The sequence below is a fragment of the Sphaerisporangium perillae genome, assembly GCF_023276435.1.
Taxonomy (GTDB): Bacteria; Actinomycetota; Actinomycetes; order Streptosporangiales; family Streptosporangiaceae; genus Sphaerisporangium; species Sphaerisporangium perillae.
Genome location: NZ_JALLPO010000003.1, coordinates 173,014 through 229,683, shown reverse-complemented (window position 1 = coordinate 229,683; position 56,670 = coordinate 173,014). Strand labels below are relative to the sequence as shown.

Below are 56,670 nucleotides of genomic sequence, written 5' to 3'. Positions count from 1 at the left end.
ATGGCCGAGGAGGACGCGCTTCTGGTGGAGGTCAACCCGCTGGCCTGCACCCAGGACGGCCGGGTGCTCGCCCTCGACGGCAAGGTCACCCTCGACGACAACGCCGCCTTCCGCCACGACCGCGACGCCTTCGCCGACGCCCCGGCGGGAGGATCCGCCGGCCTTGAGGCGAGGGCGGCGAGCAGAGGGCTCAACTACGTCAAGCTCGACGGCGAGGTCGGGGTGATCGGCAACGGCGCGGGCCTGGTCATGTCGACGCTCGACGTCGTGGCGTACGCGGGCGAGAGCGCGGGCGGGGCGCGTCCGGCCAACTTCCTCGACATCGGGGGAGGGGCCTCCGCCCAGGTGATGGCCGACGCGCTGGAGATCGTCCTGTCCGATCCGGACGTGCGGGCGGTGCTGGTGAACGTCTTCGGCGGCATCACCGCGTGTGACGCGGTCGCGAACGGCATCGTCTCCGCGCTGGAGATGCTGGGCGACCGAGGGCTGCGCCACCCGATCGTGGTGCGGCTGGACGGCAATAACGCCGAGGCCGGCCTCGCCGTCCTCGACGCGGCCCGGCATCCGCTGGTCCGCGTCGTCCCGACCATGGACGCCGCCGCGGAGCTCGCGGCAAGGCTGGCCGCGGCATGAGCCTGGCAGGCGGCGCGACGACGCGCGAGCCGACGGTCGCGAGACCACATCGCAAGGCCGGCGCGGCGCATCAGGCAGATCGGGTAGCCGGCGCGGTGGGGCGTGCGGCGGATCAGACGGGCCGTGCGGGCGGCCGAGAGGAGCAGCGACGATGGCCGTCTTCCTGACCAAGGACAGCAAGGTGCTCGTCCAGGGCATGACCGGCGCCGAGGGCGCCCGCCACACGGCGCGCATGCTCGCCGCCGGCACCGAAGTCGTCGCCGGGGTCACCCCCGGCAAGGGCGGGCAGGCCGTCGACTTCGCCGATCGCCGGCTCCCCGTCTTCGGCACGGTCGCCGAGGCCGCCGAGCGGACGGGAGCGGACGTCTCGGTGGTGTTCGTCCCGCCGAGGTTCACCCGGAGCGCCGTCGAGGAGGCCATCGACGCGGGCATCGGCCTGTGCGTGGTCATCACCGAAGGCGTCCCCGTCCACGACACCATCCGGTTCCTGGCGCGCGCCCGGGCCGCCGGGACGACCCGCGTGATCGGCCCGAACTGCCCGGGCCTCATCAGCCCAGGGCAGGCGAGCGCCGGCATCATTCCGGCGGACATCACCACGGCGGGTCGTATCGGTCTGGTGAGCAAGTCGGGGACGCTGACCTATCAGCTGATGTACGAGCTGCGTGATGTGGGGTTCTCCACGGCTGTGGGCATCGGTGGCGACCCGGTGATCGGGACGACGCACATCGATGCGCTGGAGGCGTTCCAGGCCGATCCGGGCACTGATGCGATCGTGATGATCGGTGAGATCGGTGGTGACGCCGAGGAGCGTGCGGCGGCTTACATCGAGGAGCGTGTGACCAAGCCGGTGGTGGCCTATGTGGCGGGGTTCACCGCGCCGGAGGGCAAGACCATGGGGCATGCCGGTGCGATCGTGTCGGGTTCGGCGGGTACGGCGCAGGCCAAGAAGGAGGCGCTGGAGAAGGTCGGTGTCCGGGTCGGCAAGACCCCGAGCGAGACCGCCCGCCTCATGCGCGAGCTCCTCGGGGCACGATCATGACGCGCGGGGCCGGTTCGGTGGAGCGTCGTGCCCGGGGTTCTTGGGGCGCGGCTGTGGGGCGCGGGGCCGGTTCGGCGGAGTGTGCGCCGCGCTGCCTGTGTCCTGGGCGGTCGATGAAGGGCTGCTCGCAGGGGCGGAGTCGGGGAGGCGGCCGATGAGCTTCAGTGTGCCCCCGTCCGACGGTCTGGCGTTCGACGTCAACCTCTCCATCCTGTTCACCGAGCTGCCCCTGCTCCAGCGGCCGGAGGCCGCCGCGAAGGCCGGGTTCGACGCCGTCGAGCTGTGGTGGCCGTTCGATCGTCCCGACCCGCCCGACGCCGACCTCGACGCCCTGCGCAGATCCATCCAGGACGCCGGGGTGCGCCTGGTGGGCCTCAACTTCGACGCCGGCGACATGGCCGCGGGCGAGCGCGGTCTGCTGTCGCGGCCCGGCGGCGCGGCGCGGTTCCTGGCCAACGTGGACGTCGCGGCCGGGCTGGCCGAGTCGCTCGGCTGCCGGGTGCTCAACGCGCTCTACGGCAACCGCGTTCCCGGCCTGGCCGAGGCGGCGCAACGCGAACTGGCGCTCACCCACCTGGCCCGGGCGGCCGAGGCGGCGGCCGCGATCGGCGCCACGGTCGTGGTGGAGGCGCTCAACTCCCACGAGAACCCCGGCTACCCGATCACCTCCTCCGCCGCGGCGTTCGATCTGATCGACGAGACCGGCGCGGCCAACGTGGCCTTCCTCGCCGACCTGTACCACCTGCACCGCATGGGAGAGGACGTGCTCGAGCTGATCGACCGGCACGCCGGCCGGTTCGGCCACGTGCAGGTCGCCGACGACCCCGGCCGCGGGCAGCCGGGCACGGCCGCCATGCCGTACGACCTGATCTTCGAGCGTCTCGGCGCCGTCGGCTACCGGGGCCACGTCGGCCTCGAATACCGGCCGGCGGGCCCGAGCGCCGAGAGCTTCACCTGGCTGAAGAAGGAGCGAAGGCATTGAACAGGATGAGAAGTGCTCCGGCGCGCCGGTGCCCTGACCGAGGAACGAACAAGTGCGAGGAACGGCCGCTTGTGTGTGACGGGGGTGGGGCGCCGGGCCGAGGGCGCCTGGGTGTCGTGCGGGTGGGGTGGGCGTTGTGAACGCCGCGTTCGTCGGGCTTGGGATCATGGGTGGGCCGATGGCGGCGAACCTGGTCAGGGCGGGGTACGTGGTGACCGGGTACGACCTGAGCCCTGAGGGTGTGCGGCGGCTGATCGACGTCGGCGGCAAGGGGGCCGCGTCGGTGCCGGAGGCGGTCGCCGGGGCGGACGTCGTGATCACCATGCTGCCGGACTCGCCGCAGGTCGAGGAGGTGGCCTTCGGCGCCGACGGGCTGCTCGAGCACGGCAGGCCCGGCATGTTCCACGTGGACATGAGCACGATCAAGCCCGAGACCTCCCTCCGGGTGGCGCAGGCCGCGACGATCAAGGGCATCAGGCCGCTGGACGCGCCGGTCAGCGGAGGCGAGCGGGGCGCGATCGACGGGACGCTTTCGATCATGGTCGGGGGCGACCCGGACGACTACGAGGCGGTGCGCCCGCTGCTGGCGGTGCTCGGCACGACGCTCCGGCACGTCGGCCCCTCCGGCGCGGGGCAGACCGTCAAGGCGGCCAACCAGCTCGTCGTGGGCGGCATCTACGGGCTGGTCGCCGAGGCGATCATCCTGCTGGAGGCCTCGGGGGTCGACCCCGAGAGCGGGCTGGACGTGCTCGCGGGCGGGCTGGCGGGCTCCCGGATCCTCGAACTGCGCCGGCACTCCATGATCAAGCGGGAGTTCGCCCCCGGCTTCCGGATCGACCTGCACCACAAGGACATGGGGATCGCGATCGCCGCGGCGCGTCGCGCGGGCGTCGCGCTTCCGCTCACCGGCGTCGTCGCCGAGCTCATGGCCGCCGCCAAGGCGCAGGGGCACGGCTCGCTCGACCACTCCGCGCTGCTCAAGGTGATCGAAAGGCTGAACACCTGACCTCCTTCCCTCCCTGAAGGGAGGGGATTCCACGGTCACCCGTGGATCTTCCTGCTGCACCGCCGGTCGCCCGCCAGAGAGGATTCTCTTTGAGGTCTTACGCCAACTCCACAGGCGTTTCACCTGTCCGCCGGCCCGGCGGCCAGGACACTCCTGGTCACGCGTTGGGTGACTTGGTCATCCCCACCGTCGAACACGTTACCGAACTCCGCGGCATCGCGCCGCGTTTCCTCTCCCGCTCGAAAGCGGGAGTCTCCACGCTCAAGGAGATGTGATGAAGCGGATGCCCTGCATGGAGGCCGTCGTCGCCGTTCTGGAATCCGAGGGCGTCGACACCGTCTTCGGCATCCCCGGCGCGGCGATCCTCCCCCTGTACGCCGCGATGCGGAAAAGCTCGATCCGGCACATCACCGTGCGCCACGAGGAGGGCGGCACGCACGCCGCCGACGGCTGGGCCCGGGTCACCGGCAACGTCGGCGTCTGCCTGGGCACCTCGGGCCCGGCGGGCACCAACATGATCACCGGGTTGTACACCGCGCTCGCCGACTCCATCCCGATGATCTGCGTCACCGGGCAGGCTCCACGCGGCAAGCTCCACCAGGAGTCGTTCCAGGCGGTGGACATCGTGGAGATCGCCAGGCCGGTCACCAAGTGGGCGGTGCAGCTCAAGGAGCCCGCGCAGGCGCCGTGGGTCTTCCGCGAGGCGTTCCGCGTCGCGCGGTCCGGCCGCCCCGGGCCGGTGCTCATCGATCTGCCGATCGACGTGCAACGCGGCACGTGCCTGTACGACGAGGAGCTCGACGAGCCCTTCCCGGTGGACATGCCGGCGCCGCCTCCGACGTTCGTGCGGGCGGCGATGAGCATGCTCGCCGAGGCGCGGCGGCCGATGATCCTGGCCGGTGGCGGCGTGGTCATCGCCGACGCCGCGTGCGAGTTGCGCACGCTCGCCGAGCATCTGCAGGTGCCGGTCCAGGTGACGCTCATGGGGAAGGGCGCCTTCCCCGAGGACCACCCGCTGTTCGCCGGGATGGCCGGCACCCAGACCCAGACGCGCTGGGGCAACGCCGCGTTCCTGGAGAGCGATCTGGTGCTGGCCGTCGGAGCGCGGTTCGGCGACCGGCACACCGGAGATCTGGAGACCTACCGGCGCGGGCGCCGTTTCATCCACGTGGACATCGAGCCCACGCAGATCGGCCGGGTCTTCGAGCCCGATCTCGGTGTGGTGGGGCACGCCAGACCGGCGCTGCTGGCGATGGTCGACGAGGCCCGCCGCACCGGGCCGCCCCGCAAGGCGGGACGCTGGCCGCGGCGGGTCGCGGAGCTGCGCGGGACGCTGTCCCGGCGCGACGACTTCGACGACGTGCCCATCAAGCCGCCCCGGGTCTTCAAGGAGATCAACGAGTTCTTCGGCAGGGACACCACGTTCGTCACCGCCATCGGGCTCTACCAGATCTGGTCGGGCCAGTTCCAGAAGACCTATCTGCCCCGCCGCTACCTGGTCTGCGGCCAGGCGGGGCCGCTCGGCTGGGAGATCCCCGCGGCGATCGGGGTCAAGTGCGCCCATCCTGACCGGCAGGTCGTGGCCGTCGTCGGCGACTACTCCTTCCAGTTCCTCATGGAGGAGATCGCGGTGGCGGCCCAGTACCGCATCCCCTTCGTGATCGTGATGATCAACAACGAGTATCTCGGGCTGATCCGGCAGGCGGAGATGCCCTACGACATGAACTACGCGGTCGACCTGCACTACGGCGAGGGCGGCATCGACCACGTCAAGCTCATGGAGGCCTTCGGCTGCCCGGCGAGGAAGGTCGAGGCTCCCGGCGATCTGGCGGGCGCCCTGGCCTGGGCGAGCGGCACGGCGGAGCGGGAGCGGCTCCCCGTGCTCGTCGAGGTGATGGTCGAACGGGAGGCCAACGCCGCCATGGGCCCGTCCCTCGACGCGATCACCGAGTACGAGCCGCTCCCCGAGATGGCGCTCGCCGTCGACTGGTCGGACTGACTGAGGAGGCACCACATGTCGCTCGTGCTCAAACCCGCCACCTCCTGGTCCGACGCCTACGAACGGTGCCGCTCGGCGGCGCCCGAGGCGTTCCACGACGATCGCGTGCTCAACCGGTGGGGAGGCCGCTGGCGGCGGGACGGCCGGCCGGCGCCGGACTTCTCCCCGGTCGACGGCACCGTCCTGGCCGGGCCGCCCCGCCTCGACCGGCCGGCCGCCTTCAAGGCGGTGCGCGCGAGCGTCGACGAGCACCGGGAGTGGCGCCATGTGCCGCTGCGGGAGCGCGCCGCGCGGGTCACGGCCGCGCTCGACGCGATCGAGGCCCACCGCGACCTGCTGGCGCTGCTGCTGGTGTGGGAGATCGGCAAGCCGTGGAAGGCCGCGTGCGCGGACGTCGACCGGTGCGTCGAGGGCGTCCGCTGGTACGTCGCCGAGATCGACGGCATGCTGGACGGCCGCGGCCCGCTGAACGGCCCGGTCAGCAACATCGCCAGCTGGAACTATCCGATGAGCGTGCTCATGCACGCCATGCTCGTGCAGGCCCTGGCGGGCAACGCCGTCATCGCCAAGACGCCCACCGACGGCGGGCTGGCGTGCCTCACGCTGGCCTGCGCGCTCGCCGTCCACGAGGGCCTGCCGGTGACGCTGGTGAGCGGCGGGGGAGGCGAGCTGTCCCCGGCGCTGGTGCGCGGCCCGGACCTCGGATGCGTCTCATTCGTCGGGGGCCGGGGCGCCGGTGCGCAGGTCGCGGCCTCGCTCGCCGGCCTGGACCGCCGGCACGTCCTGGAGCAGGAGGGGCTCAACTGCTGGGGCGTCTGGGAGTACGGCGGCTGGGACCTGCTGGCGGGTCAGCTGCGGAAGACCTTCGACTACGCCAAGCAGCGTTGCACCGCCTATCCCCGGTTCGTGGTGCAGCGCTCGCTGTTCCACGAGTTCCTCTCGGCCTACCTGTCGGCCGTCGGCTCGGTGCGCTTCGGCCATCCGCTGGCCGTGGAGGATCCCGCCGACCCGCTGCCCGAGCTCGACTTCGGGCCGCTGATCAACAGCACGAAGGCCAAGGAGCTGGCAGACCAGGTGGACGAGGCCGTCGCCCGGGGCGGCGTCCCCCTCTACCGGGGCTCGCTCGAGGACGGCAGGTTCCTTCCCGGCCAGGACACCTCCGCCTACCTGGCGCCGGTGGCGCTTCTCGCGCCGCCGGGCTCCTCTCCGCTCGGCCACGCCGAGCCGTTCGGCCCGGTCGACACCGTCGTGCCGGTGGACACCGAGGCCGAGTTCCTGGCGGCCATGAACGCCAGCAACGGGGCGCTGGTGGCCACCATCTCCTGCGACGAGGAGGAGACCGCCCGCCGGCTGGCTGGCGAGGTCCGCGCGTTCAAGGTGGGGATCAACGCGCCCCGCTCGCGCGGCGACCGCGAGGAGCTGTTCGGCGGTCTCGGCGCGTCCTGGCGGGGCGCGTTCGTCGGAGGCGAGCTGCTGGTGCGGGCCGTCACCCTCGGCCCGGACGGCGAGCGCCTGCCGGGCAACTTCCCCGGCTACACGCTGTTGCCCTCTACGTGAGGTGTCAGCGGAGGGTGGCGGCGAGGGCGCCGGCGAGCCGGGGGGAGGCGAACTCGGTGCCGCACACGAACCGCAGCAGCGGGCCGAAGCTCGCCGCCGCCGGCAGGCCGGTGAAGTACAGCCCGGGGACCGACGATTCGAAGCCGCCGTTCAGCCGGGGGAAGCCGCCCGCCCTGGCCAGCCGGGCGCGTACGCCGGAGCCGAGGAAGTCCAGCGCGTCGAGGTTCACCTGGTAGCCGGTGGCGGCGATCACGTGGTCGGCGGTGAACGCGCCGGAGGCGGTGGCGAGCAGCACCTTGCCGCCGGACTCCCGGGCGCCGAGCAGGCGCGTGCCGGGGGTGATCGGCACGCCGCCGACGACGCGGTCCCTCAGCCACCACGATCCGAGCGGGCCGAGCACCCTCTTCACCAGGTGCAGCCGGGTCTCGGCCGGCAGGAACCGGAACGTCGGCGCCAGGTTGGCGAACGCGTACAGCGCCCAGGAGGGGCCGAGGCAGGTGTCGGGCGCGAGCCGCCTGCCCTGCGTGGGGTCGCCGCCCCAGCGGACCTCGCGCCGGGCGAGGATCCGCACCGACGCGCCGGCCTCGTGCAGCAGCGCGGCGGTCTCCAGGGCCGACTGGCCGGCGCCGACCACCACGACGTCGCGGCCGGCGAACGGGGTCAGGTCGGCGTGCTCGGAGGAGTGCGTCACCAGACCCGGCTCCAGCGCGCGCAGTTCCTCGGGCACGTGCGCGAAGCCGGTCAGGCCGCTGGCGACCACCACCTTCGCGGTCTCCAACTCCTCGCCGGAGTCGAGCTTGAGGTGGAACCGCCCGCCCTCCTCGTCGAGGGAGGCCACCCGCACCTGCTCGACGTCGCTCACGAGCCGCGACTGGAACCACATGCCGTAGTCCACGAACTGCTCGACGGGCACGGTGTCGTGCTCGCCGAGCGCGGGCAGGCCCGTCTCGGCGAGGTAGGCGGCGAGGGTGTGCCCGGGGGCGGGGGCCGACATGCTGGAGGCGCTGGGCGTCGACTTCAGGCGCATGCCGGCGGGCATCTGCTCGCGCCAGCTCGCCATGGGCGAGCCGAAGGTGCGCACGTCGAGGCCACGCCCACGCAGGTGCGCGGTGGTGGACAGACCGTAGGGCCCGGCTCCGATGACGACGACGGGGGTCATGCTGCACCCTTTCTGGTGACACGGCGGAGGCGGCCGGCGAGGACGGTGGGAAGGGCGCGCAGGCCGTGTCCCCGGGCCGCCGGGTTGGGACGGCGCCGGGAGCGCCACATCTGGAGCAGATGCGCGAACCCGGGTCCGATGAATCGGACGATCATCATGAAGAACGGACGCGGGTCGTCGCGCGCCACCCACGCCAGCTCGGTACCGCTGGCCCGGGCCGGCGCGGACGGGGTGGTGTAGCCGCTGCGCCGGTAGGCCAGCAGCGCCGGCAGGTCGATATTCTCCACGACCATGCGGCGCCCGTCGATCTGTGCCGACGCAGGCACCTCGCGGCCGGTGAGGTCCAGGTGCAGGGCGCGGACGACGTCGACGCCCGCCTCGGTCTCGAACAGCCGGAACTGCGCGCCCATGCGCGGGTTGAAGTCCAGCAGCTTGTACCGCCCGTCACGGCGGTCGTACCGCCAGTCGAGGTCGGCGACGCCCTGGAAGCCGATGTCCTTGATGAAGCGGGTGGCCAGGTCGGCCAGGGCGGGGTTCGGGACGGCGTAGGCGCAGGCGGTCATGCCCGCGTGTGGGGGCCAGGAGCGCACCTTGACGCCGGTGAAGCGGACCAGGCAGGCGGAGTTGGCGTCGCAGTACAGGTGGACGATCCAGTCCTCCGCCTCCTCGCGGGGCAGGTAGTCCTGGAGGATCACGCTGGGCGCGTCGCCCCACATCCGCGCGAGTGCCAGCAGCTGCTCGGCGTCGTCCAGGCGGGTGGTGCCGCCGACGACGGGGGCCCTGCGCCGTTCGAAGGCCTCGAGGTTCTTGGCGACCACGGGGAAGCGCGCCTCGGCGGCGTACCGGGCGACCTCGTCGTAGGAGGCGGGGAACGCCGCCCCGGGTGTCGGCGCCCCGTACTGCTCGCACAGCTCGTGCAGGCCGCGCTTGCTCGCGAGCATGCGGGGCAGCGCGGGGTCCACGGCGGGGAACAGGAAGCGGTCGCGCAGCTCGTCGCCGTGCTCGGCGATGAGGACGGCCGCTTCCTCGTCGGTGGGGATCAGCACGGTGGGCCGCCCGATGCGCCGCCCGATGTCGAGCAGCCCTTCGACCAGCCGCTCGCCCTCCTCCAGGCCGGTCGTCGGCCAGACGAAGGCGCCGGTGAGGTAGCGGGAGGCGGCGGCCGGGGTGTACCGGTCCTCGGTGACCGCGTACATGGGGACGCCGAGGCGGCCGAGGCTGCGGATCGCGCCCACCCCGCCGTGGTGCAGGGGGTAGTGCCCGATTTTGACGATCAAGGCGGGGACGGAGCGGTCCGCCTCGATCGCCGCGCTTCCCACGTGTGCCCCCTATGAAGCATGGAGCGACCAGGCGTTCCACGAGTGACCGGCCAGGAATTACTCCGCAACCACCAAAGCCACCACTATAACTCTCGAATCACCAGCAACAGACACAACTTCTCGTAACACTGCTTTCGAGCGAAAGAGACATTTATCTGTAAATGGCCATATTTCGCACCGGATGAGCGCTGCTCCGGCGGCACACGTCACCCGGGACGCAGGCGGTGGCGTCACGTCGTCCGCGAGGTCGTGGAGATCGAGGGGCCGCGCTGTGACGGGGTGAGCGGGGAAGAACGCGACGCGCTCCCGCGGCCCTACCTCGCCGAGTTGATGGCGAGCGGCGAGTATCCCAACCTCGCGCCGCTGCCGGCCGGCGGCGTCCGCGCGGCGGATGACAACTTCGAGCGGGGCCTTAAATGGCTGCTCGACGGCATCGCGGCCGAGCTGTCCCTGCCCTGAGTCGATCACGGTGGACGCTTGGAGCGAGCCATGCGTTGACACCGGGCATATGTCCACAACTGGTCACTACGTATGGTCACCAAATAACCGCGATTCGCTGCCCTAGGGGATATCAGGCGCGATAGTCGGAAGGTCCAGGTCTTCGAGATCGAAAGGCTGCGATGAGACCCCTCCGGCACCCCCTCGCACTGGTGGTCACGGCCATCGCGATGGTCATGTCCCCGCTCCTCGCCACCCCCGCCTCCGCCGACCCGCCCGAGGTGGCGCTCGCCCTGTCGGCGTCCCAGGTGAACGCCGGTGACCCGGTCACGGTCACCGTCACGGTCACCAACATCCACTCCTTCACGGTCCTCAACGCCACGGCCCGGGTGTTCACCACCCCGGCGGCGCTCCCGTCCTACGCGGCCCTCACCGGATGCACCGGGGCGATCGGGGCGTGCACCACGGTCTCGGACGCGAGCGGGCCCATCGGCTTCCAGGCACCCGTCGGGGCGCTGTCGGGTGGCGCCTCGGCCACCGTCGCCTTCACGCTCGAGATCGGCCAGGACGCCGAGCCCGGCGAGCAGGCGTTCCAGGGCGAGCTGCGCGGCTCCAACTACGCCTCGGAGATCGTCACAGGTCCCGTCCTGACCATCGTCAGCGAGGCGGACGCGGCCGTGAGCCTGACCGCCACGCCCAGGCTGGCCCTGCTCGTCCCGAAGATCGAGTTCACGGTGCGGGTCACCGACAACGGGCCGGGCGTGCTGCGTCATGCGACCGTCACCACGCCGCTCCCGGCCGGGCTCAGCGCCGTGTCCGGTGACTGCGGCACCGGCTCGGGCACCGTGACCTGCACGATTGGGCAGGTCGGCCTCGGCGCGACGGTGACCAGGAAGTTCTCCGTCCCGGTGGGGCTGCTGAACATCGGCGTGCCCTACACCTTCACCGCCACCCGCACGGCCTCCGACCCGGCCGACCCCGTGGCCGCCAACGACGCCGGCCAGGTGCGGTGCACCGTCGTGTCGGTGGTCCTGGTGAACTGCCGCTGACCGGTGGGCGACCATCGTCCCCTCCCATCTCCATCGGCCCTCTCCTCCGGCGCGTGCCGGGGGAGAGGGCTCCTCGCGCGAGGGGCCGGGGCGGGCGGCCGATAACCTACGTGCCATGTTCCCGAGTCTCACGGCCGCGCGATGATCGGCCCCCTGGCCACGGCTCTGATCATCGGGGCGCTGGTGCTCGCGGTGCTGTGCGTGATCGTGGCCATCAGGGACAGGCCGATGGGCGTCGTGCTGCTGGCCGGGCTCGGGGTGCTGGAGCTCGCGCTGCTGGCGCAGGCCGTCATCGGCATCGTCAAGGTGATCGGCGGCGAGGGCTCCGGCGAGACGGCGACGTTCGTCGGCTACCTCCTGGGCTCGATCGTGATACCGCCCGTCGCGGCGTTCTGGGCGCTCGGCGAGCGCACCCGGTGGGGGCCCGCGGTCGCCGCCGTCGCCTGCTTCGCCATCCCGGTCATGGTCGGCAGGCTGCTGCAGATCTGGCAGGGGACACCATGACCGGCGCCCCGGTGAACACCGGCCCGGGGCGTCTGCTCGTCGCCGTCTACGGCGTCTTCGCGCTCGCGGCCGGCGCCCGCGCCGGCGTGCAGATAGCGACGCGGTTCCACGAGGCCCCGCTGGCCTACCTGCTGTCCGCCTTCGCGGCCGCGGTCTACGTGGCGCTCGCCCGCGGCGCCCGCCGTACGGCCCTCGCGGCCTGCGCGATCGAGCTGGCCGGGGTCCTGATCGTGGGCGCGCTGAGCGTGATGGACGCCGCGGCGTTCCCGCGCGCCACCGTGTGGTCGGGCTTCGGCAGCGGTTACGGGTTCGTCCCCCTGGTGCTGCCGCTGATCGGGCTGTATTGGATTTTTCATACGAGAAAGTCCGAATAGCGCACTTCCTTGAGGGCAGGTCAGGTCTCCGTACCCACAGAAAGGGAGGAAGCCTGATGAGCACCATCGAGCATTCGGTCGACGTGGCCGTGCCCGTGCGGACGGCCTACAACCAGTGGACCCAGTTCGAGAGCTTCCCCGAGTTCATGGAAGGGGTGGAGTCGGTCAAGCAGATCGACGACACCCGCTTGGCCTGGAGCGTCCAGGTCGCAGGCGTGCACCGTGAGTTCGAGGCGGAGATCACCGAACAGCGCCCCGACGAGCGGGTGGCCTGGCGCTCCCTGGAGGAGCCGCGCCAGGGCGGCGTGGTGACCTTCCACCCCCTCGACGACGACAGCACCCGGGTCATGCTCCAGATGGAGTTCGAGCCCGAGGGGGTCGTCGAGACGGTCGGCGACAAGCTGCAGCTCGTCCGCATGCGGGTGCACGGGGACCTCGAGCGCTTCAAGAAGTTCGTCGAGTCGCGGGGCCACGAGACGGGCGGCTGGCGCGGCGAGGTGCCCGCGCCGCTCGACGGCGACTCCAGCGCCGCGTCCCGTATGGCGCCGGACGCGGACGTGATGCCGGGCACGGGGACCACCGCCGGCCCCGGAGTGACGCCGGCGAGCATGCCGGGCACGGCCACCGGAACCGGGCCCGCGTACGGCGCCGGTGAGCCGATGCCGCCGCAGCCGGTCCAGCGCGAGTACCCGCCGGAGACCCCGCTCCCGGCCCCCGGCAGCGGGCCCGTCTCGCCTCAGGGCACCCCGCGCTGGGACGACGAGCCGCCGCTCACCCCCGAGCGCCTCGCCTGACGCCGCCGGAGCGGAACGAGAGGGGGACGGGCCCGTGCCCGTCCCCCTCTCGCCGCTACGGGGAGGGCCCCGCCGGGCTTCCCTCACCCCGGGGCAGAGCGACATCCGTAAGTCTGTTAACATAACGGACATCCAGTCATCCCATGATTCGATGTCTCTTGGACTTTACGGAGGTCGGCGCCCCGCATGAGCGTGCTCGCACAGGACCCGGCAACGACGGTCGCACCGCGACGCGGGCCGGCGATGCCGCTCACGTGGCTGGTGACGCTCGGCATCGTGCTGGCGGCGCTCAACCTCCGCACCGCCGTCACGAGCGTCGGCCCGGTCCTGGACCAGGTCACCGGAGCACTCGGCATGTCAGGGGTGGTCGCGGGCCTGCTGACCACGCTGCCCGTGCTCTGCTTCGCCGTGTTCGGCGCGGCGACCCCCGCGCTCGCCCGGCGCACCGGTGAGCACCGCCTGCTGCTCGGAGCGCTCCTGCTCCTCGGCGCCGGGCTGCTCCTGCGCGTCATGATCGACTCAAGCGCCGTGTTCCTGGCCGCGAGCGTGCTGGCGCTCTCCGGGGGCGCGATCGGCAACGTGCTGATCCCGGCCCTGATCAAGCGCCACTTCCCGCACCGCACCGGGACCATGACGACCCTGTACGCGACGGCTCTGGCCGTCGGCACCATGCTTGCCGCAGCCGCGACGGTCCCGATCGAACGGGCCGCCGACGGCAACTGGCACGTCGCCCTCGGTGTGTGGGCGGCACTCGCCGCTGTGGCCGCCATTCCGTGGCTTGCGCTTTCGCGCAGTGAGCCGGAGCGGGACAGCGGGCGAGAGGACGCCGGGCCGCGAGCATTGGTGCGCAGCCGTCTTGCCTGGGCGATCGCGGGGTACTTCGGCACCCAGTCGCTCATCGCCTACGTGATGTTCGGCTGGCTGCCGCAACTTCTGCAGGACAAGGGGTACACCAGCGGCGAGGCCGGCCTGAGCATGGCCGTCTTCTCGGCCCTCGGCATCCCCGTCTCGCTGGCCGTGCCGGCGATCGCCGCGCGCGTGCGGGACCAGCGTCCGATGGTCGCCGGTCTCGCCCTGCTGTACGTCGCCGGCTTCACCGGCATGCTGGTGGGCCCGGCCGCCACGCTGTGGATCTGGGTGCTGGTCGTCGGCGTGGGAATGGGCTCCTTCCCGCTCGCCCTGACGATGTTCGCGCTGCGCACCCGCACGGCGGAGGTCACCTCGGCCCTGTCCGCCTTCGCCCAGAGCACCGGGTACCTCATCGCCGGCGCCGGCCCGCTCGTCGTCGGGGTGCTGTACTCGGCGACCGGCGGATGGACGCTGCCGTTCGTGCTCCTGTTCGCGGTGATCGTGGCGCAGGTCCTCACCGGCTGGTACGCGGCCGGCGACCGCTACCTGGAAGACGAGCCGGCCTGACCGGCGCGGCTCACGTTCCCATGCTCTGTTCCCACCCCGGACCAGGGCATGGGAACAGCCGGGACCCGGCGCCGCGTCAGGCTCGGTGCTGATCGGCTCGGGGAGCCACGGGCCGACGTAGGCCTCGCGCCGCGCCTTCACCCTTCTCAGCCGGTCGATGGCCAGCCTGCTGGTCACCCGGACCAAGTAGGCCCTCGGGTCCTCGACCTGCGCGGGGTCGACCTGCGCCCAGCGCGGCCACGCCTCCTGGACCACATCCTCGGCGTCCGCGGCGCTGCCGAGAATCCGATAGGTGACCCCGGCGCGTCGTCAGGCGGGACGAACTCAGAGCGTGTAGCGCGGATCCGGGAGATCAGGTGGGGCGACGCTGGTGTTCGATGTACTGCTTGGTGATCGTGAGAGGTGCGCCGCCGCAGGAGGCGGCGAAATGGGACGGTGACCACCAACGGCCGTGCTCGACGTCTTCGGTTCCCACGCGGTGGTCGAGTTCCTATAGACTGTCCGCGCATCGCAAGGGGCTATGGCGCAGCTGGTAGCGCGCCTCCATGGCATGGAGGAGGTCTGGGGTTCGAATCCCCATAGCTCCACCCTGCGGCAGAGGCCACCTCCCATCAGCGGAGGTGGCCTTTCGCGTGCCGGGGGCAGGGCGCCGTTAGAGTGGCGGGCGGACGATCCGGCGGGTGAGAGGGCAGGGGTTCGTGGACATCGACGCGGCGCAGGCCGGCGGCGGCGCGATCGCGGAGCCCCGGGTGGTGGTGCGGCGCACGCTGCCCACCGAGCCGGCCGTCCGCGCCGCCGCGTCGCTGTTCGTCGCCGAGGCCGAGCGGCAGGGCATCCGGCCGGGCCGGCGCATGCTCCAGGTCGGCCCCGAGCCCGCCAGCGCGCGCATCGCCGAGGCGCTGCGCGTCGACCCCGGGCAGGACGTGCTGGCGCGGCGCAAGCTGCTGCTGGCCGACGGCGTCCCCGTGCGCATCGCCACCAGCTACTTCCGCCTCGACCTCTTCGGCGGCACCCCGCTCGGCGCCCCCGGCTTCATCCGCCCGAGCCTGCAGGCCGGCATCGAGGCCCTCGGCCACCGCTTCGGCCACGCCGAGGAGGAACTGCTCGCGCGCCGGCCCACCGGCTTCGAGCGCGAGACGCTGCGGCTCGACCCGGGGGAGTGGATCGTGCAGATCGTGCGCGCGGCGTACGCCACCGACGGCACGCCCGTCCACGTCCTGGAGACCATCTGCGCCGCCTCTCGCCACGTCTTCCCGATCAGCCAGGTGACCGGCGCCGACGAGTTCTGACGCGCGCACGGGAAAACGGTTCGCTGGCCTCGCTCGATCGCTGGCACACTGTCCCGCATGGTGTGGAGGTTCGCCGCGACCCTTGACGAGTTCCCGGACGCCGCCGAGGCGTGGCTGCGCCGCGACCCCGTGCGCAACACGGTCCCGCTGACCGTGCTGGGCCGCATGCGCCACGGCCTGTGGCTCGACGGTCCCCTGCTCGGCTGGTTCACCGCCGGCGGGGAGGTGCGCGGCGCCGTCCTGCACACGCCGCCCTACCCGCTGCTGCTCGGAGACATCCCGCTCGACTCGGTGGCCCCGCTCGCCGAGGGGCTGCGCGACCGCGATCTGTCAGGGGTGAGCGGGCCGCTGGCGCAGACCGACGCCTTCGCCGCCGCGTCCGGGCGCCGCGAGTCGGGCCGCATCTCACAGCGCCTCTACCGCCTGGACACCCTCCTGCCGCCGTCGTACGACGGCGCCGGGCGCCTCGCGGACGAGGGTGACGTGGAGCTGGTCGTGCGGTGGATGGAGGCCTTCCTGGAGGAGCCGAGCCCGACGCCGGGCGCGGCGACCCCACGCCGCAGGTCAAGCACCGCATCGGGCGGGGCGAGTTCGTGATCCTGGAGGACGGCGGCAGGCCGGTCGCGATGGCGGGCTTCTCACGCCCGATCATCGGCATGTCGCGCATCGGCCCGGTGTACACCCCGCCGGAGGCCCGCAGGCGCGGGTACGGCGCGGCGGTGACCCACGGCGCGACCCGCGCGGCCGAGGAGGCGGGCGCCGACCTGCTCCTGCTCTTCACCGACCTGGCCAACCCGACGTCGAACTCCATCTACCAGGCCCTGGGCTACCGCGCGGTCGCCGATTACGCCTCGATCACACTGGCCGAGCAGGGCTGAACGTTCCCGGTCCCATGGCAGGGCCTGAACAGGCGCCCGTACCCCGCCGGTCACCGGCGCGGGCGGGCCGGCCAGCGCGAGAGCCCGCGCGGAGAGCTGGAAGACCACCAGGGCGGACAGCAGCAAGGCGATGATCAGAGGCGACCGCCCTCTCCGCCTGCCGCCGGCACGTGCCGCCTGCGCCTCACGGTACGGATCGTTCATCGCCGCCTCCGGGGCGGTACGGGTCGGGTGCTTTTCCCCGCGCTCATAAAGCGCTGATCATTATATGTAGCGTTATAGCGTCAACTCATGTCCTGACTGGCCTTGACTTGGCGTGTGGTATCCCTCTATCTAATTAGAGCAAAGAGACGGCTCAGTGTTGGGTGGAATGGATGACAGCGAGACGCTCGCGCCCGGCGCATCGGGCCGCTCAGGCCGATGCCTTCGACCGCATCGGCGATCGGTACGACGAGGCGTTTCCCTACAAGGGCGGCCAGATCGCCTCGGCTGAATGGATACTGCGAAAGCTCCGCCCCGGCGCCCGGGTGCTCGACGTCGGGTGCGGCACGGGCATGCCGACGGCCAGGCAACTGGTGGACGCCGGGTGCGAGGTGACGGGCATCGACATCTCGCCCGTCATGCTGGCCCTCGCCCGCAGGAACGTGCCCGAGGCGGACCTGCGCAGGCTCGACGTCGTCGAGGTCGACGAGGACCTCGGCCGGTTCGACGCGATCGTGGCCTACTTCTCGCTGTCGATGCTCCGGCGGGACGAGATCATGGCGACGCTCCTGCGCCTGCACGAGCTGCTCGTACCCGGCGGCTGGCTGGCCCTTGGCATGGTCGAGATGGACGTCGACGACGTGCCGATCCGCGTTCTGGACACGTCATTACGGATGACGGGATATGCCAGATATGCGCTACGGGCCGTCGTCGAGGAGGCCGGTTTCAGCGTGCGCGAGCAGATGGACCTCGCATACGTTCCCGCGACCGAGGACGAACCACTCGAAATGCAGTTGTTCCTCAACTGCCGGAGAAACACTTTCTGAGTGGTCACGGCGCGGGCACGGTTCGCGGTCGCTTAGGTGACGGGTCCGGCCACCGGCACCCGAGGGGCCGTCGTAGGAGGTGACACCGAGGGAGCCTCCTATGAAGTCACGAATCCTCGTCTGCGTTCTGATCGCGCTCGCCCTGCTCGTCTCCGCCTGCGGCGCAAGCTCCAACGAGACGTCCGGCGCGCGCGAACCGTCCCGCCCCGCCGGCGGCACGGGCCAGGACCAGGCGGCGCCCGCGCGCAGCGAGTCCGCACCCACCGCGCCGAGCCCGCCGGGCGAGGCACGGGACGAACCGGCGGACCAGATCTCCACCTTCGCCCTGGACGTCGACACCGCCTCCTACGGCTACGCGCGCGGCAGCCTGAAGGAGGGCCGCCTGCCCGACCCGGCGCAGGTCAGGCCAGAGGAGTTCGTCAACGCCTTCCGGCAGGGATACCCCGAGCCGCCCGGCGACGGCTTCGCCCTCCAGCTCGACGGGGCCAAGGGCGCGGCGGACGGCACCGCGCTGCTGAGAGTGGGCCTGCAGACCCGCACCGCCGACGCCGCCGCCCGCCGGCCCGCCAGCCTCACCTTCGTGGTGGACGTCTCGGGCTCCATGCGCGACCCCGGCCGGCTGGACCTGGTGCGCGACGCCCTCCACACGCTGGTGGACCAGCTGGGGCCGGGCGACCAGGTGTCGATCGTCTCCTTCAGCGACCGGGCGCGGCTGCGCCTCCCCATGACCCCGGCCGGCGAGCGCGACGACCTGCACGCCGCCATCGACACGCTCGTCACAGAAGGCTCGACCAACTTGGAGGCCGGGCTGGTCACCGGGTACGAGGAGGCGTCCCGCGCCTTCCGGCCGGTCGCGACCAACCGCGTCATCCTGCTCTCCGACGGCCTGGCCAACAACGGCGACACCTCCTGGCAGGGCATCCTCGACCGGGTCGAGGAGTACGCCGGACGCCGGATCACGCTGCTGTGCGTCGGCGTCGGGCGCGAGTACGGCGACACGCTGATGGAGCAGCTCGCCGACCACGGCGACGGCGCCGCGGTCTACGTCGCCTCCCGGGAGGAGGCGCGCGAGATCTTCGTGGAGCGACTGCCGGCGAGCCTGGACCTGCGGGCCCGCGACGCCAAGGCGCAGGTGGCCTTCAACCCGGCCACCGTCGCGTCCTACCGGCTGCTCGGGTACGAGAACCGGGCGCTGGCGCAGGAGGACTTCCGTAACGACGCCAAGGACGGCGGTGAGGTGGGGCCCGGCCACGCGGTCACCGCGCTCTACGCCGTGCGCCTGCGCCCGGGCACGTCCGGGCAGCTCGCCATGGCGACGGTGCGCTGGCAGGACCCCGACACCCGCGAGCCCGCGGAGACCAGCCGCGCGGTGGACCTCTCGGAGCTGTCGGGCTCCCTGTGGGGCTCGGCGCCGCCGCGGCTCCAGGTGGACGCGGTGGTCGCCGCCTTCGCCCAGCGGCTGAGGCACGCCGACGACGAGCTGTTCACCGAGAGCCTCGGCGCCCTGGCGGAGCACGCGGGACGGCTGGCGACGGCGACCGAGGACCCCATGGTCACCGAGCTGGCCGAGCTGATCCGCACAGCAGGCTCGCTGCGGTGAGGGGACCGGCCAGGTGGGGCCGCCGGCCGCGGAGCGCGGTCAGGACCGCCCGAGGATCGGGACGGCGGCCTTCCGGGGATCGTCGCTGAAGTAGAAGTCGTACATCGCCTGGGCGAACTCGTCCTTGCCGAGATGGCCGTCGCCGTCGGTGTCCAGCAGGATGAACGCCTCGCGCGCCTCGGCGGTCTCGACCTCGTAGGCCGCCCAGAGGCGGAGGTACTCCTCCATGCTGAGCCGCTGGTCGCCGTCGGCGTCCAGCGCGTCCCACAGCGCGTCGGTGATAGGCCAGACGATCGCCACGATGAACCGGGTGCGGTCGAGCGTGGGGGAGACGGCGTACTCGATGTACCTCTGCCGGCTGATGCGGCCGGTGTCGTCGGTGCCGACCGCGGCCATGACGTTCTCCCAGACGTGGGCGTAGGCGTCCAGCAGGCCGACGCGGGAGGGCGCGTCGGCGGAGAGGCCGAGACGGTCGGCCAGCTGGATGCCGACCAGGCGCATGTCCTCCTTGTCGATGTAGCCGTCCTGGTCGACATCGCTGGTGTCGAACGCGGATCCGGCGTTGAGCGCGTGGGGGCTCGAATGCATCTCGGCTCCTAGCGGGCGGGCGCGTGGGCGCCTAATCGTTACCCTCAGTGAGACGTGGTGTCAACGCGTGACAGCGTGGTGACCAGGAAACCCTGCCCGGGAGCGCGCGAGATGGGAAGAAGGCCCCCGTACAGGTGGCTGACCAGCGGCATCGGACGGGGGTAGCAGAACACCGACGAGCCGGTGCCAAGGATCGCCGGGGTGTCGACCACGAGCGGTAACTCGCCCAGCAGGAACGGCACCGCGATCTCGGCCCTCTCGCGGCTCACCGCCTCCTCCGGACCGCTGGAGATCACCGGTACGACCGCCTCGAGGCAGGCGTCACGGAAGGCGGCGTCGGTCGCGTACAGCCGTTCGGCCGTGGCGCGCATGGCCGTGTAGGGCCGGTTGGCGGTGAGGTCGGACCAGCTGAACACGGCGACCGAGCCGGGGGCGGCGCCCAGGTCGCCGAGCGCCCGCCTGACCCGGTTGCGGGTGTTGTTGATCGCCATCCTGGCCTTGCGCCTGACCTTGCCCGCCGCGTGGCCGCGCCCGCGCAGGGTGCTCTCCAACTCGCTGCCCGGCAGGAGCACGTCCACCCGGGCGAACGTCGCGAGGGCCCAGCGCAGCAGCTCGGTGATCGTGGCCTGCGAGAAGTATCCGTTCAGCGCGCTGACGCCCACGAGGGCGTGCTCGCGCCCGGCCACGATGCGCGAACAGGTGCTCGTCAGGGGCCGGACGGTGACGTTCCTCATGCCCGGAAAGTAGCAAACGCGGACACCTTTCGTAGTTGGATGGCCACTATTGGTAGTTGAACGCTTTTATCGCAGTCGTGGCACCCCGGCCGGCGTGGGCGGGCGTCCGAGCGACGTCGCCCCGGCCCCGGTACCGCGTCAGGGGGCGGCCTGGGACGTCCGAGCGGTTCGGCTCGCGGGGCGAAGTCCGATACACTGGCGGGGCACCACGCGGCCGGATGGCCGTCCGTGGCGTCACCAGGGGCTATGGCGCAGCTGGTAGCGCGCCTCCATGGCATGGAGGAGGTCTGGGGTTCGAATCCCCATAGCTCCACACCCCGCACATCTCATCCCGATGCCGCCTCATAGCAGGCGGCATCGGCGTCTCACCGCCCGTTCAGCGGTGCGTTCTGAGCACCGGGCGCAGCGCGTCCAGCACGGAGGCGTCCTCGATCGTGGAGGGCACCGGCTCGTCGGCGCCGTCGGCGATGCCCCGCATGGTCTTGCGGAGGATCTTCCCCGAGCGCGTCTTGGGCAGCCCCGGCACGATGTCCACCCGCTTCAGGCCGGCGACGGCCCCCACCTGGTCGCGCACCATGCGGACCAGTTCGTCGCGCAGGCTGCCGTGGTCGATCTCGACTCCGCTCTTGAGCACCACCAGGCCGCGCGGCACCTGCCCCTTCAGCTCGTCCGCGACCCCGATCACCGCGCATTCGGCCACGGCGGGATGGCCCGCGAGCGCGGCCTCCATCGAACCGGTGGACAGGCGGTGCCCGGCCACGTTGATGACGTCGTCGGTACGCCCCATGACGAACAGGTAGCCGTCCTCGTCGACATGGCCGCCGTCGCCGGTCAGGTAGTACCCCGGATAGGCGGACAGGTAGGACGCCAGGTAACGCTCGTCGTCCCGCCAGAGCGTGGGCAGCGTGCCCGGGGGGAGCGGCAGCCGTACGCAAATCGCGCCGTCCACTCCCGGAGCGCAGCGCTCGCCGACGATGTCGAGGACCCGCACGTCGTATCCGGGCACCGGGACGGTGGGGGAGCCCGGCTTGATCGGCATGGGGTCGAGCCCGCGCAGGTTGGCGGCGACGGCCCAGCCGGTCTCGGTCTGCCACCAGTGGTCCACGACCGGCACGCCCAGCCTGTCGGTGGCCCAGTGGTAGGTGTCCGGGTCGAGCCGCTCACCCGCCAGGAACAGCGTCCTGAGCGACGAGATGTCATGCTCGGCCAGGAGCGACGCCTCCGGGTCCTCCTTCTTGATCGCGCGGAACGCCGTCGGCGCGGTGAACAGGGCGTTCACCCCGTAGTCGGAGATCACCCGCCAGAACGCCCCGGCGTCCGGCGTGCCCACCGGCTTGCCCTCGTACAGGATCGACGTCGCGCCCAGCAGCAGCGGGCCGTACACGATGTAGGAGTGGCCGACCACCCAGCCCACGTCGGAGGCCGCCCAGAAGACCTCCCCGGGCGCGATGTCGTAGACGTTGCGCATGCTCCACAGCAACGCGACCGCGTGGCCGCCGTTGTCGCGCACGACGCCCTTGGGCTTCCCCGTGGTGCCGCTGGTGTACAGGATGTAGAGCGGATCGGTGGCGGCGACCGGCACGCACTCGGCGGGCTCGGCCGCGGCCATCGCCTCGTGCCAGTCGAGGTCGCGCCCGGGCACCAGCGTCGCGGGAGCCTGCTCACGCTGGAGGATCACGCAGTGCGCGGGCGTGTGCTCGGCCATCTCCAGCGCGCTGTCGAGCATCGGCTTGTACTCGACGATCCTTGACGGCTCGATGCCGCACGTGGCCGACACGACGACCGCCGGCCGGGCGTCGTCGATGCGTACGGCCAGCTCGCGGGGGGCGAAGCCGCCGAACACCACCGAGTGCACGGCGCCGAGGCGGGCGCAGGCCAGCATGGCCACGACCGCCTCCGGCACCATGGGCATGTAGATGACCACCCGGTCGCCCTTGCCGGCTCCGAGCGAGCGCAGGACCCCGGCGAACCGCGCGACCTGCTCCAGCAGCTCCGCGTAGGTGTAGGTGCGAGCCGTGCCGGTGACCGGGCTGTCGTATATCAGCGCGGCCTGGTCCCCGCGCCCGCCGGCCACATGCCGGTCGAGGGCGTTGTGGCAGGTGTTGAGCTCCCCGCCGGCGAACCACCGGTAGAACGGCGCCGCGCCGTCGTCGAGCACCTTCGCGGGCGCGCGATCCCAGGTCACGGCCTCGGCGGCCTGACCCCAGAATCCGTCGGGGTCGGCGATGCTCTTCGCGAAGGCGTCCGCGTACGACATGGTCACCTGCTCACCCGCCAATCTGTCGGACCGCCATCATGACTCACCGGTTGCTCCGGCGACAGAGCGCGAGCCGTCCTGCCCGGACGGAATGGGCCGGGAGGAGGCGCCGGGGGAGTAGGGGGCGGAGGCGGCGGGCTTGAAGGTGTGCCGGTAGGTCAGGGGCGCCACCCCCACCGTGGCGTGCAGATGCTGGCGCAGCGAGACGGCCGTGCCGAAGCCCGCCCGGGCGGCCACCTGGTCGACGGGGAGGTCGGTGGTCTCCAGCAGGTGGCGGGCGTGCTCCACCCGCTGCCTGATGAGCCACCGCGCGGGGCTCAGGCCGGTCTCCTCGCGGAAGCGGCGGGTGAACGTGCGCACGCTCATGCGCGCGTGCCTGGCGAGGGTGGGCAGGTCGAGCTGCTCTCCCAGCCGTTCGAGCATCCACGCCCTGGTGGGGGCGGTCGTGGCGCCTCCGGGCTCGGGCAGCGGCCGCTCGATGAACTGCGCCTGGCCGCCCTCCCGCCAGGGCGGGGTGACGCAGCGCCGGGCGACCCGGTTGGCCACCTCGCTCCCGTGGTCGCGGCGGATGACGTGGAGGCACAGGTCGATGCCGGAGGCGACCCCGGCGGAGGTGAGCAGGTCGCCGTCGTCGATGAACAGCACGTCGGGGTCGAGCAGGACGCGGGGGTACAGCGACCGGAACAGATCGGTGTTCCTCCAGTGGGTCGTCGCCGGCCGCCCGTCGAGCAGCCCCGCGGCGGCCAGCACGAACGCGCCCGTGCAGATCGACATCATCCGCGATCGGGCGGCCGCCTCCCGCAGGGCGTCCCGCACCTCGCCGTCCAGCGTGCCGTCGAGCATCGGCGACCCGCCGTGGATGCCCGGGACCACCACGGTGTCCGCCGTGCGCAGGGCCGACAGGTCGTGGTCGGGGAGCACGCTGTACCCGGCCGATCCGCGTACGGGGCGCCCGCCGGGGCTGCACGTGATCACCTCGTACAGCGGGCGGCCGTCGGCGTCCTCGGCGATCCAGAAGACCTGCCCGGGAATGCCCAGGTCAAGAGTGGCGAAGTGGTCGAGTGCGAGGACCACGATGCGATGAGCCATGGCCCGATCCTTGCACATATTGGCTTTCAAGCCACTCGCCGGGTATGGCCAGGTCATCCACTATGTCGGCATGACCTTGAACGTGAAGCGAAGGCCACGACTGCATCGGGCCTGGGTGGTGGCCGCGGTCGCCTTCGTCGCGATAGTCGGGGCCGCGGGATTCCGCGCCACTCCGGGAGTCCTCATCACCCCGCTCGAGGAGGACTTCGGCTGGACCCGGGGGACCATCTCCCTCGCCGTCTCGGTCAACCTGATGCTGTACGGCCTGACCGCGCCCTTCGCCGCCGCCCTGATGGACCGCCTCGGCATGCGCCGCGTCGTGGCCTGCGCCTTGCTGCTCGTCGCCCTCGGCAGCGGGCTCACCGTGTTCATGACGGCGAGCTGGCAGCTCGTCGCCTGCTGGGGAGTGCTGGTCGGGCTCGGCACCGGCTCGATGGCACTGGTCTTCGTCGCCACGGTCACCGACCGGTGGTTCGTACGCCACCGGGGCATCGTCACCGGCGTGCTCACCGCCGGAGGAGCCGCCGGCCAGCTCATCTTCCTGCCCGTGCTCGCGTGGATCGCCGAAGGACCGGGATGGCGGGTCGCCGCCCTGGTCGTCGCGGGAGCCGCGCTGGCCGTCGTCCCGCTCGTCTGGTTCCTGCTCCGCGACCGCCCCGAGGAGGTCGGCCTCACCGCCCTCGGTGCCGAGCCCCCCGCCCCGGTCGCCGATGGCGACCTGCCCGCACCCGCGCTCTCATCCGGAGGGAGTGGCCGCACGGCCGCCCCGGCGCGAGGCGAAACCCCCGTCGCACCGGCGGCGCGGCGCGGCGGCGCCGCCGTGCGGGCGATCACCGTGCTGAGGTCCGCGGCCCGCACCCGGTCCTTCTGGTACCTGGCGGGCGGCTTCGCCATCTGCGGCGCCAGCACCAACGGCCTGGTGGGCACCCACTTCATCCCGGCCGCCCACGATCACGGAATGGCCGAGACCACCGCCGCCGGCCTCCTCGCCCTCATCGGCGTCTTCGACATCGCCGGGACGGTGTTCTCCGGCTGGCTCAGCGACAAGGTCGACCCGCGGCTGCTGCTCGGCGCGTACTACGCCCTGCGCGGCGCCTCGCTGCTGGTGCTGCCGGTCCTGTTCGCCTCGACGCCCGAGCCGAGCATGCTGGTCTTCATCATCTTCTACGGCCTCGACTGGGTCGCCACCGTGCCCCCGACCGTGGCGCTGTGCCGCACGATCTACGGGCCGGACGGTGCCGTGGTGTTCGGCTGGGTGTTCGCCTCCCACCAGATCGGCGCCGCCATCGCCGCGGTGGCCGCCGGCGTGACCCGCGACCACCTCGGTCACTACGACGCGGCCTGGTACGGGGCGGGGCTGCTCTGCGCGATCGCCGCGATCATGTCGCTGCGGATCGCCAGGAACGCCGGCGGCGCCACTCCCGGCGGCGCCACGACCCAAGAACCGGTGGCCGTGACCGGCTCACGCGCCTGACCTCCCCCACGCCCGCGGGCCCGCGGGCCCGCGTCCAAAGGATGGACGTCTTGGACCGCTACCGCTGCGGGCCTGAGATCCTTGGGGCGTGAACGGGCCAGACCAGAGAGTGCTCCCCTTAGTCGTCCGCATCGAGCGTGCCACGCCGCCCGAGCGCACCGATGCCCTCGAGGCGGCGGCGCTGGCCGTGCTCACCCTGCTGACCGACGAGCGCGCGGTGAGCGGCGAGTGGGCGGAGGCCGTGCAGGCGTGGGAGACCATCGGCATCAGGAAGGTCGTGCGCCGGGCCAGGGGGACCGAGTGGCGACGCGTGCAGGAACTGCCGGGCATCACGGTCACGCTGCGCTCGGCCGAGGTGCGGGTGCACCCGCCGATCCCGCTCGACGCCTGGCCCAAAGAGCTGTCCCGCCTGCAGGTCTCGGGCACCGACCTCACCGACGCCGCGCCGCCGGAGCCGCCCCCTCCCGGTGCCGCGGTGCTCTGGTTCAACCCGTCGCTGGACATGTCGGCGGGCAAGGCGATGGCCCAGGCCGGGCACGCGGCCCAGCTCGCCTGGTGGGGCACCGACGAGCCGACCCGTTCGGCCTGGCACGCGGACGGCCTGCCGGTCGCCGTGCGCACCGCGGGACCGCGGCGGTGGGCGGCGCTGGTGGAAAGCGGGCTTCCGGTCGTGCGTGACGCGGGATTCACCGAGATCGAACCTGGCTCGCGAACGGTCGTCGCCGACGCCCCCTGGCTGCGGGCCGGCGGCCACCGTCCCGCCGGGTGGGGTCCCCTTCGCGACCCGTCCCGGTAGTTCCGTCGGGCGCCCTGGTCCATGATCGTTTTTGCTGGTACGGGCCCTGGAGCCCTGGCCGGCCCGCCCGCGAGAACCGTTGACCGGGGCGTGAACGCAAAGGTCAGAGCGTACGAAAACCTCTATGCGGTAGGGACTCGTTCCCGAAGTGTGATCGGGAACTCGGGCATGAATGGGGGATTTGTCGTACGCTCCCCTCGTGCCAAATGGGGTGGGTGGGAACTACGGGACCAAGGCCGTCCCAACGTACGTAATGGCAGAAGCGGAGACCGCACCGCTGCCGAAGATCACGATCGAGGAGCCTCCGCCGTCACCTCCGCCCGCCAGGCGCTCGCTGATCGCCCGGCTGGGCGACCTGCCGATGCGCGTCATCTACCGGATCGCCGTCGGGGGCGTCGCCACCCTGGCCGTCGTGGCGGCGGCCGTGGTCTTCCTCGTGGTGGACCGGGGGAAGCCGGCGCCCACGGCCGCGTCCGCGCTCCCGGCTTCGTCTCCGCCGGCCGCGTCCTCGGACCCCTCGGACCCCTCCGCCCCTTCGGCTTCGGCGGACTTCTCGGCCTCGGCGGATCCCTCGGCTTCGGTGGACCCCTCGGCCCTGGCCTCCTCCGCGGCGCCGTCCGCCGCGGCATCGGGGACCACGGCACCCGGGACTTCCGCGACCTCCGGGGCCTCGGGACCCTCCGCCGTCTCCGCGCAGGCCGGGGCGACCCCGGTGCCGACCCCGGTGCCCGGCAGGAGCGCGCTCGCCGCCGCCGAGGCGGACCCGCGCGTCCCCGCGCCGCCCTCCGTACGCAAGCTCGCCGACTTCCCCGGGCGAGGCGCTCCCACTAAGGGGCGGGTGAAGGACAAGCGGTCCGGCATCACGTTCACGCGCTTCACGAAGGCCTGGAAGCTCGTGAAGTCCGCGCCGTTCGGCACGCGCCGGGTGCTTCCCGTGGTGAAGGGAGCGGGCCACCGCGGGATGCTGGCGACGTGCCCGGTCCCGATCGCGATCCAGGACGAGCTCAAGGACACCGCCTACCTGGCGGCACGCTGGACCCTCAACTACCACCCGGACGGATCCACCATCACGTGGACCGCGTCACAGGCGATCAAGGCGGGCAAGCAGAAGGGCTGGCTCCTCGGCTACCAGGTGCACTACAAGGTCGACGGCAAGAAGCGCGTCTCGACCGCGGCCGTCGCCCTGATCGACGTCCCCTCCGCCAAGCCTGCCATGGTCTTCATCACGATTCCCGACGCCCAGAAGAAGCGCCGCCCCGACATCAACACCCTGATATCCAGCCTGCGCGTCCTCTAACCCGGCGCCACTCACCGACGGCGAGCTTGCGCGTCCTGTAGTTCGGTGCCACTCACTTCGGCCGGGTGACCTTTCCATTTCGTCCCGTCCGGTGCCTGCACACCGATACCACGACGGCGAGCTTGCGCGTCCTGTAGTTCGGTGCCACTCACTTCGGCCGGGTGACCTCTCCATATCGTCCCGTGCGGTGCCTGCGCATGGGCAGCGCGACGGCGAGCTTGCGCGTTCTCTGGCTCGGTGTCATTTACCTCGGCCGGGGTGATTTCCCCGTTTCGTCCTGTACGGTGCCTGCGCGTGGGCGCCGTGATGGCGTGCTTGCGTGTCGTGTGGCTGGGTGTCACTCACCTTCGCCTGGGTGACTTCCCCGTTTCGTCCTGTGGTGCCGGTGTATTGGCGCCGCGGCGGCGAGTAGTGGTGCGGCGATGTCGGCGCCACCATGCGGCGGGGAACCCGGCGAACGTTCGTGGACGGCTCGCCGGCGTCGTCGTCGTGCCGGGCGGCAGGGCCAACGTTCGCGGGGACCGCAGTAGGCTCGGGAGACATGACAGAGATCGTCCTCGCCTCCTCTTCGCCTGCCCGGCTGGCGCTCCTGCGCAACGCCGGGCTCGACCCTGCAGTGATCGTCAGCGGCGTAGACGAAGAGGCCGTCACCGCCGACACACCCGCCGATCTCTGCCTCACCCTGGCGCGCGCGAAGGCGTCGGTGGTGGCGGAGGGCCTCTCCGAGGGCCTGGTCATCGGCTGTGACTCCGTCCTGGAGCTCGACGGGCGCGCGCACGGCAAGCCCGCCTCGCCCGAGGAGGCCGTCGCGCGGTGGCGGGCGATGCGCGGCCGTACGGGCAGGCTCCTCACCGGGCACTGTGTGATCGACGCCGCGACGGGAGCGGAGGCGGCCGAGGTCGGCTCGACCGTCGTGCGCTTCGGCACGCCCAGCGATGAGGAGATCGCGGCCTACGCCGGCAGCGGGGAGCCGGTGCGCGTGGCGGGCGCCTTCACCTTGGACGGCCTCGGCGGCTGGTTCGTGGACGGCATCGACGGAGACCACGGCAACGTGCTCGGCATCTCGTTGCCCCTGCTCCGCCGCCTCTTCGCGGAGCTGGGAGTTCCTGTGACATCTCTCTGGAAACAGGGATCTTTGCGCTGATCTTGCGACTGTCCGGACGGGAGGCGTTACCCTGCCGGGCATGAACAGCATCGGGCAGCCCATCCGCCGCGGGATCGGTGGCTTCGCCGACGGGATCAAATACTTCTTCCAGGGCCTCGGCTGGGTCGCGCGCAACCCGCGGCAATGGCTCTTCGGGCTCATCCCGGCCCTGATCGCGCTCGTGCTCTACATCGTCGCCCTGGTGCTGCTGGGCAATCACGCGGGGGACCTCGCCTCGTGGGCCACGCCGTTCGCCGACGACTGGAGCGAGGTCGCCCGCGACGGTCTGCGGTTCCTGCTCGGCCTCGTCGTCTTCGCGCTCGGGCTCGTACTGGCCGTCATCACCTTCACCGCCGCCACGCTCGCGATCGGCGAGCCGTTCTACGAGAAGCTCTCCGAGCGCGTGGAGGAGGACATGGGCGGTGTCGAGAAGGCGGCCGACATACCGCTCTGGCGGTCGATCGCCCGGTCCGTGCGCGACAGCCTGATCACGCTGGTGTACGTGCTGATGTTCACCATCCCGCTGTTCGTCCTCGGCTTCGTGCCGGTGATCGGCCAGACCGTGGTCCCGGTGCTGGGCGCCGCCGTGTCGGGCTTCTTCCTCACGGTGGAGCTGACCGCGCTGGCCATGGAGCGCAGAGGGCTCGCGCGTAAGCAGCGTTTCGCGGTGCTCCGCGCCGATCGGTCACCAGCTCTCGGGTTCGGGGTGCTGGTCTTCCTGATCTTCCTCATTCCCTTCGGCGCGGTGGTGGCCATGCCCGCCGCCGTCGCGGGTGCGACCATCATGGTCCGCGCCCGGCTCGTGCCCGGCGGCCCCGCCGGCGGTCCGCCTCGCCCCTGACGACCATGACCTGAATGCCGTTCGGTTCGTTGTCCACAGAATCTCACTCACCGTGATGGCGCCGCTGCGAGCAGGTGATCCTTGCGTGCATGACGCCATCTCCGATACTCCTCACCTCCCCCGACGACATCCTCGGGGCCGTGCCCTACATCCTGGGCTTCCATCCTGCCGACAGCCTCGTCGTCATCGCGTTCGCCGGCAAAGGCGTGCGTGGTCGGCTGCGGGTCACCACGAGGTGGGATCTCCCGATACCGCCGGGAGCGCTCGATCGGCTTGTTCCGCTCCTCCGGCGCGAGGAGGCCACGCACACGATCCTCGCCGGGTTCGGTGACGGCGCTCTCGTGACTCCGGCCATGGACGAGGTCAGGCGGCTGCTCGCCGACGCCGGCATCGCGGTCATCGAAGCCCTCCGGGCCGAGGGCGCACGCTACTGGTCCTATGTCTGCACGCGCGTCGAGTGCTGCCCGCCCGAGGGCCGGCCATACGACCCGACGACCGGGGAGGTCGCCGCGCAGGCCACCTTCGGAGGGCTGGTGGCGCTGCCCGGCAGGGACAGCCTGGAGCGGTCGGTGGCCCCCGTCGAGGGAGCGGCACGGGTCAAGATGCGCGAGGCGACCCGGTCGGTGGCCGCGCAGGTGCGGGCAAGGCTCGCCGGCACACCTTGCCCCCTAGATGTCCCCGCCGAGTTCGTCGCCGAAGGGGTGGCCCGGGTGCGCCGATCCCTGGACGGCTTCCAGCGGCAAGGGCGGCTGCCCGATCACGAGGCCGCCCGGCTCGGCATCGATCTCTCCGTGATCCGCATCCGTGACGAGGCGTGGACGCTCATGGACGACACCACCCAGGACACTCACGTAGCGCTGTGGACAGACCTCACCCGCAGGCTCGAGCCTTCGTTCGTGCCTCCGGTCGCCTCACTGCTGGGGGCCGCGGCCTGGCGGCGCGGCGACTCGGCGCTGGCCGGCATCGCCGTCGAGCGCGCGCTGGCCGCCGACCCGTCCTACTCCATGGCCAACCTTCTGGCGCAGGGGCTCCAGCAGCTCATCAGCCCCGACATCCTGCGACATCGCATGCCGACCCCGGAGGAGCTCGACGCGAGCATGGGCCCTCCGCGCATGGACTGGCTCCATCCCATGCTGGGCCTCCTCGATGAGCACACCGTCGGCGTCCCATAGCGAGTGCACGATGCGCGCGGAAGAGGAACTCTCGTCGAGAAGGCGGGGAGGCCGCTCGTTCAGGTGGCGGGAATGGGGCTCACTCTTGCGGCGTGCTGTTTCGGCGTCGCTCGTTGTAGGCCCGCATCCTGCGCGGATAACCGGTGAGCTGGACGTCGTAGACAGGGAGCGCGAGATTTCTGGCCACCTTGATGATGACGGCGGGGGAGCCGACTCGGCGGCGCGTCCATTCGCCGTCATGGGCCACGGCGACCGCGGTGGTGTCGGTGGCGAAGGTCTCCGGCTCGACGTAGAACTCCACGCCCTGCCGGGACTTCGCGAAGGCGATCAACGCCTCGATGTCGCCGTCGTTGGCCTCCCGGTCGAACTTGGCGATCTTCGGCCCACGCAGCCGACGAATTCCATAGCGATCCCGCCATCCCATATCCCTTGTATACCTGGAGCGGGCGACAAATGGGGGCCTCGGGGCCACATCGGGGTCGTGTCGGGGTTGTTCCGGATAGACCGGCTTGGTCATGACGCCAAGAATGAGAAACACGACCGGTTCTATCAGAAAGGTACGGCCGCTAATGGCAGGGGTAGTGAGACCTTCGGCGACACCGTCCACCGGAGGGTGGGGGCCAGCGCCTCACCCTCAGCTTCGAGTGACCAACCAGGACCGCGACCAGGTAGTCGAGCACGTCACCGTCGCGTATTCGGAGGGCAGGCTCGACAAGGAAGAGTTCGACGAGCGGCTCCACCTCGCGATGACCGCGCGTACCCACGCCGACCTCGCCCCGATCATGCGCGATCTGTATCCGTCGCGGGTCGTGCCGAGCGCGCCGGCGCCGGCGCCGCAGGTGCGACCGCACTACGCCATGCCGCTCACGGGCGGCGACCGGCTCGGTGCCGTCGCCGCGCACGTGCTCCCGCTCTTCGGCCTGTCGGTCATCGGCCCGCTCATCATGCTGCTGACCGGTGGACGGACCTCCCCGTACATCCGGCAGCATGCGATCGAGTCGCTGAACTTCCACCTGACGGTGCTCGGCGCCACCATCCTGCTGCCGTTCACCGTCGTCGGGATCATCTTGATCCCGGTGATCTGGGTCGCGGCCCTGGTGCTCGGTGTCGTCGGCGCGGCCACCGCGCTGAGCGACGCCCCGTTCCGGTACCCCCTCACGGTACGCCTGATCAAATGACCCGGCCGGCCACCCTTGTCGGCCGCGAGGGGCGGTCAGCGGGCGAGAACGGCGTACTTGACGGTCATCGCGCCAGTGTCGAGGTTGCCGATGGCGTCGAACGCGGCGCGGGACAGGTCCAGGCAGCGTCCGCCCACGAAGGGTCCCCGGTCGTTGATCCGGACCGTAACGGTCTTGCCGTTTGCCGGGTTGGTGACGCGCACCCTGCTTCCCATGGGGAGGGTCTTGTGGGCCGCCGTCATCGCGTTCGGGTTGAACCGCTCGCCGCTGGCGGTCATCTGACCCTCGTCGTAGAAGGAGGCTCCGCACCTGCCCAACGCGATGACCTTGGCCTCCTTGGAGGCGCTTTTCTTCTTCGAGGCATTGGCGGACTTGGTGGCCTTCGTGGGGGCGCTCGCGGTGCCCTCCGTCGTTCCCGCCGCCTCAGTGCGGGTCCCTGCCGTGGCGGGACCGCCTTCCCGGGCCGTGACGGCTGAGGGAGCCTTCGTCCGGGAGGCGGTGCGGTCCGGCGTAGGTGCGGGTGACGTTCCCGGCGGGGTGCTACCGGCCGCCTGAGGGGCAAGGAGGCTCAGAGCCGCGCCGGCCGGGCTCCCGGGTCCGGACGGCCGGGAAGTCCCGAACCCGCCGGGGGTCCCGAAGGCGCCGAACGCGCCGGTCATCTGGACCGCGCCGCCGGCGGTGCTCGAAAGAGCCCCGGAGGTGATCGGCCGAGCGGCCGGGTGCGGGCCGGAGTTGGTGGACGTGGATTCACCGCTAACGACGACCCAGGCGCCCGCGCACGCGGCCGCCACCACGACGGTCACGACGGCGACGGACCTTCCGCGCCGCTTCGTGCCGCTACGCGACCAGGGGAGGCTCTTCTCGTACCAACGGGTGGGGGAGGCGTGCAGGCCCAAGGGGAATCACGGTCCTAGGTAGGCGACAAGGACACGGGACGACAGCGCGGGGGAGCGCTGAAGACGCGGACCTGGGAGAACGCACCGACGTCCCGGCACGTAGCGAGCGCGAAACGCCCACTGCGTAATTCGCAGCACCATATGGGACAAAGAGGCAGTAAAGGGAGTAAAGCACACGTAAAGTGATATAAGTCACTCTCTACGTGATCAACCCCGCCGGTAAGGGCCGCCACCCGGCACACGTGTGGCGCGACCAGAAGCACACAGCCCCGCCGGACCCCGGAGCGGAGGCTCGGATAAGGCGCGCGGTGGTCGGCCGGACGGCGGAGCGGCGGGTCAGGGAAGGCGCGCCGTGGTCGGCCGGACGGCGGAGCGGCAGGTCAGGGAAGCGCGTGGGACGGTTAGGAGTTCGCGGGTCGGAGGTGGGTGTGGGGTGTGGTCAGAAAAGTAGTTCGCGGACGGAGTCGACGGTGTCGGCGTCCTCGGCGCGCTTGTCGGGCCGGTAGCGCAGCACTCTGGCGAACCTCAGCGCCATGCCGCCGGGGTAGCGCGGCGAGCGTTGCACGCCGTCGAAGGCGACTTCGACCACCATCTCGGGGCGGACCCTGACCACCCACTCGTCGCTCGGACCCTCGGCAAGTGCCAGGAACCGCTCGGTCTGCCAGGCCAGAAGCTCGTCCGTCAGACCCTTGAACGTCTTGCCCAGCATCACGAAGTCGCCCGACTCCGGATCCCTGGCACCCAGGTGCAGGTTGGACAGCTTGCCCTGGCGCCGCCCGTGCCCCCACTCGGCTGCCAGCACCACCAGGTCGAGGGTGTGACGGGGCTTCACCTTCACCCACCCGGCGCCACGCCGTCCGGCGGCGTACGGTGTGGCGGGCGACTTGGCCACGACCCCCTCGTGTCCCCGCCGGACGACCTCCGCGAAGAACGCCATGCCCTCTTCGGGGTCGGCGGTGACGAGGCGAGGGGTCAGCAGCTCGGCCGGCACCGCCCGCGCCAGCGCCGCGTGCCGCTCGCTGTCGGGGAGATCGAGCAGGTCCACGCCGCCCACGCGCAACGCGTCGAAGAAGAACACGCTCAGCGGTGTGGTCTCGCGCAGGCGGGCGGTGTCGGTCCTGCTCGCGACCCGGCTCGCGGTCACCTGGAACGGTTCCGGCCGGCCGTCGGGCCGCAGGGCGATGACCTCCCCGTCGAGCACGATGTCGTCGGCCGGAAGCGCGAGCACCGCCTCCACCAGCTCGGGCACCTGGGCGGTGATCTCGTCGAGGGTCCTGGTGAACACCTTGACCTCCGACCCGGACCGGTGCGCCTGAACGCGTATCCCGTCGAGCTTCCATTCGAGGGCGGCGACACCGCCGAGCTTCTCCAGGGCCGCGGGCACGTTGGGGGCGCTCTGCGCCAGCATGGGGGACACGGGACGGCCCACCTCGAGGTGGAACGAGCGCAGGGCCTCCACGCCGCCGGTCAGCGCGGCGGCGCCCACCGCGGGCAGCCAGCCTCGCAGCGTGAGGGCGCGCCGCACCTCCGCCGCCGGCGTGCCCGAAGCCTTGGCGACGGCCTCCACCATGACCCCGTTCAAGGCCCCTTGCCGCAGCTCGCCGCCCAGGAGGCGCAGCAGGAAGGACTGTTCCTGGCGGGTCACCGAGCGGAACAGCTCGCCGACGAGCTCCTTCCTCGCGGCCTGCGACCCCGGTCCGGCCAAGGCCTTGATCTGGCTGAGCATGTCGTCGACCTCGGTCAGGGTCGCGCTGGCGATCTGGCGTGGCTCGGGAAGGTCCTGCAGGGTGCGCCAGCCGACGCCGATCTGCCGCTGCGGCAACTCCCCTGACAAGTACGCCACGGCGATCTCGGCCTCTCCCGGCTCCACCCTGCCCAGTAGCTCAGCGAGGTGTCCGATCTTGGCGAGGCGGGCGGAGTCCGCCGCGACGGCGACCGAGGTGCGCGCGAGGTCGATGAGCAACACAGGTCTCATCGTGCCAGTTCACCGCCGACCGTGCTCATACCGGGCAGTCCGCGCACCCTCGGACAGGCGGTCCGGGCGTCGCCGTACCCTTTTCCGCCGCCACGGCACCGGGAACACCGGCGCCGGACAGGGGAGAACAGGCCGAGATCTCAAGTGGAAGGCCGGGAGCCCGAGGCCCGCGCCGGCGGGAAGAGGCGGCCACGCGACGAAGTCAGACGGAGTTGCTCACCGCACTGAAGCCCAGGTCGGAGCCGAGGCATCCGCCCCGGGCATCCGGTGGCACTTCCGCCGGACGGCCGGCTCCGCCGCGTGGTCGGCTCATGTAGAGGACTAGCTCACGCCGAGCAGGTCGACGACGAAGATGAGCGTCTCGCCCGGCTTGATGGCATTGCCGGCGCCACGATTGCCATAGCCCAGGTGCGGCGGGATGGTGAGGCGGCGACGGCCGCCGACGCGCATGCCGGCCACACCCTGGTCCCAGCCGGCGATGACCCGACCGGCGCCGAGCGGGAACTGGAAGGAGTCGCCACGGTTCCACGAGGCGTCGAACTCCTCACCAGTGGAGAACGCGACGCCGACATAGTGCACGTTCACCATGTGTCCCGGCTTGGCCTCCTCACCGTCTCCCACGGTGATGTCTACGATCTCGAGATCCGCCGGCGCGTCGCCCTCCGGAAAGTCGATCTCGGGCTTCTCGAGTGCCACGTGTTCTCCTTGATTAGGTTGCGCGCCACCTGTGAACGGGAGCGCCTGGACCGATCGCCGGCCGCCGTTCGGCCGACCGCACGACTCTACGGGGTCGCAACGGTTCACGGGCGGCAAGGGCACCCCACGGGTCTTCCCGCACGCGATGCCTCCGCACGCCCTGCCCTGCCATACACGACGCCTCTAGTCGATCATCTCGGGGATCCGTCCTGGAGGTCGGACGCCGGGGCCGGATCGTCGGGGGCGCCTTCGGTCCCGGTGGTTCTGGCGGCCTTGGCCGTCTTGGCGGTTCTGGTCTTGGCCGGCGCGTTCTCGGGCTCCGGGGCCGATGGCGTGTCCGGGGTCGCAAGTTCCGGCACCGGTGCCATGGTCGGTGTCGGTGTCGGTGTCGGTGTCGGTGTCGGTTCCGGTTCCGGCACCGGTTCCGGGGCGGAGGACGGCGTACGCGGGACGGACGACAGGGGGATGGCGACGGTGGCCTCCTCCATCGCCTCGGCGCGAGTGGTGGCGGGCCGCACGGCGCCGGACTCCTCCGTGGTCGCCAGGGCAGGGTCGGCGTGGGCGGGATCGGCGTGGGCGGGATCGGGGGAGCTGATGACCGGCTCGGCGACTGTGGGAGGGGCGACGGGCTCGGTGCCGTGGATCGCGGCCGAAGCCTCCGCCGGTGACGGCCGGGCGCCGGTCGTCGCGCTGGAACCGGATGACGTGGGGTAGGGCTCGGGACGGGTGACGCTCGAGCCCGGAAGCGGACCGCTGGACGGCGGCCGCTCGACCACGACGGTGTCGGCGGGCCTGGTCCCGCCCTCGAGCACGGCCAGCGCCTCCTCCAGCGCAGCGGAGGGCACGAGGACGTCGTACCGGCCGGCCACGATGGCGCTGCGCGAGGTGAAGTCGCGGGTGCCGCCCTTGAACGCGTGACCGGCGAATCCGAAGGCGGCGCCCATCACGGCGCCCCATAAGATCGCCCACACCACCAGGGCGAAGAACGAGCCGGTCGTCGTGGTGAACAGCCCGAGGAACAGGCCGACGACGAGGCCGAAGACGGCGCCGCTGATGGCGCCCGAGAGAGCCGCGCGGGGGTTGGTCAGCCTTCCGGTGACCGTCTCCTCCAGGCGCAGGTCGTTGCCGACGATGGCGACATTCTGGACGGGATATCCGGCGTCGGAGAGCGTGTCCACGGCGCGTTGCGCGGCGGGATAGTTGTCATAGCTGACCAGAAGCCGCCGCTCGACGGCGAGCGGCGAGGCCGGCCCGGGTAACGAACCGATCATGGGAAATCTCGCCTCCGCGGCTAGGGGGTCACTTGCCGCTCCGATCTACCCGAGGCGGGCGACTTATCACCCTTCGACGCGACTGCTTGTCCTGCCGGTGTTCCAGGACGCGCGTCACCGCGCCCCGAGTCATCGGACGCGGGGCGCGCGGCGTGCCGGTCGCCGGTGGTGCCGGCGCTCGCCTCGGGCGCTCTGACGCTCGACGCGGGTCACCAGCTTTGGTGCAGGGGCATGCCCTCCGAGTAGCCCGACGCGCTCTGGATCCCGACGACGGCCCGCTCGTGGAACTCCTCGAGGGTCGTGGCGCCGGTGTAGGTGAGGGACGACCGCAGGCCGGCGACGATGGCGTCGATCTGGTCCTCGACGCTCGGCCGGACCGGGTCGAGGTACATCCGGGACGTGGAGATGCCCTCCTCGAACAGCGACTTGCGGGCGCGGTCGAAGGGCGTGTCCTCGGCGGTGCGCAGCCGCACTGCTCGCGCGGACGCCATGCCGAAGTTCTCCTTGTACCGGCGCCCGTTGGCGTCGGTGCGCGCGTCCCCCGGGGACTCGTACGTGCCGGCGAACCAGGAGCCGATCATGACGTTGGAGGCGCCGGCCGCCAGGGCGAGGGCGACGTCGCGCGGGTGGCGCACGCCGCCGTCGGCCCATACGTGCCTGCCGAGCCCGCGGGCCTCGGCCGCGCATTCGAGGACGGCCGAGAACTGCGGCCGGCCGACTCCGGTCATCATCCGCGTGGTGCACATCGCGCCCGGCCCGACGCCGACCTTGACGATGTCGGCGCCGGCCTCGACCAGGTCGCGCACGCCCGCCGCGGTCACGACGTTTCCGGCGGCCAGCGGGACGCCCGGGTCGAGGGCGCGCACGGCCGACAGCGCGGTCAGCATCTTCTCCTGGTGGCCGTGCGCGGTGTCGACGACCAGGCAGTCGACGCCGGCGTCCAGCAGTTCCTTGGCCTTGGCGGTGACGTCGCCGTTGATGCCGACGGCGGCGGCGACGCGCAGGCGTCCCTGGGCGTCGACCGCGGGCTGGTACAGCGTGGCGCGGAGCGCGCCCGTGCGGGTGAGGACGCCGACGAGCCTGCCGTCCCCGTCGACGACGGGGGCGAGGCGGTGGCGCCCGCTGTGCAGCATCTCGAACGCGGCCTGCGGATCGGTGCCGGCCGGGATGGTGAGCGGCGAGCCCGACATCACCTGGGAGAGCTGGGTGAACATGTCGACCCCGTGGCAGTCGGCCTCGGTGACGACGCCGATCGGCCGGTTCTCCCAGTCGACGACGATGACCGCGCCGTGTGCCCGCTTGGGCAGGAGGTTCAGCGCCTCGCCGACGGTCTCGTGCGGGGTGAGGGTGATGGGTGTGTCGTGGACCAGGTCGCGCTTCTTGACCCAGTCGACGACGCCCGCGACGACGTCGATGGGGATGTCCTGCGGGATGACGGTGATGCCGCCGCGCCTTGCGATGGTCTCGGCCATGCGGCGGCCGGCCACCGCGGTCATGTTGGCCACCACGATCGGGATGGTGGTGCCGGTGCCGTCGCCGGTCGCCAGGTCGACGGCGAGCCGCGAGCCGACGGCCGAGCGCGACGGGACCATGAACACGTCGCTGTAGGTCAGGTCGTAGATGGGCGCCTGATCATTGAGGAATCGCACGTTGGTTCAGCCTATGCGATTCATGGTAAACAATGGGGCTTCCCAGGTCAGCTGGGCGATATGTCGCTAGATAAGCTCAGCGGGCACCCCTGCCGATTCCTCTGTGCGCGATGATCGAGACGGCGATCCGCCGGTGCGGATACATTGACCGCGCGATCGAGTCAGGCGAGGTGGCCCTGGAGTTGGAGGCGCTATGATCATCGTTGAAAGGCCGGAGGTGCTCGTCGTCGGCCATGCCGTGCGCACCACCAACGCCGCGGAGGCCGATCCCTCGCGGGCGCAGCTGCCGGCCCTGTGGGCGCGGGCGGGAGCGCCGGGGGCCTTCGCCCACGTGCCCGGTCGCGTGGACGAGAACCTTTATGCCGTGCTGATCGACTACGAGAGCGGTCTGCAGGGCGCCTACACCCAGATCGTGGGCGTGGCCGTGCGCACGGCGGCGGGGTTGCCGGAGGGCATGGTCGCGGTCCGCGTGCCGGGGGTGCAGTCGCTCAAGGTCGAGGCCCATGGCCCGATGCCACAGGCGTTGATCGAGGCCTGGCAGCAGGTGTGGCGGCACACCGAGGCGGGCGGGGTCCCGGCACGCGCCTTCACCACCGACCTCGAGGTCCACCACCGGGCGGGGGTCGACCTCTACCTGGCCGTCCTGCCCGGCCAGACCCCCGTCCAGGCGACCTACGGCAGGGAGGCCGCGCAGGCGTAGGCGCGACCAGGTCGCGCGGAGTGGGCATGACGGGCATCGCCGGGGGCGGTGGCAGTGTTCAGGTCCCGGCCTGGGGTCAGGCCAGGATCCCCGCTTCGCGCAGGGCCTTCGCGCGGTCGTCGGGGAGGCCCCACGCCGACAGGTCGTGCAGCCGGGTCGCCGGTGCGAGGTCGCCGTGGCCGCTGCCCAGCAGGCGTGGCGCGGGTACGGGCTGGGTGACGCCGCCGACCTCGACGAACGCGCCCCTCGCGGTGTTGTGCGGGTGCCGCGCCGCCTCCCCCATGTCCAGGACGGGCGAGACGCACGCGTCCGAGCCCTCGAAGATCTGCTCCCACTCCGCGCGCGTCTTGGACTTGAACGCCGCCGCGAGGCGTTCGCGGATCTCGGGCCAGTTGGCGCGGTCGTCGCGGTCGGGCAGGTCCGTCAGGCCGGTCCTGGCGACGAGTTCGGCCCAGAAGGCCGGTTCCAGGGAGCCGACGGCGACGTGACGCCCGTCGGCGGTCTCGTAGGTGTCGTACATGGGGGCGCCGGTGTCGAGCAGGTTGGTGCCGCGCGGACCCCAGAAGCCCGCCTGGGAGGCGTGGTAGAACATCGCGAACAGCGTGGCCGCGCCGTCCACCATGGCGGCGTCGATGACCTTGCCCCGGCCGGTGCGCTCGCGCTCGAACAGGGCGAGCAGCACGCCGTACGCCAGCATCAGGCCTCCGCCGGCGAAGTCGCCGAGGATGTTGATCGGCGGCGTGGGCTTGCCGCCCTCCCGGCCGAGCATGGACAGGATGCCGGCGATGGCGATGTAGTCGATGTCGTGCCCGGCGGTCGGCGCGAGGGGGCCGTCCTGGCCCCAGCCGGTGAGGCGGCCGTAGATGAGCCGGTCGTTGACGGCGTGCAGGTCGGCGGGGCCGATGCCGAGGCGCTCGGCCACGCCCGGCCGGAACACCTCGATGACGACGTCGGCGCCGGCGGCCAGCTCCTTGAAGGCGGCGACGCCGTCGGGTGACTTCAGGTCGAGCCCGATCGTCCGCTTGCCGCGGTCCATGACGTCGGAGCGGGGACGGTCGCCGCTCCCGGCGACGGTCGAGACCCGGTCGATCCGGAGGACCTCGGCGCCGTGGTCGGCCAGCATCATCCCCGCGAAGGGTCCTGGAGCGAGACCGGCCAGCTCCAGCACGCGTACGCCCGCCAGCGGGCCTTGAAGGCCTGCCTCCGGAGTCCGCGAGGCGTCCGGATCGGGGCCGGCGGCGCGCCGGCCGGCCTGGTCCTGCGGGTGCGGATCGTCGTTCCGACTCATGGCCGTCTCCCTTGAGTGCGATGCCGACGATAGACCGCATCACGATAGCGAGCAAACGCTTGTTACGGCGGGTGCGGCCTGCCGTCTCACCATGGGGAACAAGACGCTAACCCCTGCGCCACACGGGTCTGAAGGGGGGCCCTGAGTTTGCGCGGGTTTAACGTGTCTACTCTGGTCGATGGTCAACACAGGAGATAGCGTCATAGCGACGATCTCCACGTACTTAGTCATAGGGGGTGGTGGCATGCCAGATCGCACGGTGAGGACGACCGCCCAGATGACAGCCCATCGAAGGGCTGTCGAGCAGATCAGGGAGTCCTACACCGCCCTCCCGGAGGGCGCCTCCCCGCGGCTCGCGAAGCCGACCACGAACCTCTTCCGGTTCCGCGAGGCGGGGAAGACGGCCAAGCTCTCCGCGCGTGACCTCGACAAGGTCATCCAGGTCGACCCCGAGACCAGGACCGCCGAGGTCCAGGGTATGACGACCTATGAGCGCCTCGTCGACGCCACGCTGCCGGCCGGTCTCATGCCGTACGTCGTCCCGCAGCTCAAGACGATCACGCTGGGCGGCGCGGTCACCGGGCTCGGCATCGAGTCCTCCAGCTTCCGGCACGGCCTGCCGCACGAGTCGGTCGAGGAGATGGAGATCCTGACCGGCGACGGCCGCGTCGTCGTCGCCACGGCGGACAACGAGCACCGCGAGCTGTTCAAGGCGTTCCCCAACTCCTACGGCACGCTGGGCTACGCGCTGAGGCTGCGCATCAAGCTGCTCCCCGTCCAGCCGTTCGTGCGGCTGACGCACATCCCGTTCTCCGACGCCGGCAAGTGCATGCTGGCCATGCAGGAGATCTGCGACAGCGGGCAGTACGACGGCGAGAAGGTCGACTTCATCGACGGCACGTTCTTCGAGCCCGGCGAGATGTACATCACCGTCGGGCAGTTCGCCGACCGGGCGCCCTACGCCTCCGACTACACCGGGATGCGCATCTACTACCAGTCGATCCGCACGCGCACCCGCGACTGGCTGACCATCCGCGACTACCTGTGGCGCTGGGACACCGACTGGTTCTGGTGCTCGCGGGCCTACGGCGTGCAGCAGCCGCTCGTGCGCTCGCTGATGCCCCGGCGCTGGCTGCGCTCGGACGTCTACCGCAAGCTGGTCGGGCTCGACCAGAAGTACGGCGTGACGGCGCGGGTCGACCGGTGGCGAGGCAACCCGGCCCAGGAGTCGGTCATCCAGGACGTCGAGGTGCCGGTCGAGAAGGGCGCCGACTTCCTCGAATTCTTCCACGACAAGGTGGGCATGACGCCCGTATGGATGTGCCCGCTCAAGGCCACGGGCGAGTGGCCGGTCTACCCGCTGGAGCCGGGAAAGCTCTACGTGAACTTCGGGTTCTGGGGCATGGTCGCCTTGCCTCGCGGACAGTTCGACGGTTACCACAACCGTCTCATCGAGAACTCCGTGCATGAGCTGGGCGGCCACAAGTCCCTGTACTCGACATCGTTCTACCCCCGTGAGGAGTTCTGGCGTCTTTACAACGGTGACGCCTACTGGCCGGTCAAACGGGCTTACGACCCGGGCGGACGGCTGCTCGACCTCTACGACAAATGCGTACGGGGGCGTTGAGGAGGTTGGTTCCATGACACTCGCCCAGATCTTCGAGAAGATCGTCGGGCCGGAGGCGAACGTCGAGTTCGTCGCGTACGACGGCAGCAAGGCCGGACCGTCGGGCGCCGCTGTCCGCATCGAGGTGAAGTCGCCCATCGCGGTGGCCTACCTGGCCCAGTCTCCCGGGGAGATGGGGCTCGCCCGGGCCTACATCGCCGGTCACATCGACGTGCACGGCGACATGTACACCCTGCTGTCGGAGATGGCGCAGCTCACCCTCGACGACCTGCCGGCGCGGGAGAAGATCTCCGTCGCGCGGTCGCTCGGGCTCAAGCCGCTGCTGATGCGCGTTCCCCCGCCGCCGCAGGAGGTACGCCGCAGCGCGATGGCCAGGCTCGGCAGCCGCCACGCCAAGCAGCGTGACGCCGAGGCGATCCATCACCACTACGACGTCTCCAACCGGTTCTACGAGTGGGTGCTCGGCCCTTCCATGGCCTACACCTGCGCGACCTTCCCCGAGGACGGCTCGTCCCTGGAGGAGGCGCAGTTCGCCAAGTTCGACCTGGTCGCCAAGAAGCTCGGCCTGAAGCCGGGCATGCGCCTGCTCGACGTCGGGTGCGGCTGGGGCGGCATGGTGATCCACGCGGCCAAGCACTACGGCGTGAAGGGCCTGGGCGTGACGCTGTCGCGCCAGCAGGCCGAGTGGGCGCAGAAGGCCATCGCCGAGGCCGGCCTGTCGGAGCTGGCCGAGGTCCGTCACCTCGACTACCGCGACGTCACCGAAAGCGGCTTCGACGCGGTCAGCTCGATCGGGCTCACCGAGCACATCGGCAAGGACCAGCTGGCCGGGTACTTCGGGTTCCTGTACGGCAAGCTCAAGCCCGGCGGCCGGCTGCTCAACCACTGCATCACCCGGCCCACCGGCAAAGAGCGGACCATCAACAAGGGTGGCTTCATCAACCGGTACGTCTTCCCCGACGGCGAGCTGGAGTCGGTCGGCCATCTGATCCGCGAGATGGAGGACACCGGGTTCGAGATCCGGCACGAGGAGAACCTCCGCGAGCACTACGCCAAGACCCTCGAGAAGTGGGTCGCCAACCTCGACGACCACTGGGACGAGGCGGTCGAGGAGGTCGGGCAGGGCACGGCGCGGGTCTGGCGGCTCTACATGGCCGGCTGCATCGTCGGCTTCGAGCGCAACAAGGTCCAGCTCCACCAGGTGCTCGGGGTCAAGCTCGACGAGAACGGCACGTCGGGCGTCCCGCTGCGCCCCTCGATCGACTGGCCCTGACAACCGGTCACGTGCCCGGCCGCCCGTGACGGCCGGGGGCGTGTCCCGCCCGCGGCGACCGGCGGGCACTCGCTCGACCGCTTCTGACGGCCGGCCGTTTCATAACGGCCGGCCGTCTGAGCATGTCCGCACCGCCCGGAGCAGGTCCGGAGAGGCCCGAGCTGGAGCGGTTCTTCTTCCTGGACGATGTCGATCGGGACCTGATCGCCCTGCGGCGGGCCAAGCATCACCAGCTCGGGTCCGCCCTCCAGATGTGCACGGTCCGTACATCGGTCTGTTCCGTGGCCGGTGGTCGAGCACCTGGCCGCGCAGCTCGGCGTCGAGGAACGCACGCCGAGGGCCCGCAGGCGCTGTTCAACCAGGCGGCGGGCTGGTCGCGCCGGCACCGGGTGCGCGCGGGTCTCGACCGCTGACCAGAACCCCGACCACCAGATCGACGCCGTCCGCGGGTGCTGCTTGAATCGGGATCATGGTCCTCGACGAATTACGCGATCTTCTCAACCGCCATGCTCGGCCTGATCTGAGGACTTCCATCGAGGACGTGCTGATCTTCAAGGCCGAACACCCCCAGCCGCCGACGCCGACGACCTACGGCAAGGTGCTGGCTGTGGTCGCGCAAGGAGTGAAACGGTTCGCGTTGGGCGACACGGTCTACGAGTACCGGGAGGGGCAGTACCTCGTCGCCTCGGTCGACCTGCCGGTGACCGCCCACTTCGCCAAGGCCAGCCCGGAGCTGCCGGGGCTCGGGGTCGGGCTGACCCTGCATCCGGCCACCGTCGCCGAGGTACTGCTGCAGGCGGCTCCCGGCGACCTCCCGGAACTCGGTGACGACGCTCCGCCGGGCCTGGCCGTCAGCACCGCTTCGGCCGAACTCCTCGACGCCGTCGTCCGCCTGGTGCGCCTGCTCGACCGCCCCCAAGACATCGCCGTCCTCGCGCCCCTCATCAAACGAGAGATTCTCTGGCGGCTCATCACCAGCGACCAGGGCCCCGTCATCCGCCAGTTCGGCCTGCCTGACAGCAGCCTCAGCCACATCGCGCGCGCTGTTCAGTGGATCCGTGACCACTACCCGCAGCCGTTCCGGGTCGAGGACGTGGCCAAGCTGGCGGGGATGAGCGTCTCCGCTTTCCACCGAAGCTTCCATGCAATCACCGCGATGAGCCCGATCCAGTTCCAGAAACAGATCCGGCTCCAGCAGGCGCGACTCCAGCTTGCGGCGGCTCCCGCCGACATCGCCGCTGTCGGCCGCCGCGTGGGCTACGACAGTCCGTCGCAGTTCAGCCGCGAGTACCGTCGCCAGTTCGGGGCATCCCCCAGCCAGGACGCCGTGCGCCTGCGCGCCACGAGCTGAGTTCCGTGGTGGTCAGTCCTCCAGGACGCGGTCGAGACGGATCGGCAGCTGCCGCTGCCGGACCCCAGTGGCATGCCAGACAGCGTTGGCGATCGCAGCCGCGGTGCCGACGTTCCCGATCTCACCGGCACCTTTGACTCCCATGGGGAGGCCGGGTTCGTGGTCAGGCACGAATTCGGCTTCGATGTCGGGAACGTCGGCGTGTGCGGCGATGTGATAGCCGGCGAAGTCAGGGTTGACGTGCCGCCCCGAGACCGGGTCACGGACGCCCTCTTCGTGCAGAGCCATGGACAGCCCGCCGACCATTCCCCCGATGACCTGGCTGCGGGCCATGAGCGGGTTGATCACCCGGCCCACGGCGAACAGCCCGAGCAGCCGCCGCACGCGCACCTCACTGGTCGCCGGGTCGACGGTGACCTCGGCGAAGACGGCGCTGTAGGCGTGTCGTTCCCTGGATGGCAGCTCGCCGAGCAGGTGCGCCGTGTCGGCCGTGACCGTCGCCGGCCGTTCCGGGCCGCGCATCTTCGCCGCGGCCTCGGTGATCGCCCACGCCCAGGACGCGGTCCCGCGGGACCCGCCCGCGCTCCACGCGGGGCCGAGGTCGCTGTCGGAGATCCGAAGCCCGATCTTCTCCACGCCGACCTCCAGCGCATCGGCCGCGATCGCGGTCAGCGCGGTGCGGGCGCCCGTGCCCAGGTCGGTGGCGGCGACGACCACGGTGAAGGTGCCGTCCGGCTCGGCCGTGATGGACGCCGTCGAGGGGAACGCCCCGGTGCTGAAGGACGTGGCGGCCAGCCCGGTGCCGACGAGCAGGGATCCCTCCCGCCGCATCCGCGGCCGGTGGTCGCGATCTGCCCAGCCGAACCGGCGTGCGCCTTGACGCAGGCACGCGACCAGATTCCGGCTGCTGAACGGCAGTCCGGACACGGGACCGACGACGGGCTCGTTGCGCAGCCTGAGCTCGAGCGGGTCCATCTCCAGGCGCTCCGCCAGCTCGTCCATGGCCGATTCGAGCGCGAACGAGCCGGGCGCCGCGCCGGGGGCACGCATGGAGTACGGCGGCAGGATGTCGAGCGGAACCGCCGTGAGCCGGGTGCGGATCGCGGGCGCCGCGTAGAGCGTCTTGGTGAGCTCGGTGCACCCCTCGATGTACTCCGCGAGCGGGGACAGCTCGAACGCGGCCACGTGGTCGATCGCCCGCAGGCGCCCATCGGCATCGGCTCCGATCCGGATCACCTGGTCCGTGGCCGGCCTCTGCGCGGTGGCCAGGAACACCTGGTCGCGGGTGAGCGTGACCCGCACGGGCCGCCCGAACCGCGTCGCGGCCATCACGGCCAGGATCAGCTGCGGTCCGCACATGCCCTTGGACCCGAAGCCTCCGCCGACATGCTCGACACGGATACGCACCCGCTCCGGAGGCAGGCAGAAGAGCGTGGCCAGGGTGACGGCGATCTGGTATGGCCCCTGGTTGGAGTCGACGGCCTGCAGGCGTTCTCCCTCCCACCAGGCGGTCGCCGAGTGCGGCTCCATGGCGCTGCAGTGCTCCTCGGGCGTGCCGTACCTCTCGTCGACCACTACCGCGGAGGCGGCCAGCTCGGCGTCCACATCGCCGACGTCCACGGGCCCGTCGAAGAGGGCCGATGCCGGACGGCCCGCCGGGTGGCCGAAGAAGAACTCCGTGTCATGCGGTCGCACGTCATAGACCACCGGCAGCGCCTGGGCGGCGGCATAAGCCTGTTCGGGCGTCTCGCCCACCACGAGGGCGATGGGGCGGCCCGCGTGCGGGATCACGTCATCCTGCAGGAGTCGCAGCCCTCCGTCCGGACCGAAGAAGTGCCCTGCTTCCGGGTTGAGCCGGGGCGCATTCCTGTGGTCGATCACGCCCAGCACGCCGGGCATGTCCTGAACGGCCGCGACGTCGATGTCGAGGACGCGCCCGCGGGTGATGGTGGAGACGACGACTGCGCCGAAGGCCAGGCCCGGCACCGGCTCGTCGGCGGAGTAGCGGGCGCCGCCGGTGACCTTGGCTCGGCCCTCGACGCGGGGCCGCGCGACCCCGACGGCTCCCGCGGCCGTCGGGACCGAGGATTCAGCGTTCATGGGTGATCTCCTTCAGTACGGCGAAGCCGCCAGGTCGGTCAGGACGGCCACGATGAGATTGCGCGCCAGCGTCACCTTGTAGGCGTTGCCGGGCAACGGCTCGGCGGCGGCCAGCTCGGCTTCGGCGGCCGTCCGGAACCGGTCGGCGGTGGCGGGGCCGTCCAGCAGCAGGCTCTCGGCGGTCCTGGCGCGCCAGGGCCGCGACGCGACCCCGCCGAGGGCGATCCGCGAGCTGCGCACCACCCCGTCGCGGATGTCCAGGTCGGCGGCGATGGACACGGTCGCGAAGGCGTACGACGCGCGCTCGCGAACCTTCCGATACCGCGAGAGCGGCGAGATGGCGGACTCCGGGAGACGCACCGCGGTGATCAGGGCTCCGGGCGGCAACGCCGTCTCCCGCTCTGGCGTGTCGCCGACGGGCAGGTAGAACTCCTCCAGTGGGATGTCCCCGGCGCCGTCGAGGGTCTCGTAGCGCACGACCGCGTCGAAGGCGGCCAGCGCGACCGCCATGTCCGACGGGTTCGTGGCCACGCAGTGCGGCGACCAGCTGAGGACGGCGTGGTTGTGGTGCGCGCCGGCGATCGCTGAGCATCCGCTGCCGGGGGCACGTTTGTTGCACGGTTGCGAGGGGTCGGCGAAGTAGGAGCACCGGGTCCGCTGCAACAGGTTCCCTGCCACCGTGGCCATGTTGCGCAGCTGGCCTGACGCGCCCGCCAGCACTGCCTGGCTCAGCGCCGGATACCGGCGCCGCACCTCGGGGTGGGCGGCGAGATCGCTGTTGGTCGTCGTCGCACCGATCTCCAGCCCACCGCCGGGTACCTGCCGGATGCCGTCCAGCGGAAGGAAACGAACGTCCACCAGCCGGGTGGGGGACTCGACACCGGCTTTCATCAGGTCGACGAGGTTCGTGCCGCCGCCGAGGTAGCGGACGTCGTCGTTCCCGGCGGCCAGTCTGAGCGCCTCACTGATCCCCGAGGCGCGCTGATAGGCGAACTCCTTCATCGGGCCTCCTCCAGGATCGCGCGCACGATCGACGGGTACGCGCCACAGCGGCACAGGTTGCCGCTCATCCGCTCGCGCACCTCTGCCGCGTCCAACGCCGGCGCCGGGCCGTCCGGGCAGAGATCGGCGGTGACCGCGCTGGGCCAGCCCGCCGCGTGCTCGGCCAGCATCCCGACGGCCGAGCAGAGCTGCCCGGACGTGCAGTAACCGCACTGGAACCCGTCGAGCCGTACGAAAGCCTGCTGGATCGGCCGCAGCTCGCCGTCACCGGCGAGGCCTTCGACGGTTGTGACCTCGGCGCCCTCGGCGGTGACCGCCAGCGTCAGGCAGGACAGCACCCGCCTGCCGTCCAGCAGCACGGTGCAGGCGCCGCACTGGCCGTGGTCGCAGCCCTTCTTCGGCCCGGTGTGGCCGGTGTCCTCGCGCAACGCGTCGAGCAGCGTCCTGCGATTGTCGAGGCACAAACGATGTGTCGCGTCGTTGACGCGCAGCGAGATCACACTGCGGGTGTCGTTGGTCATGGTCTTCCTTCCTTCAGGCGCGGCATGCCCGGGCGCGTGAGGCCGGATGGCAGGGGGCTGGCGGCGCATGCGTCGCGGCTGGCCCGCTCGCGCGCGTACCGGGTGGTCTCGACGACGATCAGAGTGATCAGGATGGTCACCAGTCCCGCCAGCCCAGCCAGCGGCGGCAGGACGACGGCAGCCGGCGTGGCCGCAAGGATGGCGCAGGCCGCCAGCAGCCGGGGGCGGCTCAGCGTGTGGTGCACGCGGCGCTCGAACAGCAGATGCCCGACGAGGTACAGCGTGAAGCCACCGAAGAGAGCGAGCGCGGAGAACACGCCCAGCGGCCGGCAGTCCCCGGCGTGTGCGAGCACGCCCTCCACACCCAGGGCGGTGAGCAGGATGCCGGCGATGAGAGGCAGGTGCCCGTAGGTGTAGGCCTCGACAGCCAGGCGCAGCCTCGTTTCGCCCCGTGCCCGCCCGAGCCGGTGCTCGGCCGCACGTGCCACCACCTCGAAGTACAGCCACCACAGGCACACCGCGACGGCGACGCCGAGGACGGCGGCGAGCAGCAGGGCCCCGCTCATGGGCCGGTCGGCGGCGCCGACGCCGATGGCCAGGAGCGACTCGCCGATGGCCAGGATGACGAACAGGCCATGACGCTCGCTCAGGTGGGCCGGGCTGTGCAGCCGCCACTGGCCGTGCCTGGCCGTGAGGTAGATGCCGACCCAGTCCACCAGGAGGGCGACGGAGAACAGAAGCACCTGTGTCCAGCCCCCGAGCAGCGCCCCGGACACCAGCAGAACCGCGCTCGTCAGCATGGGCAGCCAAGTGATCGCGATCTGCCGTCGCAGCCCGGCGTCACCGGTCGCGGCCACCGCGAAGACCGCGAGGTGCACCCAGCGGACCAGCAGGCAGGCGCCCACCAGCACCACAGGGCCGTTCAGGCCGCGCGGCTCGTCGTCCCATGCTTCGGGGATGGTCAGGCCGACGACGAACATCGCCGTCATCGCGACGACCATTCCCGCCCGCGGCAGACCCTGGTCGGCTCGTGAGTGGTTGCCCAGCCAGGTGTAGCCGGACCAGGTGCCCCACAACAGTGCGAGCATCAGCAGCCCCCGGAGCACGCCGGGAGCGCTGTGCTGCTGGGCCATATAGCCGTTGAGCTGCGTTATCGCGAAGACGTAGACCAGGTCGAAGAACAACTCGAAGGGCGTCGCACGATGGTCCTCACCGGTGGAGCGAACGTTGCCGTGTCCACGTTTCACACCCATGGTCACCCCTCCAGGTCATGCGACGCGTGCGCGTCCATCGGGGACCAGTGGGCGCGTCTGCGCCGGCGAGCAGCGACTGGAGGCGTGCGACCAACGCCTGCGCCTGCTGGGTGGCGAAGAACATTGCGTGCGCCTCCCGGCTGACCCACCCTTCCGTGACGTGCACGACGTCCCGGTTGCCGGACGAACGGCTGAACAGCAACACGACGCAGTCCTTGTTCGGTAGTGACGGTGCGTTGAGCAGAAGCTGGACCAGTTCGTCGCCCTTACCCGGCTGCGCCGTCATCGTCGCGTGAAATCCATGGCCGGCAGACATGGGGACGACCTCCTCACTGTGGTGCGCTGTTCGCTTGTCTCGCGCCCCACTTTCGGCGCCGCCCGGGCGGCCCCACATCAGTCATTCGACTCCGAGTTCACGGCCTTTCCCGGGGCAGGCGACCTACTTGCGTGTGGAGTCACGCCTCTGGAGAACGGCCTGTCCAGGGACCACCGACCCTGGGCGATTAGGTCATATGACAGATGCCTCGGTGCGACTCTGTGTCTCACCATCGAGGGTGTGACGAGGCTTCCAAGTCCGGAGCGCTCAGCGCGCAGGCGGCCGCGACTCGTCGGGATGCGACGACAGCGCATCCCTGAGCCCCGCGCGGGAGGTGACGCCAAGCTTGGGGAAGATCCGGTACAGATGCGCGCCGACCGTTCGGTGCGACAGGTACAGGCGCTCGGCGATCTGCTTGTTGCTCAGACCGCTCGCCGCCAGCTGCGCGATCTGAGCCTCCTGCGCGGTCAGGGCGGTCGGACCACCCGACGGCACGTCAACCTGCCGGTGGCCGGCCGCGCTCAGCTCGCTCCGGGTGCGCGCCAGCCACGGCTCCGCGCCCATGGCGGCGAACCCGTCACAGGCGAGGAGCAGCTGCCGGCGAGCCTCCGACGCCGATCGGCCACGGCGGAGCCTCGTGCCGAACGCGAGCCGTACCCGCGACGCGTCGAACAACCACCGCTCGCTCGCGGGACTGGCCAGCAGAGCCTCCAGCCGCGACATCGCCGCGTCGTCATCGAGAACGAGAGCCTCCGCGCCGGCCTGGATCAGCGCCATCCTGCTCGACAGCGAGGCCACGTCGGCAGCCCGCATCGCCTCTACGTGCGCCCTGGCCTCGACCGTGCGTCCGACTCGCATCGCCGCCTCGACCAGGTCGAACATGACCCAGGTGCAGTGCGGTGCATGCGAGGCCAGGACGCCGGGCGGGCTCATCGCGGCGGCGTGCCGGAAGGCGGCGTCGTAGTCGCCCCGGCCCAGCGCAGCCAGGGCGCGCGGATGGTGCGCGAACAGGGCCGCAGCCGACACACCGCGCGGCAGCGCCCAGTGCGTGATCTCGTCGGCCAGTGTGTACGCCTCGTCGAAACGGCCCCGGCCGGCGGCGACGATCGCCCTGTTGTACAGGAAATACCACTCGAAGAACGAGAAGCCGCTGGCGTCACAGACCCGATGCCCCTCCAGAGCGAGTTCCTCGGCCTCGTCCCACCGGCCGACGAGGTAGTCGTCCAGGCACAGGTGCATCAGGGCGCCGAGGTGCCGGCGGGGTGCTCCGCCGTCCCGCCCCTGCTGGACCAGGCGCCATGAGGACTCGCGGCAGTCGGCCAGCCGGTCCAGGTACACCGATGCCGTACCGATCCGCATGATGCGCGTGGGATCCCCCTCGTCGGGGAGGGTGCGGAGGATTTCGTCGATCGCCGGCCGGGCCGAAGCCGCGGTGCGTACGGGGTCGGGGAACGTCTTGCTCGCCAGTGCGAGCACGTCGGGCGGCGATGGCTTCAGCCTGCGCAGCGCCCGGTAGAACGGTTCCCAGTACTCCGGATCGCTGCCGTACCAGCACAGCAGCAGCAAGGTGTGCATGGCTTCGATCAGGGCGGGGTTGTCGGCGCGGAATCCGTGGTCGCCGGTCTCGATGGCTCCCACCAGGAGGCGGTGCGCGGTGTTCACATCGCCGTCTCCGTTGAGCATCAGGAAGGCGGCCGCGTTGGCGGCCAGCAGGGAACCCGCCGAGTCCGGGTCCGACCGGCGCGCATCCGTCAGGAGCGACTGGGCGTCCTCGACGGCGCCGCCGGCTTCGGCACCGATGTAGGCGGCCTCGGCGAGCCGCCGGCCACGGCTCGCGCTGGTCGAGCTGAGTTCGGCGGCGCGGATCAGAGCCGCGACCGCGGCGAAGGCGTCTCCGCGGAGCATGACACGGTGCGCCGAGTCCTCCAGCAGCTGCGCCACCGTCTCATCCGGTCCGGTGGCAGCCGCCGCGAGGTGCCACGCGCGGCGTTCCTGGTCGACGTCCAGCGCTCCGGCGAGAGCGAGGTGCGCGCTGCGTCGCTCCTCGTGGGTGGACACCGCCACGATCGCCGACCGGATCAGCGGGTGCCGGAACGCGATCCGCGCCGTGGCGTCGTCCACGCGTACCAACTGCGCCCGCTCGGCCGGGGCGAGGCCGGCCAGGCCGTGCCCGGCCCCCACGGCGGCCCTGAGCACCCTGATGTCGCCGTTGCCCTCGAACGTGGCCAGCAGTAGCAGCCTGCGGGTCGGCTCCGGCAGACCAGTCATCCGCGTGGCGAACATCGCCTGGAGCCTGTCGCTGAGCGGAACCACCTCAAGGTGGGTCACCGGGTGATGCGCAGCACCCAGCAGCGTGGACGGCAGCTCAGTCAGCGCCAGCGGATTGCCTTGGGCGAGGTCGAGCAGCCGTCGCCGGACGCGCGGCGGCATCTCCGGGAAACCAGCGTCGACCAACTGCCCGGACGCCTCATGGTCCAGCGGCCGGACCGTCATCTCGGTCAGTCCCCGCGGATCCAGGAAGCTCGCCGCGCCCGTTCTGGAGGAGACCAGCAGCCCGGTCTGGGTACCCTCCAGGCGGCGGGCGACGAAGCTCAAGACGACGGCGCTGGCCCGGTCGATCCAGTGCACATCGTCCACCAGAAGAGCGAGCGGCGCATCGGCGGCTACCGCCTTGACGAGCAAGAGCGTCGCGTTGCAGACCAGGAGCGCGTCCGTGGGCGCCCCCACACCGAAACCGAGCGCCACCGACAACGCCTCCCGCAGACCGGGCGGGAGGCGCTCGATGTCGGCGTTCAGCGGCAGAAGCAGCTGGTTGAGGCAGGAGTAACTGACTTCCGCCTCGAACTCCGACCCTGACGCTCGCAGAACCCGCATGTCCGCCGTGATGGCGAGCTCTGCCACAGCGGCTATGAGAGCGGATTTGCCCACCCCGGGCTCGCCCCAGAGCAACCGCGCGTCGCCGCGTTGCCGGGCGGCATCGAGAAAACCGGCGAGCTGGTCGAGCTCGGCACGGCGTCCGAAGAGTTCACCGCCGCCCACAGGCACCTCACAGCGTCGGCCATGTCCTACCTGCCCGACGCGACTCGCCGCACCACGACGACTGTCGCCGCATAAGGCGTCGCGAGCATATCCCGCGATGCGGCGGACATGGCGGCGTCATTGGCCCCCTTCGGCCGAGAAGGCAGGATCGGGCAACAGTTAGCGAGAATCGAACAAGCCAGAGACCTGGAAGCGCCGATCTCTGGTGTCGATCGATCCCGCAGGCGGTGCTGACCTCGGCTGGGGCGGCGCGCTTACTTACCCGCGAGGCGAGTCATGCGGCTCAGCTGAGCACGTAGCGGGCTCAGCGAGTCGGAGCGGATGGCGCGGAGCTCCCCGCGCGTCCACCAGCTGCTGCGGAGCGGGGAGTACCCGATCTTCACCAAGATCGTGATGCGGCCCGCCAGCCGCACCTGAGCCGCGACGACCAGTTCCGGAACGGGCTGGAGCGCGTCCTCGACTGCATCGCCGCGGCCCTGCCGTCAACGGCCGAGTCTCCGATGTCGGCGCACCGAGAGGGGCGGGAGGAACAGGACGGGTCCGATCCTCCCTCCCCGAAGGCCGGTGGCGCTCAGCCGCCTCCGGAGTTCGCTCGCGCGTGCTCGGCGGCGACCAGGGCGGCGGCCAGTTGCACGGCGACCAGCTTGCGCAGCGGGATCGGCTGCCCGCCCGACTCGGCGTCGGCCTCGTCGCACCAGCCGTCGAACAGCTCGCGCAGCCGCTCGCGCTGTTCCCGGATGGCCGGAGTGAGGTTGCCGGCGGCCGCCTCGGCGTCCAGCATGCGGCGGAAGGTGCCGGAGAAGCGCAGCCGGCGCATGTGCAGCGTCTGCCGGTTGCCGAACTGCTCGGCGACGGTGGCGGGCCGGTCGACGCCGGGGAGTCCTTCCCACTGGTCGGCGAACCTGAGGTAGGTGTCGAGCATGTCCTCGGTCGAGCGGCGGAACGGCGACTGGACGGCGAGGTCGGGCCGGACCGCCGCCATGGCCGACCGCAGGATGTCGATCAGCTCCCGCTGGGCGGCGAGCCCGGCTTTGACCACGTCGCCGTAGGACGTCGCGGTGGGGGTGGCGTCGCTGACCCGCTCGTCGGCCCAGTAGGGCAGCTCGGTGATGAGGTGGAGGGCACCGAACCTGGCGGCGTAGTCGGCGCTCCCGCCGCCCGCGCCGAAGATCCTGGCCTGGCGCGGGCCACCCGGGGTGAGGTAGACGGCGGGGGCGATCGCCGGGGAGCCGGGCATCTCGGGCTCGCCATGGTGCAGCGGGATGCCCTCCAGGCCCGGTAACTCGGTGAGCCGCGCCGCGAGGACGGGGTCGCGGCGGTTGAGGTAGTAGAACGCCCCGTTGTACTCGCCGTTGTGGAGGGAGTAGACGAAGGCGGGCCGTACCTCGTCCATGAGCCGCATCAGCGCCTCGGTCTCCGGCAGGCTGCGGTCGAAGACGTAGCCGTCTCCGGCGATCGGGAAGGTCCATTCGACCTGGTCCTTCCACGCCGGCCGGTAGAAGTGCCTCGCGTAGTGGCGGCGGTCGCCGGGGCGGGCGTACCAGCCCTCGTTGAGGCGCGCGCCGTCGGGGTCGACGCACGCGATGAGGTGCCAGCGGTAGCCGAGCCCCTCGCGCAGCCCGGCGTCCTCGCAGAGCAGGCGGGTCAGCTCGCTCACGGTGAGCGAGCCGATCGGCTCGTTGGGGTGCGGGCCGCCGATGACGAGGGCGTCGCGGGTTCCGGTGCCGAGGGTGAGCGCCCGGAGCGGCTCTCCCAGCCGGGAGGTGCCGATCCGGCGCACCCGCACGAGGCCGGGGTAGCGCGCGGCGAGCCGGTCGAGCTCCGCGTGCATCTCGTCCACGCTGGGGAACCTGTCCAGCTCCGGGACCCGCCGCATCTGCTCGCGGACATCCATGGCATCGCCTCCAATTCGGTGGTCCCGAGATCGTTCGACCCGGCCTCCTCGTATTTGCCCCGATTTGGGATAGGTCGATGGTCTGGAGGTCGCCTGTGGCCCAGGCGTCAGCGCAGCTCGCGCTTGAGGATCTTGCCACTGGCCGTCATCGGGAAGGACTCGCGGAACTCGACCAGCCGGGGGTACTTGTAGGCCGCCATGTTCTCCTTGCACCACGCGATGAGGGCGTCCTCGGTGAGCGCCGCGCCGGGCTTGAGGATCACGTACGCCTTGATCTCCTCGCCGTGCGAGGCGTGCGGGACGCCGACGACGGCGGCCAGCGAGACCGCCTCGTGCGTCATCAGGACCTCTTCCAGCTCGCGGGGGTAGACGTTGTACCCACCACGGATGATCATGTCCTTGGCGCGGTCGACGATGAAGTAGTAGCCGTCGGCGTCCCTGGTGGCGATGTCCCCGGTGCGGAACCAGCCGTCGTTCATCACGTCGGCGGTGGCCTCGGGCCGGTTGTAGTACCCCTTCATCACGTTGTGGCCGCGGATCGCGATCTCGCCCGGTCCCTCGCCCTCGATGGTCTTCCACCCGGTGTCGACCAGCTTCATCTCCACGCCCCAGATCGGGGTGCCGATCGAACCGGCCTTGGTCACCCTGCCCGGCTGGTTGAAGCTGGCCACCGGGGAGGTCTCCGACAGGCCGTACCCCTCCAGCACCGGCATGCCGAAGGTCTTCTCGAAGTCCTTGAGCACCTCGACGGGCAGCGACGCGCCGCCCGCGACCGCGGTCTGCAGGGTGGCGGGCAGTTCGGTGCCGTCCGCGTGGATCGAGGTGAGCAGGGACCAGTACATCGTCGGCACGCCCGCGAACATCGTCACGGCCTCGTCGCGCATCAGCGCGAGGGCCGAGGCCGGATCGAAGCGCGGAACCAGCACCAGGGTCGCCCGGCGGCGGAAGCCGGTGTTCATCATGACGGTCTGGCCGAAGGAGTGGAACAGCGGCAGGGTGACCAGGAACACGTCGTCGCCGGCCCGCTCGAACATCTCGTCGGAGACCATGGCGTTCATCAGCATGTTCTGATGGCTCAGCTCGGCGCCCTTGGGCTGCCCGGTGGTCCCGCTGGTGTAGAGGATCACGGCCGTGTCGTCCGGCGCGGTCGCCACGGTCTCGAACCGGTCCGACCGGCCCTCGAGGGCGCTCCAGATGGTCTGCACGCCCTCGATGCCCGACTCGGTGGCCAGGGGAGTGGCGGGCAGCAGGAAGAAGTCGTCGGAGTGCGGCTCGCCGTCCGAGATCGCCTCCCGGAAGCCCTCGTGGCCGCGCTGGCCGAGCGGCAGGTCGGGGCTTCCCTCGAAGCAGAACAGCGCCTTGGCCTCGGAGTCGCGCAGGTGGTAGGCGATCTCCCGGGACTGCAGCAGCACGTTGAGCGGGACGACGGTGGCGCCCGCCTTGAGGATGCCGAAGTAGACGAAGGGGAAGTAGGGCAGGTTCGGGCACGCCAGCGCGACCTTGTCGCCCTTGCCGATCCCCCGGGAGGCCAGCAGGTCGGCGACCTGGTTCGCCAGGGAGTTCACCAGCGAGTACGGCATGCGCAGGTCGCCGAACACCACGGCCGTGCGGTCCGGACGCTCTCGAGCGCTGTCCTCAAGGACGACCGACAGATTGAGCATGTGCACTTCCTCCTCGCTGGTACCGATCACCCCGGCCGGGCGCGACGCGAGGTCGCGGGGCCCGCTGGGGACGGCGACATCTTCGCAGCCAATAGCTACTAATCGGTAACGAGCGTGGACGTGGGCCGATAACCGGCGTAAGTACGGGGAAGGCCGCTCAACCTTCCCCCGGAGGAACAATGGAATACGACTACGTCATCGTCGGAGCGGGCTCGGCGGGCTGCGTCCTGGCCAACCGGCTCTCGGCGGACCCATCGGTGCGGGTGGCCCTGCTGGAGGCCGGCGGGGCGGACCGCAAGCTGGAGATCCGCGTCCCCGCCGCCTTCTCCAAGCTCTTCAAGACCCGCTACGACTGGAACTACACCACCGCCAAGCAGACCGAGATGTCCGGGCGCGAGCTGTACTGGCCGCGCGGCAAGACCCTCGGCGGGTCCTCCTCGATCAACGCGCAGATGTGGGTGCGGGGGCACCGCGCGGACTACGACGGCTGGAACCTGCCGGGCTGGTCGTACGACGAGGTCCTG

Annotated in this window: 52 protein-coding genes, 2 tRNA genes and 1 pseudogene (2 of these 55 cut by a window edge); 32 read left to right on the top strand and 23 right to left on the bottom strand. The window is 71.2% G+C overall.

What is annotated here, in order from left to right:
- The 6 genes from sucC to MYF83_RS04585 form a co-directional block, all read left to right on the top strand.
- Positions 1-633: the 3' portion of an ADP-forming succinate--CoA ligase subunit beta gene (gene sucC, locus MYF83_RS04610; RefSeq protein ID WP_248958887.1), read on the top strand. 537 nt of this gene lie to the left of the window's left edge; the window shows 633 of its 1,170 coding nt (coding positions 538-1,170); its start codon lies off the left edge, out of view; it ends in the stop codon at positions 631-633.
- Positions 634-784: 151 nt separating this feature from the next.
- Entirely contained in the window at positions 785-1,672 is an 888-nt protein-coding gene (gene sucD / locus MYF83_RS04605; RefSeq protein ID WP_248958886.1) for a succinate--CoA ligase subunit alpha, read from the top strand.
- Between the two features lie 154 nt (positions 1,673-1,826).
- Positions 1,827-2,654, top strand: coding sequence for a hydroxypyruvate isomerase family protein (locus MYF83_RS04600; protein ID WP_248958885.1), 828 nt, complete (start codon positions 1,827-1,829; stop codon positions 2,652-2,654).
- Between the two features lie 127 nt (positions 2,655-2,781).
- A complete protein-coding gene (locus MYF83_RS04595) occupies positions 2,782-3,660 on the top strand; it encodes a 2-hydroxy-3-oxopropionate reductase (RefSeq protein ID WP_372500087.1) in 879 nt (292 codons plus the stop codon).
- 274 nt (positions 3,661-3,934) lie between these two features.
- Complete coding sequence (gene gcl / locus MYF83_RS04590) at positions 3,935-5,659, top strand: glyoxylate carboligase (protein WP_248958884.1); 1,725 nt, start codon at positions 3,935-3,937, stop codon at positions 5,657-5,659.
- A 15-nt stretch (positions 5,660-5,674) separates the two neighbouring features.
- Positions 5,675-7,216, top strand: coding sequence for an aldehyde dehydrogenase family protein (locus MYF83_RS04585; RefSeq protein ID WP_248958883.1), 1,542 nt, complete (start codon positions 5,675-5,677; stop codon positions 7,214-7,216).
- A gap of 4 nt (positions 7,217-7,220) precedes the next feature.
- Here the strand turns inward: MYF83_RS04585 and MYF83_RS04580 are convergent, their stop codons facing one another.
- Positions 7,221-8,375 carry an NAD(P)-binding domain-containing protein gene (locus MYF83_RS04580; RefSeq protein ID WP_248958882.1) on the bottom strand — a complete coding sequence of 385 codons (1,155 nt, stop codon included), beginning with the start codon at positions 8,373-8,375 and terminating at the stop codon, positions 7,221-7,223.
- The gene (locus MYF83_RS04575; RefSeq protein ID WP_248958881.1) at positions 8,372-9,694 is read right to left on the bottom strand and encodes a carboxylate--amine ligase; all 1,323 of its coding nucleotides are present in this window, start codon (positions 9,692-9,694) and stop codon (positions 8,372-8,374) included. Before MYF83_RS04575 ends, MYF83_RS04580 begins: the two co-directional genes overlap by 4 nt.
- 279 nt (positions 9,695-9,973) lie before the next feature.
- Here MYF83_RS04575 and MYF83_RS04570 point away from each other — a divergent pair, with 279 nt between their 5' ends.
- From MYF83_RS04570 to MYF83_RS04545, 6 genes are all read left to right on the top strand, one after another.
- Positions 9,974-10,153, top strand: coding sequence for a TetR/AcrR family transcriptional regulator C-terminal domain-containing protein (locus MYF83_RS04570; protein ID WP_248958880.1), 180 nt, complete (start codon positions 9,974-9,976; stop codon positions 10,151-10,153).
- Positions 10,154-10,314: 161 nt separating this feature from the next.
- Positions 10,315-11,181 carry a hypothetical protein gene (locus tag MYF83_RS04565; RefSeq protein WP_248958879.1) on the top strand — a complete coding sequence of 289 codons (867 nt, stop codon included), beginning with the start codon at positions 10,315-10,317 and terminating at the stop codon, positions 11,179-11,181.
- A gap of 141 nt (positions 11,182-11,322) precedes the next feature.
- On the top strand, positions 11,323-11,685 hold the full coding sequence (locus MYF83_RS04560) for a hypothetical protein (RefSeq protein WP_248958878.1): 363 nt from the start codon (positions 11,323-11,325) through the stop codon (positions 11,683-11,685).
- A complete protein-coding gene (locus MYF83_RS04555) occupies positions 11,682-12,059 on the top strand; it encodes a hypothetical protein (protein ID WP_248958877.1) in 378 nt (125 codons plus the stop codon). The genes MYF83_RS04560 and MYF83_RS04555 overlap by 4 nt, the downstream gene beginning before the upstream one ends.
- A 56-nt stretch (positions 12,060-12,115) precedes the next feature.
- Entirely contained in the window at positions 12,116-12,853 is a 738-nt protein-coding gene (locus tag MYF83_RS04550) for an SRPBCC family protein (protein ID WP_248958876.1), read from the top strand.
- Between the two features lie 186 nt (positions 12,854-13,039).
- Positions 13,040-14,269 (top strand): CynX/NimT family MFS transporter, encoded by a 1,230-nt coding sequence (locus MYF83_RS04545; protein ID WP_248958875.1) that lies wholly within the window; start codon positions 13,040-13,042, stop codon positions 14,267-14,269.
- Positions 14,270-14,338: 69 nt separating this feature from the next.
- On the opposite strand, the pseudogene MYF83_RS04540 reads toward MYF83_RS04545, so the two are convergent.
- Both MYF83_RS04540 and MYF83_RS04535 read right to left on the bottom strand, forming a co-directional pair.
- Positions 14,339-14,569, bottom strand: a pseudogene (locus tag MYF83_RS04540) (sigma factor); the annotation flags it as partial.
- A 52-nt stretch (positions 14,570-14,621) separates the two neighbouring features.
- Positions 14,622-14,744 carry a transposase gene (locus MYF83_RS04535; RefSeq protein ID WP_372500086.1) on the bottom strand — a complete coding sequence of 41 codons (123 nt, stop codon included), beginning with the start codon at positions 14,742-14,744 and terminating at the stop codon, positions 14,622-14,624.
- Positions 14,745-14,783: 39 nt separating this feature from the next.
- On the opposite strand from MYF83_RS04535, the gene MYF83_RS04530 reads away from it, so the two are divergent.
- The 6 genes from MYF83_RS04530 (at position 14,784) to MYF83_RS04505 (ending at position 19,064) form a co-directional block, all read left to right on the top strand.
- Positions 14,784-14,856, top strand: a tRNA-Ala gene (locus tag MYF83_RS04530).
- A 93-nt stretch (positions 14,857-14,949) separates the two neighbouring features.
- Complete coding sequence (locus MYF83_RS04525) at positions 14,950-15,558, top strand: GntR family transcriptional regulator (RefSeq protein WP_248958874.1); 609 nt, start codon at positions 14,950-14,952, stop codon at positions 15,556-15,558.
- 57 nt (positions 15,559-15,615) lie between these two features.
- A complete protein-coding gene (locus tag MYF83_RS04520) occupies positions 15,616-16,155 on the top strand; it encodes a hypothetical protein (RefSeq protein ID WP_248958873.1) in 540 nt (179 codons plus the stop codon).
- Positions 16,152-16,436: a GNAT family N-acetyltransferase gene (locus tag MYF83_RS04515; protein ID WP_248958872.1), complete on the top strand. Its 285-nt coding sequence runs from the start codon at positions 16,152-16,154 to the stop codon at positions 16,434-16,436. Before MYF83_RS04520 ends, MYF83_RS04515 begins: the two co-directional genes overlap by 4 nt.
- Before the next feature lie 374 nt (positions 16,437-16,810).
- Positions 16,811-17,464 (top strand): class I SAM-dependent DNA methyltransferase, encoded by a 654-nt coding sequence (locus MYF83_RS04510; protein WP_248958871.1) that lies wholly within the window; start codon positions 16,811-16,813, stop codon positions 17,462-17,464.
- Between the two features lie 100 nt (positions 17,465-17,564).
- Positions 17,565-19,064: a vWA domain-containing protein gene (locus tag MYF83_RS04505; RefSeq protein WP_248958870.1), complete on the top strand. Its 1,500-nt coding sequence runs from the start codon at positions 17,565-17,567 to the stop codon at positions 19,062-19,064.
- Positions 19,065-19,103: 39 nt separating this feature from the next.
- Here MYF83_RS04505 and MYF83_RS04500 read toward each other — a convergent pair whose 3' ends face one another.
- Together MYF83_RS04500 and MYF83_RS04495 are read right to left on the bottom strand one after the other, a co-directional pair.
- A complete protein-coding gene (locus tag MYF83_RS04500; protein WP_248958869.1) occupies positions 19,104-19,652 on the bottom strand; it encodes an EF-hand domain-containing protein in 549 nt (182 codons plus the stop codon).
- Positions 19,653-19,696: 44 nt separating this feature from the next.
- Entirely contained in the window at positions 19,697-20,386 is a 690-nt protein-coding gene (locus MYF83_RS04495) for a tRNA-dependent cyclodipeptide synthase (protein WP_248958868.1), read from the bottom strand.
- A 240-nt stretch (positions 20,387-20,626) separates the two neighbouring features.
- Between MYF83_RS04495 and MYF83_RS04490 the strand changes: the two genes are divergently transcribed.
- A tRNA-Ala gene (locus MYF83_RS04490) sits at positions 20,627-20,699 on the top strand.
- A gap of 63 nt (positions 20,700-20,762) precedes the next feature.
- Here MYF83_RS04490 and MYF83_RS04485 read toward each other — a convergent pair.
- On the bottom strand, positions 20,763-22,643 hold the full coding sequence (locus MYF83_RS04485) for a propionyl-CoA synthetase (RefSeq protein ID WP_248958867.1): 1,881 nt from the start codon (positions 22,641-22,643) through the stop codon (positions 20,763-20,765).
- 36 nt (positions 22,644-22,679) lie between these two features.
- Positions 22,680-23,732 carry a GlxA family transcriptional regulator gene (locus MYF83_RS04480; RefSeq protein WP_248958866.1) on the bottom strand — a complete coding sequence of 351 codons (1,053 nt, stop codon included), beginning with the start codon at positions 23,730-23,732 and terminating at the stop codon, positions 22,680-22,682.
- Positions 23,733-23,802: 70 nt separating this feature from the next.
- Here MYF83_RS04480 and MYF83_RS04475 point away from each other — a divergent pair, with 70 nt between their 5' ends.
- From MYF83_RS04475 to MYF83_RS04450, 6 genes are all read left to right on the top strand, one after another.
- A complete protein-coding gene (locus MYF83_RS04475; protein ID WP_248958934.1) occupies positions 23,803-25,206 on the top strand; it encodes an MFS transporter in 1,404 nt (467 codons plus the stop codon).
- Positions 25,207-25,315: 109 nt separating this feature from the next.
- Complete coding sequence (locus MYF83_RS43600; protein WP_248958865.1) at positions 25,316-26,002, top strand: peptidyl-tRNA hydrolase; 687 nt, start codon at positions 25,316-25,318, stop codon at positions 26,000-26,002.
- A 253-nt stretch (positions 26,003-26,255) separates the two neighbouring features.
- On the top strand, positions 26,256-27,299 hold the full coding sequence (locus MYF83_RS04465; protein WP_248958864.1) for a hypothetical protein: 1,044 nt from the start codon (positions 26,256-26,258) through the stop codon (positions 27,297-27,299).
- Between the two features lie 541 nt (positions 27,300-27,840).
- On the top strand, positions 27,841-28,443 hold the full coding sequence (locus tag MYF83_RS04460; RefSeq protein ID WP_248958863.1) for a Maf family protein: 603 nt from the start codon (positions 27,841-27,843) through the stop codon (positions 28,441-28,443).
- A gap of 40 nt (positions 28,444-28,483) precedes the next feature.
- Positions 28,484-29,284: an EI24 domain-containing protein gene (locus MYF83_RS04455; protein ID WP_248958862.1), complete on the top strand. Its 801-nt coding sequence runs from the start codon at positions 28,484-28,486 to the stop codon at positions 29,282-29,284.
- 89 nt (positions 29,285-29,373) lie between these two features.
- Complete coding sequence (locus tag MYF83_RS04450) at positions 29,374-30,456, top strand: DUF4192 domain-containing protein (RefSeq protein WP_248958861.1); 1,083 nt, start codon at positions 29,374-29,376, stop codon at positions 30,454-30,456.
- A 79-nt stretch (positions 30,457-30,535) separates the two neighbouring features.
- Here MYF83_RS04450 and MYF83_RS04445 read toward each other — a convergent pair whose 3' ends face one another.
- Entirely contained in the window at positions 30,536-30,880 is a 345-nt protein-coding gene (locus MYF83_RS04445; protein WP_248958860.1) for a hypothetical protein, read from the bottom strand.
- A 220-nt stretch (positions 30,881-31,100) separates the two neighbouring features.
- On the opposite strand from MYF83_RS04445, the gene MYF83_RS04440 reads away from it, so the two are divergent.
- Positions 31,101-31,634 carry a DUF1707 and DUF4870 domain-containing protein gene (locus MYF83_RS04440; RefSeq protein ID WP_248958859.1) on the top strand — a complete coding sequence of 178 codons (534 nt, stop codon included), beginning with the start codon at positions 31,101-31,103 and terminating at the stop codon, positions 31,632-31,634.
- A gap of 35 nt (positions 31,635-31,669) precedes the next feature.
- Here MYF83_RS04440 and MYF83_RS04435 read toward each other — a convergent pair whose 3' ends face one another.
- From MYF83_RS04435 to MYF83_RS04415, 5 genes are all read right to left on the bottom strand, one after another.
- Positions 31,670-32,437, bottom strand: a complete 768-nt coding sequence (locus tag MYF83_RS04435; RefSeq protein WP_248958858.1) for a septal ring lytic transglycosylase RlpA family protein — start codon at positions 32,435-32,437, stop codon at positions 31,670-31,672.
- A gap of 532 nt (positions 32,438-32,969) precedes the next feature.
- Positions 32,970-34,496, bottom strand: a complete 1,527-nt coding sequence (locus MYF83_RS04430) for an ATP-dependent DNA ligase (RefSeq protein WP_248958857.1) — start codon at positions 34,494-34,496, stop codon at positions 32,970-32,972.
- Between the two features lie 330 nt (positions 34,497-34,826).
- Entirely contained in the window at positions 34,827-35,201 is a 375-nt protein-coding gene (locus MYF83_RS04425; RefSeq protein ID WP_114032652.1) for an FKBP-type peptidyl-prolyl cis-trans isomerase, read from the bottom strand.
- A gap of 191 nt (positions 35,202-35,392) precedes the next feature.
- Positions 35,393-36,472 (bottom strand): YflT domain-containing protein, encoded by a 1,080-nt coding sequence (locus MYF83_RS42410; protein WP_279339074.1) that lies wholly within the window; start codon positions 36,470-36,472, stop codon positions 35,393-35,395.
- Positions 36,473-36,681: 209 nt separating this feature from the next.
- The gene (locus MYF83_RS04415) at positions 36,682-38,121 is read right to left on the bottom strand and encodes a GuaB1 family IMP dehydrogenase-related protein (protein ID WP_248958856.1); all 1,440 of its coding nucleotides are present in this window, start codon (positions 38,119-38,121) and stop codon (positions 36,682-36,684) included.
- A gap of 193 nt (positions 38,122-38,314) precedes the next feature.
- Between MYF83_RS04415 and MYF83_RS04410 the strand changes: the two genes are divergently transcribed.
- A complete protein-coding gene (locus MYF83_RS04410; protein ID WP_248958855.1) occupies positions 38,315-38,821 on the top strand; it encodes a GyrI-like domain-containing protein in 507 nt (168 codons plus the stop codon).
- 76 nt (positions 38,822-38,897) lie between these two features.
- On the opposite strand, the gene MYF83_RS04405 is transcribed toward MYF83_RS04410, so the two are convergent.
- Positions 38,898-40,109, bottom strand: coding sequence for a CaiB/BaiF CoA transferase family protein (locus tag MYF83_RS04405; protein ID WP_248958854.1), 1,212 nt, complete (start codon positions 40,107-40,109; stop codon positions 38,898-38,900).
- Between the two features lie 277 nt (positions 40,110-40,386).
- On the opposite strand from MYF83_RS04405, the gene MYF83_RS04400 reads away from it, so the two are divergent.
- The 4 genes from MYF83_RS04400 to MYF83_RS04385 all read left to right on the top strand — a co-directional run bounded on the left by MYF83_RS04400 (position 40,387) and on the right by MYF83_RS04385 (position 44,360).
- Positions 40,387-41,736 (top strand): FAD-binding oxidoreductase, encoded by a 1,350-nt coding sequence (locus tag MYF83_RS04400; protein WP_248958853.1) that lies wholly within the window; start codon positions 40,387-40,389, stop codon positions 41,734-41,736.
- Between the two features lie 13 nt (positions 41,737-41,749).
- A complete protein-coding gene (locus MYF83_RS04395) occupies positions 41,750-43,009 on the top strand; it encodes an SAM-dependent methyltransferase (RefSeq protein ID WP_248958852.1) in 1,260 nt (419 codons plus the stop codon).
- A gap of 122 nt (positions 43,010-43,131) precedes the next feature.
- Positions 43,132-43,422 (top strand): DUF4158 domain-containing protein, encoded by a 291-nt coding sequence (locus MYF83_RS04390; protein ID WP_248958851.1) that lies wholly within the window; start codon positions 43,132-43,134, stop codon positions 43,420-43,422.
- A 56-nt stretch (positions 43,423-43,478) separates the two neighbouring features.
- The gene (locus MYF83_RS04385; protein ID WP_248958850.1) at positions 43,479-44,360 is read left to right on the top strand and encodes an AraC family transcriptional regulator; all 882 of its coding nucleotides are present in this window, start codon (positions 43,479-43,481) and stop codon (positions 44,358-44,360) included.
- A gap of 12 nt (positions 44,361-44,372) precedes the next feature.
- On the opposite strand, the gene MYF83_RS04380 is transcribed toward MYF83_RS04385, so the two are convergent.
- The 8 genes from MYF83_RS04380 to MYF83_RS04345 all read right to left on the bottom strand — a co-directional run bounded on the left by MYF83_RS04380 (position 44,373) and on the right by MYF83_RS04345 (position 56,146).
- Positions 44,373-46,460, bottom strand: coding sequence for a xanthine dehydrogenase family protein molybdopterin-binding subunit (locus tag MYF83_RS04380; RefSeq protein ID WP_248958849.1), 2,088 nt, complete (start codon positions 46,458-46,460; stop codon positions 44,373-44,375).
- Between the two features lie 12 nt (positions 46,461-46,472).
- A complete protein-coding gene (locus tag MYF83_RS04375) occupies positions 46,473-47,462 on the bottom strand; it encodes an FAD binding domain-containing protein (protein WP_248958848.1) in 990 nt (329 codons plus the stop codon).
- Positions 47,459-47,983 (bottom strand): (2Fe-2S)-binding protein, encoded by a 525-nt coding sequence (locus MYF83_RS04370; RefSeq protein ID WP_248958847.1) that lies wholly within the window; start codon positions 47,981-47,983, stop codon positions 47,459-47,461. Before MYF83_RS04370 ends, MYF83_RS04375 begins: the two co-directional genes overlap by 4 nt.
- Positions 47,980-49,236, bottom strand: a complete 1,257-nt coding sequence (locus tag MYF83_RS04365) for a low temperature requirement protein A (protein WP_248958846.1) — start codon at positions 49,234-49,236, stop codon at positions 47,980-47,982. The genes MYF83_RS04370 and MYF83_RS04365 overlap by 4 nt, the downstream gene beginning before the upstream one ends.
- Positions 49,193-49,552, bottom strand: a complete 360-nt coding sequence (locus MYF83_RS04360; protein ID WP_248958845.1) for a putative quinol monooxygenase — start codon at positions 49,550-49,552, stop codon at positions 49,193-49,195. Before MYF83_RS04360 ends, MYF83_RS04365 begins: the two co-directional genes overlap by 44 nt.
- A gap of 267 nt (positions 49,553-49,819) precedes the next feature.
- On the bottom strand, positions 49,820-52,591 hold the full coding sequence (locus MYF83_RS43595; RefSeq protein ID WP_248958844.1) for an AAA family ATPase: 2,772 nt from the start codon (positions 52,589-52,591) through the stop codon (positions 49,820-49,822).
- 571 nt (positions 52,592-53,162) lie between these two features.
- Positions 53,163-54,485, bottom strand: a complete 1,323-nt coding sequence (locus MYF83_RS04350) for a M14 family zinc carboxypeptidase (RefSeq protein ID WP_248958843.1) — start codon at positions 54,483-54,485, stop codon at positions 53,163-53,165.
- A gap of 107 nt (positions 54,486-54,592) precedes the next feature.
- A complete protein-coding gene (locus MYF83_RS04345) occupies positions 54,593-56,146 on the bottom strand; it encodes a long-chain-fatty-acid--CoA ligase (RefSeq protein WP_248958842.1) in 1,554 nt (517 codons plus the stop codon).
- Between the two features lie 179 nt (positions 56,147-56,325).
- On the opposite strand from MYF83_RS04345, the gene MYF83_RS04340 reads away from it, so the two are divergent.
- Positions 56,326-56,670: the 5' portion of a GMC family oxidoreductase gene (locus MYF83_RS04340; protein ID WP_248958841.1), read on the top strand. It continues 1,200 nt past the right edge of the window; the window shows 345 of its 1,545 coding nt (coding positions 1-345); it begins with the start codon at positions 56,326-56,328; the stop codon falls past the right edge of the window.

Coding starts and splice junctions, on each gene's coding strand:
- MYF83_RS04390 (WP_248958851.1), top strand. CDS start 43,132: ATGTCCGCACCGCCCGGAGCAGGTCCGGAGAGGCCCGAGCTGGAGCGG.
- MYF83_RS04400 (WP_248958853.1), top strand. CDS start 40,387: ATGACAGCCCATCGAAGGGCTGTCGAGCAGATCAGGGAGTCCTACACC.
- MYF83_RS04550 (WP_248958876.1), top strand. CDS start 12,116: ATGAGCACCATCGAGCATTCGGTCGACGTGGCCGTGCCCGTGCGGACG.
- MYF83_RS04370 (WP_248958847.1), bottom strand. CDS start 47,983: ATGACCAACGACACCCGCAGTGTGATCTCGCTGCGCGTCAACGACGCG.
- MYF83_RS04505 (WP_248958870.1), top strand. CDS start 17,565: ATGAAGTCACGAATCCTCGTCTGCGTTCTGATCGCGCTCGCCCTGCTC.
- MYF83_RS04500 (WP_248958869.1), bottom strand. CDS start 19,652: ATGCATTCGAGCCCCCACGCGCTCAACGCCGGATCCGCGTTCGACACC.
- MYF83_RS04565 (WP_248958879.1), top strand. CDS start 10,315: ATGAGACCCCTCCGGCACCCCCTCGCACTGGTGGTCACGGCCATCGCG.
- MYF83_RS04405 (WP_248958854.1), bottom strand. CDS start 40,109: ATGAGTCGGAACGACGATCCGCACCCGCAGGACCAGGCCGGCCGGCGC.
- MYF83_RS04345 (WP_248958842.1), bottom strand. CDS start 56,146: ATGCTCAATCTGTCGGTCGTCCTTGAGGACAGCGCTCGAGAGCGTCCG.
- MYF83_RS04365 (WP_248958846.1), bottom strand. CDS start 49,236: ATGGGTGTGAAACGTGGACACGGCAACGTTCGCTCCACCGGTGAGGAC.
- MYF83_RS04555 (WP_248958877.1), top strand. CDS start 11,682: ATGACCGGCGCCCCGGTGAACACCGGCCCGGGGCGTCTGCTCGTCGCC.
- MYF83_RS04580 (WP_248958882.1), bottom strand. CDS start 8,375: ATGACCCCCGTCGTCGTCATCGGAGCCGGGCCCTACGGTCTGTCCACC.
- MYF83_RS04380 (WP_248958849.1), bottom strand. CDS start 46,460: ATGAACGCTGAATCCTCGGTCCCGACGGCCGCGGGAGCCGTCGGGGTC.
- MYF83_RS04585 (WP_248958883.1), top strand. CDS start 5,675: ATGTCGCTCGTGCTCAAACCCGCCACCTCCTGGTCCGACGCCTACGAA.
- MYF83_RS04495 (WP_248958868.1), bottom strand. CDS start 20,386: ATGAGGAACGTCACCGTCCGGCCCCTGACGAGCACCTGTTCGCGCATC.
- MYF83_RS04450 (WP_248958861.1), top strand. CDS start 29,374: ATGACGCCATCTCCGATACTCCTCACCTCCCCCGACGACATCCTCGGG.
- MYF83_RS04375 (WP_248958848.1), bottom strand. CDS start 47,462: ATGAAGGAGTTCGCCTATCAGCGCGCCTCGGGGATCAGTGAGGCGCTC.
- MYF83_RS04360 (WP_248958845.1), bottom strand. CDS start 49,552: ATGTCTGCCGGCCATGGATTTCACGCGACGATGACGGCGCAGCCGGGT.
- MYF83_RS04485 (WP_248958867.1), bottom strand. CDS start 22,643: ATGTCGTACGCGGACGCCTTCGCGAAGAGCATCGCCGACCCCGACGGA.
- MYF83_RS04350 (WP_248958843.1), bottom strand. CDS start 54,485: ATGGATGTCCGCGAGCAGATGCGGCGGGTCCCGGAGCTGGACAGGTTC.
- MYF83_RS04475 (WP_248958934.1), top strand. CDS start 23,803: ATGACCTTGAACGTGAAGCGAAGGCCACGACTGCATCGGGCCTGGGTG.
- MYF83_RS04395 (WP_248958852.1), top strand. CDS start 41,750: ATGACACTCGCCCAGATCTTCGAGAAGATCGTCGGGCCGGAGGCGAAC.
- MYF83_RS04385 (WP_248958850.1), top strand. CDS start 43,479: ATGGTCCTCGACGAATTACGCGATCTTCTCAACCGCCATGCTCGGCCT.
- MYF83_RS42410 (WP_279339074.1), bottom strand. CDS start 36,472: ATGATCGGTTCGTTACCCGGGCCGGCCTCGCCGCTCGCCGTCGAGCGG.
- MYF83_RS04445 (WP_248958860.1), bottom strand. CDS start 30,880: ATGGGATGGCGGGATCGCTATGGAATTCGTCGGCTGCGTGGGCCGAAG.
- gcl (WP_248958884.1), top strand. CDS start 3,935: ATGAAGCGGATGCCCTGCATGGAGGCCGTCGTCGCCGTTCTGGAATCC.
- MYF83_RS04545 (WP_248958875.1), top strand. CDS start 13,040: ATGAGCGTGCTCGCACAGGACCCGGCAACGACGGTCGCACCGCGACGC.
- MYF83_RS04465 (WP_248958864.1), top strand. CDS start 26,256: ATGGCAGAAGCGGAGACCGCACCGCTGCCGAAGATCACGATCGAGGAG.
- MYF83_RS04600 (WP_248958885.1), top strand. CDS start 1,827: ATGAGCTTCAGTGTGCCCCCGTCCGACGGTCTGGCGTTCGACGTCAAC.
- MYF83_RS04560 (WP_248958878.1), top strand. CDS start 11,323: ATGATCGGCCCCCTGGCCACGGCTCTGATCATCGGGGCGCTGGTGCTC.
- MYF83_RS04460 (WP_248958863.1), top strand. CDS start 27,841: ATGACAGAGATCGTCCTCGCCTCCTCTTCGCCTGCCCGGCTGGCGCTC.
- MYF83_RS04510 (WP_248958871.1), top strand. CDS start 16,811: ATGACAGCGAGACGCTCGCGCCCGGCGCATCGGGCCGCTCAGGCCGAT.
- MYF83_RS04480 (WP_248958866.1), bottom strand. CDS start 23,732: ATGGCTCATCGCATCGTGGTCCTCGCACTCGACCACTTCGCCACTCTT.
- MYF83_RS04520 (WP_248958873.1), top strand. CDS start 15,616: ATGGTGTGGAGGTTCGCCGCGACCCTTGACGAGTTCCCGGACGCCGCC.
- sucD (WP_248958886.1), top strand. CDS start 785: ATGGCCGTCTTCCTGACCAAGGACAGCAAGGTGCTCGTCCAGGGCATG.
- MYF83_RS04410 (WP_248958855.1), top strand. CDS start 38,315: ATGATCATCGTTGAAAGGCCGGAGGTGCTCGTCGTCGGCCATGCCGTG.
- MYF83_RS04455 (WP_248958862.1), top strand. CDS start 28,484: ATGAACAGCATCGGGCAGCCCATCCGCCGCGGGATCGGTGGCTTCGCC.